The sequence below is a fragment of the Amycolatopsis arida genome, from assembly GCF_900115565.1.
Lineage (GTDB): Bacteria > Actinomycetota > Actinomycetes > Mycobacteriales > Pseudonocardiaceae > Yuhushiella > Yuhushiella arida.
This window is the reverse complement of the sequence record NZ_FOWW01000014.1, coordinates 56,862-107,034: the sequence shown is the minus strand read 5'-3', so window position 1 is coordinate 107,034 and position 50,173 is coordinate 56,862. Positions and strand designations below refer to the sequence as shown.

Below are 50,173 nucleotides of genomic sequence, written 5' to 3'. Positions count from 1 at the left end.
TGTTGGCCGGTGGTGTCGTCGTGTTGGCTGCCGGTGGCGGTGTGTTGGCCGGTGGCGTCGCCGTGTTGGCCGGTGGTGTCGTCGTGTTGGCTGCCCACGTCGGGCGTGTTGCCGGTGGCGTCGTCGTGTTCGCTGCCCACGACGGTGTGTTGGCCGGGTGAGTTGGTGTTGGCCGGTGAGCGTCGGTGGGTTCGCCGGCTCAGGTGGCGTTCTGGTGGTGGCCTTGCGTGTGCGCGCCGCTGTGTTTGATGTGTAAACCAGGCGTATTGTCATGATCGCCGCCAACGTCGGCGTATTCGCCGCGCGCGTCGCCGTTTCGCCGGCTGCTTTGGCTGTCGACCCCCTTTTAGAGCAGCCCCCACCCACTCCGGGGGACCGGCCCCGCTTCCAGCTTACCGCTGGTCAGGGCGTGGGGAAGGCGGGTCGGGAAAGTGTGGACAACTCGGGGCGTTTCGCGGGACCGACGGCTCCGTTCGTGCCAAGGTCCGCCCATTCGGTGGAATCATCGGCAGGGCCAGTCCAGTGGCGTGGGCGTCAGTTTCCAGTGGGCACCGGCCTTCGGCTGCTGCTGAGTAGGGGCGGCACGTAGGAGCGGCTGAGTAGGGCCAGCCGAGTAGGACCGGCTCAGGATCGCCGGGGCCGAGCTCGGCTCCGGCCGGGGCGGCCCGCGCGCTGCATGTCCTGCCCGATCGTCCGAGTAGGAGCGGCCGGGTAGGACGGCCGAGTAGGAGGGCAAGAGTTGGCCACGCTCCTCGCCGGAGGTGGACGACCAAGACAGTGGAAGCGCTTACCGCGCTGCCCGCCCAGGGGGGTGCGGACAGCATGGAGCCGGATCCAGACCCAGGGCGTGCGGGGGCTCGTGGGCCGGAGTCTCCGCGGCGTGGCTCCGGCAAGCCCGGTCTCCGCGCGAGCGGTCGCGGCGCCCGGGGTCCGCCGGACGCCGAGCGCCGGCCTCGCGGGTGGGGCCGCGGATGCGGGATCGCGCTCGGCCGGAGGAGGGGTTTTCCTCGCGGCGGGTTCGGGTACCTCGTCGGCGCCAATCGACGGGGAGGTGCCGGAGTGGGCGAGTACGTGCCCGCACTACTGGTGGCGGCGACCGGGCTGCTCCTGGTCGCCGCCGCGTACGGGCTCGGTCACCTGGTGGCGGCGCGACCCGAGCCGCTGGTCACCCCGGCCTTCCTCTCCGGCCAGTCGCCCCGCGAGCACGCCGTGTCCCGCTTCCACGTCCGCTGGTACCCGGTCACCCTGCTCTTCCTCGCCTTCGACATGGAGATGGTCTTCATGTACCCGTGGGCGGTGGTCGCGGCCGACGTCGGCACCACGGCCGTCGTCGAGATGTTCGCGTTCCTGGCCCTGCTGATGGTCGGCGTGCTCTACGTCTGGCGCGAGGGCGGGCTGAGATGGACCTGATGGACCTGACCGCGCTGACCACCCGGCTGCGCGCGGCCGCGTCCCGCCGGCCGGCGGTGCTGCTGGTGCCCACCCCCGCCGGCACGTCGGTCCGGCTGGCCGTCGAGCGGTTCTGCCGCACCCGTGGCTGGCCGCTCGCCGAGTCCCCCGCGGGCGCGGACGCGATGGTGGTGGCCGGTCCCGTCGGGGCGTCACTGGCCGGCGCGGTCGAGCACACCGCCCGACAGCTGCCCGCCCCCGCCGTTCGACTATCTCTTGTGGACACCGCCGAGGTGTCGGACCGGCTGGCCACCCTGCCGCGGCGGCTGGCCACCGCCCGCCCCGGCCGCGCCGGACACGACTGGCCCGACCTCCCCATGGCCGGCACCGCCCCGGACCGCGACGGGCTCGAGCTGGACGCGCTGACGGTCTTCCTGGGCCCGGTGCTCCCGCACTGGCCGGCCGGACTGCGGCTGGGCCTGCGGGTCCAGGGCGACGTCGTCCAGCACGCGGAGGTCGACGTGCTCGGCACCGAGCCGGTCACCGGCTCGTACTGGCGCGGGTCGGCGCGGCGACACGCGGCCGGACGGCTGGACGCCCTCGCCCGGCTGCTCGCCGTCGCCGGCTGGCCGGCCGCACACCTGGCCGCCCAGGACCTGCGCGACCGGCTGCTCGCCGGCGAGCCCGGCGCCGCGCTGGCGTCCCGGTTCGCCCGGCTCCGCCGGCGCGTCGAGCACAGCCGCCTGCTGGCCGCCGCGCTGCCCGAGCGCGGGGACGTTCCCGACCGGCTGCGCGGTTGGCTGCGCGACGTCGACGCGCTCCTGCCCGACCTGGACGCCGCGCCGCCGAGCGCCGAGTCCGCCACCCCGCCCCGCACGGACGGGCCATCGGGCCAACCAGCCCGGCCAGGCGGGGCGGCCGAGCTGGGGAAGCCCGGCGGGCCGGACCGGCCAGGTGAGCGGGACCATCCGAACGGGTCCGAGGGGGCGGACGAGCCGAGGACATCGGCGGGGCCGGAGGGGGCAGCCGAGCTGGCCGGCCCCACGGACCGGGCCAGTCCGGACCGGCCGCGGCGCGAGCTGGCCGAGCTGCCGGACCTCGTCACCGGCACCGACCTGACCACCACCCGGCTGATCGTGGCCGGCCTCGCCCCCGACCTCGCCGCGCTGCCGACCCGCGAGGGGGCCGGCCGTGGTCCGTGAAGCGCCACTGTGGACGGTTCTGGTGCTGCCCGTGGTGCTCGGCGCGCTGGCGCTGGCCGCGGCGGCGCTGCACGCCGGACTCGCCGCCCGCGCCGCCGGCCGCCCGGTGGCCGCCGAGCTGACAACGCCGCTTTACGCGGCCGCCCGCCTGCTGGTCCGGCAGCGGCGCCGGATCCCGCGCGCCGACCTGGTGCTGTGGCGCGCCGGCCTGGCCGGGATCGTCGTGGCCGCCCTGCTGGCCGCGATGGTGGTGCCGCTCGGCGAGCACGTCGTGGCGGACCTCTCCGCCGGCGTCGTCTGGTTCAACGCCATGGAGGTCCTGCTCTGGATGCTGGTGTGGCTGGTCGGCTGGGGCGCGAACTCGGCGTTCGCGCTGGTCGGCGGCTACCGCTTCCTGGCCCAGGCGCTCGCCTACGAGCTGCCGCTGATGTTCGCGCTCACCGCGCCCCCGCTGGCCGCCGCGTCGCTGCGGGTCGGGGACGTGGTGCGGGCGCAGGACGGCCTCTGGTTCGCCGTGTGGATGCCGGCGGCGTTCGCGGTCTACCTGGTCGGGATCGTCGGCGTGGCGTTCTGGGGCCCGCTGGCCAACCCGGTGGGCGGTGACATCGCCGGCGGCGCCAGCGTAGAAGTGTCCGGTGTGGACGCCCTCGTCCTGCGCGCCGGCCGGTACCTCATGTTGGCCGCGGGCGCGGCGTTCGCGGTGCCGCTGTTCCTCGGCGGTGGCATGGGGCCGTTGCTGCCGCCGTGGCTGTGGTCGCTGGTCAAGACCGCAGCCGTGCTCGCCGTGCTGGTGTGGCTGCGGCACCGGCTGCCGAGGCTGCCGGTGGAGCGCCTGATGACCTGGGGGTGGACGGTGCTGCTGCCGCTGGTGCTGGCGCAGCTGCTGGTGGTCGGGGTCGTCGTGGTGAGGTGACGCGGGATGGAGATCGTGCTGTTCGCGGTCCTCGGCGTGCTCGCGGTGGCCGCCGGGGTCGCGGTGTTCCGGGTGGACTCCATGGCCAGGGCGACGGTGGCGCTGCTGCTGTCGTTCGTGTTCGTCGCCGGGGAGCTGCTCCTGCTGGACCTGGACTACCTCGGGGTGCTGACCGTGCTCATGATGACCATGGAAATGGCGATCATGGCCGTCTTCATGATCATGTTCATGATGAACCCGGCCGGCCTCGAGCCGATGGAGATGGTGCACAACAAGCGGGGCGCGCTGGCGATCGCCGCGGCCGTCTTCGCCGGGCTCACCGCGGCCGCGCTGCTGGTGCCGTGGCCGGCGGCGTACGGGCCGCGCGCCGCCGATCCGACGCGGCAGCTGGGCGAGGCGGTGATGGGCGGCCACATGCTGGTGATGATGGTCGTCGGCGTCGCCCTGTTCGCCACGATGATCGGCGCGACCGTGCTCGCCACGGCCCGCGGCCGCTACGGCGACGCCGCCACCCCCACGCATCCCACCGGACACGGCGGCCACGGGGAAAGCCACGGTGGGCACGGCGGGCACGGCCACGGCGGCGGCCATGGGACGAGCCACGGTGGCCACGGGGGTGATTCCGGATGACGTTGCAGGCGTTCCTGGTGCTGGCCGCCGCGCTGTTCTCGGTCGGGCTCTACGGCGCGCTGTCCCAGCAGTCCATCGTCATGGTGATGATGGGCCTGGAGCTGATGGTCAACGCGGTGCTGGTGGCGGCGGCCGCGTTCTGGTACTTCGTCTGGCCACTGCGCCCGGACGGGCAGGTGCTGGTGCTGGTGGCCATGGTCGTGATGGCCGTCGAGATGGCGATGGGCTTCGCCGTGGTCATCGCGCTCTACCGCGCCCGCGGCGTCGACATGACCGACATGGCGGCGGAGCTGCGCGGATGAGCGCGCTGCCGTGGTGCCTGGTCGGCCTGCCGGCCCTGACCGGCGCGGCGCTGGTCGCGGCGGCACCGGCCCGGTCCCACCGGCTCGACCGGGCGGCCGCACCGGTGGCGGTGGCCGTCGCCGCGGTCGGGCTCGGGCTCGCCGTCGCCGTCGCGCTCACCGGGCCCGCGGCCCGCGCGCCGTGGCTGGCCGGCCTGCCGCTGACGCTCACCGGCGACGGCCTGCCCGGCGTGCTGGTCGTCATGGTCACCGCGGTGACCCTCGCGGTGCTCGGCTTCGCCGCCGCGCTGCCCCCGCCCGGGGGGCAGGCCCGGTTCTTCGGGCTCATGCTGCTGTTCGCCGGCGCCATGCTGCTGGCGGTGACCGCCGACGATCTGCTGGCGCTGCTGCTCGGCTGGGAGGTGATGGGTGCGGCGTCCTACGCGCTGATCGGCTTCTGGTGGCGGGACACCGGGCGGGTGCGCGCGGCGACGACCGCGTTCCTCACCACCCGCGCCGCCGACCTGGGGCTCTACCTGGCCGCCGGCGCCGCGTTCGCCGCCGCCGGCACCCTCGACCTCGACCGGCTCGCCGCGCTGCCCGCGCCGTGGTCGCACCTGGTCGTCGCGGGTGTGCTGCTGGCCGCGGCCGGCAAGTCCGCCCAGCTCCCGCTGTCGTTCTGGCTGTCCGGCGCGATGGCTGGTCCGAGCCCGGTCAGCGCGCTGCTGCACTCCGCCACCATGGTCGCCGCCGGTGGATACCTCGTGCTGCGGCTGGTGCCGGCGCTGCACGCCTCCGGCTGGGGCGGGTCGGTGGCCGCCTGGCTGGGCGCGGCCACCGCGGTGGTGCTCGGCGCGGTGGCCTGCGCCCAGCGCGACCTCAAGCAGCTGCTGGCCGCGTCCACCAGCGCGCAGCTCGGCCTGCTGTTCCTGGCCGCCGGCACCGGGGCGGTCGCCGGCGGCGCCGCGCACCTGGTGGCGCACGCCGCGGTGAAGAGCCTGCTCTTCCTCGTCGCCGGCACCTGGCTGGCGGTGCTCGGCACCAAGGACCTCGCCGCGCTGCGCGGCGCCGCGCGGGCGTCGCCGGTGCTCGGCGGGACCTTCGCCGCCGGTGCCCTCGCGCTGGCCGGCGTCCCGCCGCTGTCGCTGTGGGTGACCAAGGAACTGACCCTCGCCGGCGCGGGGCCCGCGCTGCGCGTCGCGGGGCTGGCCGCCGCCGCGCTGAGCGCGGTCTACGCCGGCCGAGCACTGACCGCGGTGCTCACCGGGCCGGCGCGGGAGCGGGCCGCCGTGCCCGCCGGGGCACGGGTGGCGCTGGTCGCGCTGGCCGTGCCCGCCGCTGGCGCCGGGCTGGTCGCGCTGGCATGGGTGCCGTCGCCGCACCCCGGCGAGGCGGTGCTCGCCGCCGCGGTGGCGCTGGTCGCGCTCGTCGTGGCCTGGTGGTGGACCCGGCGAGGCGCGCCGCTTCCCCGGTGGGCCAGCGTGGCGGGGAAGGACTGGCTCGGGCTGCGGGCGCTGGCCGGCTGGGCGCTGGTGCGGCCGTTGTCGGCGTTGGCCCGCGTGCTGGCCGCCGTGGACGACCGGCTGCTGGCCGCGGCGGTGGCCGGGCTCGGCTCCGGCACGCTCACCGCCGCGCGCCGGCTGGCGTCCCTGGACGACCGTGGACTGGCCCGCGCGGTCACCGGACTGGGCGACGCGGGGATCGCCGCGGCGTCCACCGTGGACAGACGGTGGGAGCGGGGGATCAGCGCCGGCGTGGCCCGGGTCGGCGCGGGCGGCCGGCGGCTCGGCGGGCTGGCCCGCCGGCCGCAGACCGGGCAGCTGCACCACTACTACGCCCAGGCGATGGTGGTGCTGGCCCTGCTGGTGCTGGCCCTGGTGATCGCGGAGGTGGGCTGAGTCGTGCTGACGTTGGTGGTGTTCTTCCCGCTCGCGGCCGGGCTGCTGCTCGCCGCGTTGCCCCGGCTGCCCGACCGGGCGCGGCGGACCGGATTCGTCGGCGCGGCCGCCGTCGAGCTGGCTCTGGTCGTCGCGCTGTGGATCGGCTACCGGGGCCCCGGCTACGGCCACGAGGCCAGGGTGGCGTGGATTCCCAGCGCGGGCGTGTCCTACCACGTCGGTGTCGACGGCATCTCGCTGCCGCTGGTGGCGCTGACCGCCGTGCTGTTCCTCGCGGTGGCCGTCTACTCGCTGCGGGAGACCCGCCGAGTGCGCGGCTACGTGGCGCTGATGCTGTTCCTGGAGACCACCTGCGTCGGGCTGTTCGCCGCGCTCGACCTGATCCTGTTCTTCCTGTTCTTCGACCTGTCCATCGTGGGCATGTACTTCCTCATCGCCGGGTGGGGACACGGTGCGCGCCGCCGGTCGGCGCTGCTGTTCTTCCTCTACACGTTCCTCGGCTCGCTGGCGCTGCTGCTCGGCTTCATCGGGCTGTACCTCGCCGCCGACCCGCACACCTTCGACATCCCGGAGCTCACCGCCACGCGGCCGCTCGGCGCGGCGACCACCGGGGCCGGGCTGGCGTTGCTCGCCGTCGGCATCGGCCTGGCGGTGAAGACACCGCTGGTGCCGTTCCACACCTGGCTGCCGCCGGCGCACACCGACGCGCCCGCGGCCGGGTCGGCCATCCTGGCCGGGGTGCTACTGAAGATGGGCACCTACGGCTTCGTCCGGATCGCGATGCCGCTGCTGCCCGGCGCGTGGCGGCAGTACGCCGGCGTGGTCGTGGTGGTGGGTGTGCTCGGCGCGCTGTACGGGGCGCTGGTGGCGCTCGCGCAGACCGACTTCAAGCGAATGGTCGCCTACACCTCGGTCAACCACATGGGATACATCGCGCTCGCGCTGGGTGCCGCCGGCACGGTCACCGGCGCCGACGTCGCCGCGCGGGCGCTGGCGACCACCGGCGCGGTCACCCAGATGGTCAGTCACGGGTTGATCACCGGCGCGCTGTTCCTGCTCGCCGGGCTCCTCCGGGACCGCGCGGGCGGCTACGAGATGGGGAACTTCGGTGGGCTGGCCGCCCGCGCGCCGCGGTTCGCCGGCCTCACCACGGTGGCCGCGTTCGCCGCGCTGGGCCTGCCGGGCCTGTCCGGGTTCGTCGCCGAGTTCCAGATCTTCACCGGCGGCTTCGCCACTCGACCGGTGGCCGTCGCGCTGGCGCTGCTCGGCATCCTGCTCACCGCGGCGCTGTTCCTGCGGGCACTGCACCGCGTCCTCCTCGGCACCCCGCGGCGGCCGGACGTGGCGGCAGGGTTCCTCGACACCCGGCCGAGCGAGCTGCTCGCCGTCGGGCCGCTGCTGGCGCTCGTGGTGCTGGTCGGCGTGTTCCCGCGCTTCCTGCTGGACCTGATCGAGCCCGCGGCGTGGGTGGTGGCGGAGCTGGTGGCCCGGTGACCGGTCACAGCATGGACGTCCTCGCGCTGCTGCCCGAGCTGTGCCTGCTGCTCGGCGCGGTCGCCAGCCTGCTGGTCGGGTTGTGGCTGCCGCGGCGGCAGCAGTGGCCGGCGCACGCCGTCGCCGCGCTCGCGGCGCTGGCCGCGCTGGTGGCCACCGCGGTCGCCGCGGCCGGCCCGGACCGCGCGGTGTTCTCCGCCGGCTACCAGATCGACGCCACGCTGCACGTCGTGCGGGCGGTGGTGGCCGGTGCGGTCCCGCTGGTGCTCGCGATCTCCCGCGACCAGGTGCGACACCACCCGCGGGAGACCGAGTTCGCGACGCTGGTGCTGCTGGCCGCGCTGGGCGCGGTGCTGCTGGCCGGGGCGAACGACCTGCTGGTGCTGGCCGCGGCCTACCTGCTGGCCACCGTGCCGCTCTACGCGCTGGCCGGGTTCGGCAAGGATGCCGGGGGCACCGAGGCCGCGCTCAAGCTGGCGCTGTTCGGCGCGCTGCTGGGGATCACCATGCTCGCCGGCATCACCGTCCTGTTCGGACTGGGTGGGGCGAGCGGCTACCCGGCGCTGGCGGAGGGGCTGCGCGCCGCCCCGCCGCCAGCGGTGGTGGGCGCGGTGGTGGCCACGGCGGCCGGGCTGCTGTTCAAGGCGGGCGCGGTGCCAGGGCACTTCTGGCTGCCCGACGCGGTGGAGGGCACCGGGATCGGGGTGGCCGCGTTCCTCACCACCGTCCCCAAGGTCGGGGCGATCGCCGCGCTGTACCGGCTGGTGACCGACGCGGTGCCGGCCGCGGGTGGGGTGGCCCTGCTGCTCGCGCTGCTGGCCGTGGCGTCGATGACGCTGGGCAACCTCGCCGCGTTCGGCCAGGACGACGTGCGCCGGCTGCTCGGGTACTCCACGGTGAGCCAGGTCGGGTACCTGCTGATCGCCCCGGCCGCCGCCGGCGCCGAGCTGGCCCGGCCGGCGCTGCTGCTGTACCTGGTGGGGTACACGGTGACCAACCTCGGCGCGTTCGCGGTCGTCGCCGCGCGCCCCGGCGCCCATCAGCTGTCCGACTACAGTGGACTGTTCTATCGGGACCCGTTGCTGGCGCTCACCCTCGTGGTGTGTCTGCTGGGGTTCGTCGGCACCCCACCGACGGCGGTGTTCGCCGGCAAGCTGACCGTGTTCACCGCCGGGCTGGACGCCGGGCTCGGCTGGCTGGTGGTGCTGGCCGCGGTGAACACGGTGGCCAGCGTGTTCTACTACCTGCGCTGGATCGCGCCGCTGTTCCGGGAGGCCGGGACTCGCGAGGGTGGGGCGCGGGCACGCTGGGCCCGCGGCACCGCCTACACCGCCGGCGCGGCGACGTTGCTGGTGGGTGTCGGCGCGGGTGTGGTGCTGGCCGCCGTGGCGGCGTGACCGGTTCCCGGGGCGATCACCCCGCCAGGCGGCCGGCCAGCTCGTGGAGGGCCGCGGCGGCCTCCAGCCGGTCGACCCAGGCGCGGGGGAAGGCACCCGCCCCGCACCGGGCCCCGGCGAGCGCGCCGGCCATCGCGGCGATGGTGTCGGCGTCGCCGGCGACGCGGAGCGCGTAGCGGAGGGTGGCGACCGGGTCGTCGGGGTGCTGGAGGAACGCCAGCACCGCCGCGGGCACCGAGCCCAGCGCGGAGACGTCGTTGCCGAGGGCGCGGGCCGCGTGCTCGGGCTCCGCGGCCGTGCGGACGAGCTCGGCGACGCGGTTGAGCTTCTCGTGCCACGGCCGGGACGGCACCGCCCTGTGGAGCTCGCGCAGGAAGCGGGTGACGTCCACCGGCCGCGCCGGGTCGCCGCGCAGGGCGAGGTAGGCCGCGGCGGCCTGGGTGGCGGCGCCGAACCGGCCGTGCTCGTGGGCGTGGGTGAGCTCGCCGGTGCGCGCGCCCAGCTCGGCCGCCTGCCGCGCGCTCGTGGTCACGAGCGCGACCGGTGCCACCCGCATGGCCGCGCCGTTGCCGAAGGAGCCCGCGCCGCCGAACGCGGCCGATGCCGCCGCACGCCAGGGTGTCCCGTTGTCGATCAGCTCGAACACCCGCGCGGCCCCCGGCCCGTAGCCGCGCCACGGCTCGGCCCGCCAGGCCGCGGCGAGCTCGCGGGCGAGGGCGTCCGGGTCGACGAGCCCACCGTGGTCGTCCCGGCGGGCGGCGAGGTGCGCGGCGAGCGCGAGGGTGAGCGCGGTGTCGTCGGTGTGGGCCAGCGGATTCGCCGCGCGCTCGACCGCCGCGATCTCGGCGGCGTCGACGGCCGCCCTGCCCTCGAACGGCGCGCCCAACGCGTCGCCCAGCGCTCCGCCGAGGAGGAGACCCAGTGCCCGGTCGCGGGAAACGGAGGGGGTCACGGCGGGAAGTCCTCAGCCGCCGGCCGGCTTGGTCACGGCGAGGCGTTCGATGATGCCGGCCTTGCCGCGCCCCCGGTCCCGCACGGTCTCGTCGTGGTCGGGCATGTCCGCCTCCTCGATGGTCACCGTAGCCGAGGGCAGGGGGCAGCGGCCCGCGGCCGCCGGCTACTCGTGGGCGGCGACCCGGTCGAGCGCGGCGCGGGCGGCACGGATCCAGTGCGGCGCGCCGGCGCGGGTGGCCACGTCCACGGCGTGCCGGTAGTGCTCGGCGGCGGCCCGGCGGCGGCCCAGCGTGGCCGCGAGATCGCCGAGGTGGTGCGCGACGGGTCGGAGGGTGAGCAACCCGCTGCCGGCCCCGGCGAGCTCGTCGGCGGCGGGCCGCAGGTCGGCGTAGCGGCGTTCCATGGTCGGACGGTCGCCGAGGTGCAGGGCGACGACGGCGTGCAGGCAGGCGCGGGCCTCGAGGAGCAGGTCCCCGGGGGAGTCGGGGATGCCGCGCGCCACCTGCCCGACCCGCGCGACGTCGCCGGCAGCCAACAGTTGGAGTGGCCGGCACCAGGGGGCGTAGCGGCCGAAGTCGGTACGCGGGTCGGTGCCCGCGGGCCGACCGTGCTGGACGCGGTGGCAGAGCAGGGCGAGGGGGAGAAGGCCGCTGTCCAGCCCGGTCATCCCGGTCCCGGCCAGCCGGATGGCCGCGGCGCGATAGGCGGCCTCGGCCTCGTCGGGTGGTCCGGTGACGGCGCTGCGCAGCGCCCGGTACCACTGGGTGAGCACGCCCACCAGTGGCAGCTGGTGATCCTCGCCGAGCCGGTCGGCCGCGCCCGCGTGCCGGTCGGCGGTGGCGAAGTCGGCCAGCGCGCAGTGGGCCTGGAGCAGGACGAGGTGGCCGAGCACCTCGAAGCTCACCAGGCCGTGCCGGGAGGCCACGTCGACGAGGTCGGTGCCGAGGCGCGCCCGGTGCGGCGCGAGCCCGGCGCGCTCGAACGCCTGCAGGAAGCGGGCGTTGAGGGCGAAGGCGAGCAGGGCGGGGTCGCCGACGCGGCGCGCGAGCGTCTCGGCCTCCCGCGCCGCCGCGCGGGCTCGCTCCCCGCCGGTGTTGCGCAGCTCCATCGCGAGGGTGGACAGCAGCCGGCTCCGGTGCGCGGTCGCGTCGCGGGGGAGGGCGGCCAGGGTGCGCTCGGTGACCGCGGCGAGCCGGCCGGCGAGCTCGGGGTCGTCGTGCTCGGTCCAGCTCGCGGGCACGTCGAAGGCCCCGATCACCCGTGCGGTCAACCCCGGGTCGCCGACGCTCTCCGCGACGTCGAGCGCGTCCGCGCGCAGCCGCCTGGCCCGGTCGAGGGCGCCGGTCAGGGCCAGTGCGCGCGCCCACCCCGTCATCAGGTCGAGCCGCGCCCTGGGGTCCTCGTCGCCCGCGCGGTCGTGGGCGCCGAGCGCGGCCTCCCACAGCCGCGCCGCCTCGTGCGGCGCGAACCGGCGTTCGGCCCGCTCCGCGGCGGCGCGCGCGTGGCGGGCGGCCGGTTCCGCGGTCGTGGGGTCGCCGGCGAGGAGGTAGTGCTGGGCCAGCGACTCGACGTCGCCGGGGCGGAGCCGCTCGATCGCCTCGGCGACCGCGGCGTGCCAGCGCGCCCGGCGCGACCGGGACAGGTCGTGGTACAGCGTGTCGCGGATGAGCTCGTGGGCGAACCGGAACCGCCCCGCGGCGAGCTCCACGAGGAATCCCCGCGCCACGGCCCGCTCGAGGAGGTCGAGCACGGGAGGCCGCTCACCGGTGAGCGCGACCAGGACGTCGACGTCGACCTCGATGCCGATCACGGCGGCCCGCCGCAGCACCCGCCGGACGGGCTCGGGCAGCGTCGTCACGCGGTGGCGGACGAGGTCACGTACACCAGGGGGCACGGAGGACAGCGCGCCGGGGCCTTCGGAGTCGAGCAGCCGGGCGAGCTCCCGGACGAAGAACGGGTTGCCGCCGCTGCGCTGCCCGATCGTGCGTGCGGTGTCGCCGTCCACGTCCCGGCCGAGGGTGGCGCGCACGAGTTCGGGCACCTCCGCCGGCCCGAGCCCACCGAGGTGGATCCTGGTCGGCTCGGCGCGGGCGACCCGGCCGAGGAACGCGGTCAGCGCGCCGGGGACGTCGGTGGTGCGGTAGGTCGCCACCACCAACACCGGCTCGGCGACCGGGTCGGCGACCACGGAGGTCAGCAACGCCAGGGTCTCCTCGCCGGCCCGGTGCAGGTCGTCGAGGACCAGCAGCAGCGGAGCGTGCCGCGCGACCCTGGCGAGGTAGCCGGCCACGGCGCGGTGCCAGTGGAACCGCGCCAGGACGGGATCGGCCGCGCCCGGGCGCGCCGGCGGGGGCGCGGGCCCGTGTCCGGCGCCGGCCAGCGTGGTGAGCAGCCGGGTCCACGGCCAGGCGGCGGGCGCGCCGTCCGGGTTGCCGCCCCACGCGGTGGTCCATCCCCGGGCGGCCAGCCGCGTGGTGACGGCCTCGGCCAGCGCGGTCTTGCCCGCGCCGGCCTCGCCGGACACCAGCGCGAGCCGAAGCCGGCCACGGGTGGCGGCGTTCGTGGCCGCCTCCGCCAGGCGGGCCAGCTCGCCGGCCCGGCCCACCAGGGGCGGGCCGTCCTCGGCGGCTCGATCGGCCGCCCGGACGACGGCGGGAGTGGACGTTCCGCGCGGTCGCAGGTGTGGTGCGTGCGCGAGGATGTCCGACTCCAGTTGCCGCAGCCCGGGTCCGGGGTCGACGCCGAGGTCGTCGGCCAGCGCCCGGCGCGCGCGGCGCAGCGCGCCCAGCGCGTCACCCTGCCGGCCGCTCCGGTACAGGGCCAGTCCCAGTAGCCGCCAGGCGTCCTCGCGCCAGGGGTGGTCGTCGAGATGGGTCTCCAGCTCCGGCACGGCCTCGGCCGCGCGCCCCAGCTCGACCAGCGCCTCCGTGCGTCGCTCCACGGCCAGCAGCCGCAGCTCGTCCAGCCGGGCGACCTCGCCGCCGGCCCATGCGTACTCGCCGAACTCCGCGTACGCGGGCCCCCGCCACAGCCCGATCGCCTCGTCCGCTCGCGCCAGCGCGGCGTCGACCGAACCGTGGGCGAGCAACCGTCCGCACTCAGACACCGCGGTCTCGAACCGCCACGCGTCGACCGAGTCCGGCGTCGCGAGCAGGGCGTATCCCGGCGCCTGGGTCACCAGCAACCGGGCGGGGGCCCGTGCCGGCCGCTCGGGCTCCAGTGCCCGTCGCAACGCGGCCACGAACGTCTGCACCGCGCCGACGGCGCCCTCCGGCGGCGCGTCCCACAGGTCGTCGACCAGCCGGCGCACCGGCACGACCCGCCGCCGCGCGACCAGCAACCGCGCCAACACCGCGCGGTGCCGCGGCCCGCGGAGAGCGAGCGGTCCCGCCGCACCCTCGGCCGTCAGCGGACCGAGCACTCCGAATCGCACCGCCGTCACGATCACCCCTCCCCGCGGACTCTAGCCGCGCCCCCCGGCGGTCCGGGCGACGCTCGGCCCGTGCTGATCGGCTGCTGACTCCCACCCCCGAGGCTGGTGACGCGGCACCTGAGCGCGGTGCCGACCCGACCCCGAAAGGACCGAGCCGTGCGTCTCCCCGGATTCCACTACCAGCGGATCACCGTCGCCGACGGCGTCGCGCTCACCGTCGCCGTCGCCGGCTCCGGCGACCCCGTGGTGCTCCTGCACGGCTTCCCGCAGACCCACCTGATGTGGCGGCACGTCGCGGCCGACCTCGCCGGCGACCACACGGTCATCTGCCCCGACCTGCGCGGTTACGGCGACAGCGACAAGCCCGCCGACCGCGAAGGGCGGGCCTACGCCAAGCGCACCATGGCCGACGACGTCGTCGCGCTCGCCGCCGCCCTCGGTCACCGGCGCTTCGCGGTGGCCGGGCACGACCGCGGTGCCCTCGTCGCGTTCCGCGCCGGGCTCGACCACCCGGACACGATCACCCGGCTCGCCGCGCTCGACGTGCTGCCCACCGTGGACATGTGGGAGGTGATGCGTGGCACGCTCGCGGCCGTCGGCTTCCACCTCTACCTCATGGCCCAGCCCACTGACCTGCCCGAACGGATGATCGGGGCGTGCCCGGACGTGTTCTTCGGCCACTTCCTCGACGCGTGGGTCGAGGACCCCGCGGCCGTTCCCGCGGAGATCAGGGCCGAGTACCTGCGTGCCTCCCGCGACGCCGTCCCGTCGATCGTCGCCGACTATCGGGCCTCGGCCACGGTCGACGTGGACGACGACATCGCCGATCGGGAGGCCGGAACCCAGCTCCGCATGCCGGTGACCGTGCTCCAGCGGGACTGGGGCGCCGCCCTCGGGTTCGACGCCGCCGCCCGCTGGCGGGCGTGGGCACCCGCGTTGACCCACATCACGGTCTCCTCCGGCCACTTCATGGCCGAGGAGGCCCCGGCCACGGTCATCGAGGCGCTGCGTGACCTCCTCGCGACGTGACTAGGCGCGGCTGCCGGCGGTGTCGTGCCACACCGGCTCGGCGGACTCGCGGACCGTGCCGTCGGTGCCGAGCACGAGGTACCGGTCGAGGTCGGCGGCGAACCAGCGGTCGTGGGTGACGGCGAGCACCGTGCCGGAGAGCTCGTCCAGCCCGCGTTGCAACGCCTCGGCACTGGCGAGGTCGAGGTTGTCGGTCGGCTCGTCGAGCAGCAGCAGCGTCGCGCCGGACAGCTCGAGCAGCAGGATCTGCAGCCGCGCCTGCTGTCCACCGGAGAGCGTCTCGAACCGCTGCGCGCCGGCCGCCGCCAGCTCGTAGCGGGCGAGCGCGGACATCGCCTCGTTCAGCGTCATCGCGTACTCCCCGGTGACGATCTCCGCCGGGGTACGGCCGTGCAGGTCGGGCCGGGTGTGGGTCTGCACGAAGCGGCCGGGCACCACGCGCGCTCCCAGCCGCACCGACCCGGTGTGCGGCACCGTGGGCGGGTCAGTGGAGGGGGCGCCGCCGGCCGCCTCGGCGAGCAGCCGGAGCAGGTGCGACTTCCCGGTCCCGTTGGCGCCCACCACCCCGAGCCGCTCGCCGTACCAGACCTCCAGGTCGAACGGGCGGGTCAACCCGGTCAGCGCGAGGCCCTCGCAGATCACCGCGCGCTTGCCGGTGCGCCCGCCGCGCAGCCGCATCCGCACGTTCTGCTCCTTCGGCGGGCGCTCGGGAGGGCCGACCTCCTCGAACCGGGCCAGCCGGGTCCGCGCCGCGCGGTACGCGGAGGCCACCGAGTCGTTGTTCGCCGCGGTCTGCCGCAGCGTGTGCACCAGCCGCCGGAGCTTGGCGTGCTCCTCGTTCCATCGCCGGCGCCGCTCCGCCAGCCGCGCGATCCGGTCCCGCCGCCCCCGTGCGTAGGTGTCGAACCCACCGCCGTGCACCCACACCCCGCGCGACTCGACCGTCACGATGCGGTCGGCGGCGTTGGCCAGCAGTTGCCGGTCGTGTGAGACCACCAGCACCGTCTTGCGGGTCTCCCGCAGCCGCTGCTCCAGCCACTCCTTGGCCGGCACGTCCAGGTAGTTGTCCGGCTCGTCGAGCAGCAGCACCTCGTCCGGCCCCCGCAGCAACGCCTCGAGCACCAGCCGCTTCTGCTCCCCGCCGGACAGCGACCGCACCGGGCGGTCGCGCGCCTCCGGGTACGGCAGCCCCAGCGCGGCCGTGGCGCAGGTGTCCCACACGACCTCGAGGTCGTAGCCGCCGGCGTCACCGTAGTCGGCCAGCGCCTGGGCGTAGGCCAGTTGGGCCGGCTCGTCGTCGCGCTCGGCCAGCGCGCGCTCCGCCCGCGCCAGCTCGGCCACGGCCGCGCGGACCCGGTCCGGGGCCACCGACACCAGCAGGTCGTGCACCGTGCGCCGGTCGCGGACGGTGCCGACGAACTGGCGCAGCACGCCCAGCCCGCCGGAGCGGGCCACCCGCCCCTCGGCCGGCCGCAGGTCGCCCGCGACGAGCCGCAGCAGGGTGGTCTTGCCCGCGCCGTTCGGCCCGACCAGCTGACCATGCGCCGCCTCGCCGAGCGGCTGGGCACACCGGCTCCACGACGCTGTACTGGCACGTCCGCACCAAGGACGACGTGCTCGACCTCGCGCTGGACCACGTGTTCGGTGAGGTCGAGATCCCGGCGGCCAGCGGCGACTGGCGTGCCGACGCGACCGAGCTGGTCGGCAGGTGGCGCGGCACCCTCCTGCGCCACCCGTGGTCGGGGGCGTTGCTCGGCCGGCCGCTGCTGGGCCCGAACGTGCTGGCCCGCAGCGAGTTCCTGCACGCCACGCTGGCCGCGGCGGGGCTCGCCGAGCCGCGCCTGGCCGCGGCGGCGTACGCGGTGTCCAACTACGTCATCGGCTCGGTGCTGATGCAGCTCAGCGCGCGGGCGGGCGACGAGCGGCGGGAGGCCACCGCCATCCGGCGGCACCTGGCCGACCACCGCGACCGGTACCCGACCCTGGCGGCGCACGGCCCGCTGGTCGGCACCGACTGGGACGCCAGCTTCACCCTCGGCCTGGACTGCCTCCTCGACGGCATCCAGGCCAGGGGAGGCCGGGGCGGTGGCGGCGCTCCGGCCGGCTGAGCAGCCGCCCTCGGATTCAGCGGTCGCGGACCGGAGTGCCGGCCGGCGCGGTGCGCGGATCGGCCGGCCCCGCCCGCGTCCCGAGCTTGCCCGCACACGGTGGAGAAATTGCCGGGAAATTTGCCAGACTGGGCCGCGTGCGATTCCTTGGTTCGGTTCCCTACTGTTATTCCAACTCACTCGCGATGATTGGCGGGCCGGCGATCGGCGATGCTTCGGCGATCGAGGTGCTCACCGGATCCCCCTTCGGCGCGCAGCTCGCCGGCGACCTGCCGTTCTTCGACCCCCACGGCTGGGACCCGCGGCTGGGCATCGACACCGCGGTCGACCGGCTCGGCTGGACTTGCCACCGTGCGGCGGGAGGCAGCGAGGAGGAGGCGGTCGCGCGGCTGCGCGCGGAGTGCGCTGCCGGGCCGGTGCTGGTCGGTCCGGTTGAGCTCGGGCTGCTGCGCTACTGGCCGGACGCCGGCGGCGCGATCGGCGCCGACCATTATCTGGTGGTTCTCGGAATGGACGACGACATCGTTCGCGTGCACGACCCGCACGGATTTCCGTTCGGCACCCTGCCGGTCGCGGAGTTCGTCGCGGCGTGGCGCGCCGAGTCCATCGCCTACGCCCCCGAGCCCTTCGAGCTGCGCAGCCGGTTCCGCCGCGTGCGGGAGGTCGACGTGCGCGCGGCGGTGCGCGCGGCACTGCCGGCCGCCGCGCGGTGGCTGGACGGCGCCGGCGAGGGCGCCCGACCGGAGCCTGGCTCCGTCGGCGGGCCGGCCGCGCTGGCCCTGCTGGCCGACCGGGTGGCCGCGGGACCGCCCGCGGACGTGCACGCCCACCTGGTGCGTTTCGCGGTGCCGCTCGCCGCCCGCCGGCTGGCCGACGCCGCATGGTGGCTGGCCGAGGTCGACCGGCCCGCCGCCGCCGCGGTCGCCGAGCGGCAGGCCCGGTCGTTCGGCGGGCTGCAGTACCACCTGGTCACCGGGGACACCGCGGCGGCGGTGGAGATCCTGCGCCGGCTCGGCCCCGGCTACGCCGACCTGCGCGCCGCGCTCGGCTGAGCTCCCCGGCGCTCCAGCGCCGCTCCACCGGCGCCCGAGCCGGCGGTGGCACCGTGGCGCGGCTACGGAAGGGGGCGATCCGATGGCCGCGCCGAGCGCCGTCGTGGTCGGTGGCGGCATCGGCGGGCTCGCCGCCGCCATCGGACTGCGCAAGGCCGGTTGGCGGGTCCAGGTCCTGGAGCGGTCGGCGGCGCCGGGGGAGCTCGGCGCGGGCCTGGCGCTCATGCCCAACGCGCTCGCCGCGCTCGCGGAGCTGGACGTCGCGCACGAGCTGCGGGCCATCGGCCGGCCGATGGGGTTCGTCGGTCTGCGCACCGATCGCGGCCGGTGGCTGCTCCGCGCCCCCGCCACCACGGTGACCAGGACGCCCGGGCTGCTCGTCCACCGGGCCGACCTGCACCGCCGGCTGGTCGCCGCGCTGCCGGCCGGCACCCTGCGCACCGCGACCACGGTCACCGCCGTCGCACCCGGCTCGGCCGACGCGCCCGCCGTGGTGTCCTGTTCGGACTTCCGGGGCAGGCGCGAGGTGTCCGTGGAGCTGGTGGTGGCGGCTGACGGGCTGCGCGGCACGCTCCGCCGCGGCCTGTGGCCCGCCGCCCCGCCGCCGGCCTACGCGGGGTTCACCGCCTGGCGGGGCGTCACCGCCGGCCCTGTGGAGCTGGACGACGTGGTGCAGACCTGGGGCGGCGACGGGGAACTGGTCACCCTCACCCGCCTCGTCGACGGGCGCGGCTACTGGTGGGCGAGCGCGAACGTCGCCGAGGGCACCCGGTTCGCCGACGACCGTGCCGAGGCGCTGCGCCGGTGGGCCGGCTGGCCGGCACCCGTCGGCGCGTACCTCGCCACCACGCCCGCGGAGGCCGTGCTCCGGCACGACGCCTACCAGCTGCCCCGGCCGTACCCGCCGTTCCACCGCGGGCGGGTGGTGCTGCTGGGCGACGCCGCGCACGCCATGACCCCGGATCTCGGCCAGGGCGCGTGCCTGGCGATCGAGGACGCGGTGGTGCTCGCGGCCGTGCTGGCCGACCCCGCCGGCGGCCCGCTCGCGGGGAGGCTCGCCCGCTACGACGCCGCCCGGCGCCCCCGCACCCAGCGGCTGGCGGCGCTGTCGGTCCGCGTCGGGGCGCCGACTCGGCTGACCTCCCCGCTCGCGAGGGGCGTGCGGAACGCCGTGGTCCGGGCGGTGCCCGCGCGGCTGGCCCTGCGCGCCGCCGAGCGCCCGCACCGCTGGACGCCCCCCACCATCCACGCCGGCACGAGCGGGGTGGAAGGGGTACCGGGCCGAGGAAGGGGACAGGGATGACCGATCCGATGGTGGCGCCGTTGCTGCGGAGGTGGGCGACGCTGCTGCGCACCCGGCGTGGCGACGGCTCCTGGGTGGACACCCCGGTGAACGCCGCCGTGGCCGGTGACCGGGTGGTGTTCGGCACCGCGGCCACCACCGCGAAGGTGCGGCGGCTGCGCCGGCACCCGGAGGTCGAGATCGCGCCGTGCACGGTGCGCGGCCGGCCGGTGGGCGAGTTCCTGCGGGCGACCGCGCGGCCGCTCGACGGCGCGGAGGCGGCCGCGGCCGCCCGCTGCCTGCGCCGCCGGTTCCCGGTCAGCTACCGGATCCTGGCGCCGATCGAGATCCGCCGGCGCGGCACCCGGTACGTGTTCTACGAGCTGGCCGACCTGCGCCCCGCCGAGTGAGGAGCACCGCTGTCGAGTGGGGCTCCAGCCGTGCCGCCTACGGTCGGGCCGCGGCGGGTCGGCGGTGGGGAGGGTGATCGATGGAGCTCGACGGTGCCAGGGTGCTGGTGTTCGGGACGGCGGGAGCGCAGGGGTCCGGGCTGGTGCCCGCACTCACCGCGGCGGGTGGGCACGACGTGCGGGCGACCCGCCGGCCGGAGCGGGCCCGGGAGTGGGTGGGCGGGGGAGCCCGGGCGGTGGTGGCCGACCTGGCCGACCCGGCGTCGGTGCGGGCCGCCGCCGAGGGCGTGGACGCCGCCCTCCTGCACTTCCCGCTGTCCCTGGCCACGCCGGAGGGCGCGCTGGCCGTGGTCGGGTCGATCCGAGAGCTGCGCGCGGCCGGCCTCCCCGTGGTCGCGAACATGGGGTGCCCGGTGCCGGAGGAGGGCGCCACGCACCTGCGCGGGGTGCGGATGGTGGCCGAGGCGGTCGCCGACCTCGGAGCCACCGTGCTGGCGCCGACGGCGTACCTGGACAACCACGCCGAGCCGTGGGCGCTGCGGGCCCTCGCCGGTGGGGAGCTGATCTACCCGCGTCCCGCCGACGACGTGGTCGCCTGGGTGAGCGCGGTGGACGTCGGCGCCGCGGCGGTGGCGGCGCTGGCCGCCGAGCTGCCCGGGGAGCTGCTCGGCCTCGCCGGCGCGGCGCCGCTCAGCTTCGGTGAGCTGGCCGCGGAGCTCGGAGCGGGGCTCGGCCGGCGGGTCGGCTACCGGCGGGTGTCGCCGCGGGAGTACGGGGAGCCGGCCCGCCCGGTGCTCGGGTCGGGGTTCGCCGACTGGGTGATCGCGGAGTACGAGGCGAGGTCCGACGCGCCGAGCGACTTCCTGGCCGCCGACACCACCGACACCTGGGCGCGGCTCGGCGTGGCGCCGATGCCGGCGCGGCGGTGGGCCGCGACCGTGCTCGCCCCGGCGTTGGCGGGTGCGCGGTGAGCGGGCTGTTCGACCTGACCGGCAAGGTCGCCCTGGTCACCGGGGGTACCAGCGGGATCGGCCGGATGATGGCGTGCGGCCTGCTCGAGGCGGGGGCCTCGGTGTATGTCAGCGCGCGCACCGCCGCCGACGGCGCCGCCGTGGTGGACGAGCTGTCCCGGCACGGCCGGGTGGCCTTCCTCCGTGCCGACCTGTCGACCGCCGGCGGGTGCCGGGGCCTGGCGGAGGCGGTCGCCGGGCGGGAGGAGCGGCTGCACGTGCTGGTGAACAACGCCGGGGTGCACACCCAGGCGCCGCTGGCCGAGTTCCCCGTCGAGGACTGGGACAGGGTGCTGGACCTCAATCTGAGGGCGCCGTTCCTGCTCACCCAAGCGCTGCTGCCGCTGCTGGCGGCCGCCGCCACCGGGGACGACCCGGCGCGGGTGATCAACGTGGGCAGCATCGCCGGGCTGTCGCTGGTCGACCCCTCGGCGTACGCGTACTCGGCCAGTAAGGCCGGGCTGCACCACCTGACCCGGGTGCTGGCGAAGGAGCTCGTGCCGCGGCGGGTGACGGTGAACGCGGTGGCGCCGGGACCGTTCGAGTCCCGGCAGACCGCGGCGCTGCTCGCCGAGCACCGCGACGTCATCGCCGAGGCCGCGCCGTTCGGCCGGATCGGGCGGCCGGACGACATGGCCGGGGTGGCGGTGTTCCTGGCCGGCCGGGCCGGCGCGTACGTCACCGGCGCGGTGATCCCGGTGGACGGCGGCATCAGCACCACCGGCTGACGACGTGCTCGCGGGTCGGCGGTGGAGCTGCTTGGATGACCGCATGGTCGTGCGCACCCACGGTGGTCTCGTCGTGGAGCCGTTGACGCCTCGGTGGTGGCCGGCGTTCGAGAACCTGCTCGATCAGGGTGGACCGGCGGCCCGGTGCTGGTGCATGGCCTGGCGGGTGGGTGCGGGCTATCGACGACGCGGGGCCGGGCGGAACCGGGCGGAGTTTCGTGACGTGGTCGCGTCCGGGCCACCACCGGGACTGCTGGCGCTGCGGGGTGACCGGGCGGTCGGCTGGGTCCAGGTGACTCCCCGTGCGGCCGTGCCCGCGATCGAGGTCCCGTGGCGACTGCGGCCGGTCGACGGCCTGCCGGTGTGGTCGATCACCTGCTTCTGCGTCCGCAAGGGACACCGTCGCGAGGGAGTCATGTCGACCCTGATCGAGGCGGCCGTGGAGTTCGCGCGATCGGCCGGCGCCCCTGCCCTGGAGGCGTATCCGCTGGACGGCGACGTGTCCCCGAGCACCACGAGCACGGGCTACGCGTCGGCGTTCGCCGGGGCCGGGTTCGTGGAGGTCGCCCGTCGCTCGCCGGAGCGGCCGATCATGCGGCTCGTGTTCCCCGCCGGGGCGGTGCCGTCAGCCGGCTGACCGGAGCAGCTCGGTCTCCTCCGCCGGGGTGAGCCCGGCCTGCCGCGGCCGGTCGAGGCCGCGGGCGCGCTCCTCGGCCAGTGTCGCGTGCACCGTCTCGGCCAGCGGGCGGATCCGCGGCCCCGCGTCCCACGACCGCGTGGCGTCGTGGGAGACCAGTCCGTGGCGCGACGCCGGCAGCCACAGCGGCAGCGACCTGGGCCCCGACCACGGGCGCACCCCGGCCGCGACGAGTGTGTCCAGTGGGACCGGCACCAGCTCGGTCCCACCCGCCACCAGGTCGGTCATGTCCCGCAGCACCGCGCCCAACCGCGGGGTGGGACCGACGGCGTCGAAGGCCCCACCGATCCGCTCCTTTCCGGCGGTCACGATCCACGCGGCGAGGTCCCGTACGTCCACGTGCTGGATCGGCTGGTCGGGCGCGTCCGGGCCGATCGCCCGGCCGCCCCGGGACAGCCGCGCCGGCCAGTAGCCGAAGCGGTCCATGTAGTCGCCCGGCCCGGTGATCTGCCCCGGCCGCACGACGAACGCGCGCTCCCCGAGCGCCGCCCGCACGATGTTCTCGGTGGCCACCCTGACGCCGCCGTAGACCTCGGAGGTGACCTCGGACAGGTCGAGCTCGGGGAGGTCGGTGATCGGCTCGTGCCGGGGAGCGTCGGCCGTCTGCCCCCCGCTCGCCCAGCACCTCCACCGCCTCCCGGACCCAGGACACCGCCAGGTACGCGACGTCCACCACGGCGTCGAACCGCTCCCCGGCGAGCACCTCCAGCGCGCCCGGCCGGGCCCGGTCGACCGGGACCAGCCGGGCGCCGTGGGGGACGGTGCCCGACCGGCCCCTGGCGGCGCAGGTGACGTCGTGGCCGCGCCGCACGGCCTCCGCGGCGACGGCTCTGGACAGGGAGGACGTTCCGCCGAGCACAAGGGTTCGCATGCCTCGGCCCTGTCCCGCCGGTGCCGCGCGGATCCAGCGGAATCGCGGCCGGCGACACCGTGTCGGCGATGATCGCGGCCGGCGAAACATCACGGCCGGACGGGGTTTGCTGATCGGCAACGCGAGGTAGCCACAGGGCATGTGGCTCGGACTCGCGCTCCCGGTGATGTTGATGGTCGTCGTGCTGGCGCTGCAGCGGTTCGAGCATCACGTCATGGACGACTCGACGCTGCAGCGCCGGCGCTGACCGTCCACAAGGGACGATTTGTCAGGCGCCGAACCAGCCCGGCACGTCCAGCCGGACGCCGCCGGCTGGTGCCATGGCGCGCAGCGCGTCCTCGAGGACGCGCAGCCGCGCCGGGCCCAACTCGGTGGCCCACTCGGCGCGCAGCCGGTCGAAGATCGCCGCGGACCGGGCCAGCGCGTCGGTGCCGTGCGGGGTGAGCCGCACCAGCTTGCGCCGCGCGTCCGCGCGGTCGTCGACGCGCTCGACATAGCCCAGCCGGTGCAGCCGGTCCACCGTCTTGCCCGCAGCCTGCTTGGAGATCCCGAGGCGGCGACCCAGCTCGCTGGCGGTCGTGCCGTCCGGGCCGATCGCCTGTAGCGCGAAGCCGAACGCCGGTCGCACGTCCGGGTGGCCCTGTCGAGCCAGCTCCTCGTGCAGCCGGTCGATCAGCGCGCGGAACCCGGCGAACAGCAGCAGCGGCAGCGCGAAGCCGGGCCGACCGGCGTCAGGCCCACCCTTGCCCTGATCGTCAACCTGGTTTACCTTGTCGTCAACCATGTTGACGAGTTTAGCCCCGCGGCGGTGCCCCTCCGCGGGGAGGAGAGGGGAACGCCATGGACCTGTTCGTCGAGCACACGCCCGAGACGGCACCCGCCGGGTCTCGCCGCGCCATGACCGCGGCCGCGGACCGGCTCGGGTACCTGCCAGCCGCGGTCGCCAGGATGGCCGCGTCGCCGCACACCCTCGACGGCTTCCTCAGGCTCAGTGGCCTGTTCGAGGCCACCACCCTGGACCCGCTCGCCCGCGAGGTCGTGGTGATGACGGTGGCGACCCGTAACGGGTGCGAGGTCTGCGTCGCCCTGCACACGGCGAAGCTCGGCTCGCTCGGCGCCGATCCCGCGCTCGTCGCGGCGCTGCGCGGTCGACGCACCCTGCCGGCCCCGCGCCTCGAGGCACTCCGGCTGTTCACCCTGGACGTGCTGGACCACGCCGGCGCCGTCGGCGACGAGCGGGTCCGGGCGTTCCTGGCCCACGGCTACACCATGACCAACGCGCTGGAGGTGGTGCTCGGGATCGGCGCCCACACCCTGTCGACCCTGGCCAACCGGCTCACCGGCGCACCGCTGGACCCGCCGCTCACCCCCCACGCCTGGTCGGCCTGAACGGCATCGGGAGCGCCGAGATCGGGTTCCGCCGGGGCGAAACGGTGACCTGGGCAGCGGCGGGAGGTCCGCCGAGGGCCAGTGCGTCGAACACCCGGCGAGCACGCCGCCCAAGGCCGTGACCCGCGAAGCACTTGCCGACATGTCCTGGAAAGGCTTGGGTACAGGGTCATGATCGCGCGAATATGGCAGGGATGGGCATCGGCGGCGACAGCGGCTGACTACCAGCGCCACTACGAGTCCGAGGTGGCCGGGCACCTGCGGCAAGTGGCCGGCTTCCGTGGGGCGCGGCTGTTGCGGCGCCAGGACGGCGATGAGGTCGTGTTCACCTCCATCACCTTCTTCGCCAGTATCGACGATGTGCGCGCGTTCGCCGGCGACAACTACGAGAAGGCCGTCGTTGAGGAGCCTGCTCGGCGCGCACTCGACCGGTGGGACGACAGCGTCACCCACCACGAGGTCGCCGTCGATCTCCGGCCTTGATCAACCACCCACGAGTCTTGCCGGTCGCACCGTGGCTGGTTCGTCTGTCCGACCGCTCGCGGCAGCCCGGGATCCGGAGTCGCCGAAGGGTGAGGCGGACACGGCTTCCCCGCCCGGTTCGGGGTTCGATCGATCGGTTCCGGCGGCGCTGGTCGAGTTCGTCACACCGGGGTCGAGGCCGAGGACCTCGGCCGTGCGGTCGTCGGGTTCCTCGAACCGGACCTTCACCGAGACGCCTGGTCGGCCTGAGCGGTCACCCTGTGTCGCGCCGTCCTCCCCTCAGTCGGCGGCCCATTCGTAGGACAGTTCGTACCGGTCGGCCGGCAGCGTCATGTCGTTCATCTCCAGCGGCCGGCCGTCGTCGCCGTAGGCCACCCGGGTCACGGTGATCACCGGTACGCCCGGGCGTAGCTGGAGCGTGGTGACGTCGTCCGGTGTCGGCATGCGCGCGCCGACGTTCTCGGCGAACCTGGCGATGGTGTGCCCGGCTTCCTCCAGTCGGGCGTACGCGCCGCCGGTCGGGTAGCCCCCCGGAGCTCCGGCCTGTGCCCACCCTTCCGGCGGTACAGCCGAACCGCTCCCGGGATCACGATCCTCAGCGGGGGAAGGGGGCGCTGGTGTCGGTCGAGGAGTTGGCCGCGGCGGTGGACGTCGCACTCGCCCTGACCGAGCGGTGCCGCCACGCGCTGCGGGAAGCTTCCGGCTTGCTCGACGAGGTCGCGGACGACGTCGGCTCCCTGGTGCGGGGAACCACCGACCCGGACGTTGGTCGAGTGCCGGGAATGGCGGGCCGAGCAGCCGCTGACCTCGTCCGGCTCGCCGAACTGCTCGACACCGTGGAGCGCAACCTGCGCGGCTACCTCCACCAAGTCGGTGCAACTCGCCCTGACTCGACCGGCACGCACACGGCCTTCGTCGCGGCGAACGATCCAGTGTTGGCCGGGCTGCCGCTCCCGCAGCGGATCGCCCAGTCCCGTCGGCGCGTCGGGCGCGGAATCGCCGGCGCGCGAACCAGCGCGGAGTGGGTGCGATCCGACGGCTGGTCCGTGCGGGTGCTCAGCGGGGACGACGAACACAAGAGCGAGATCGTTCAGTTCGTCCGGGACCGCTTCCCACCGAGGCTTCGCCGTGCGGATCGACTTGCCCGGCACGTGGAAGTCAAGATCGCGATGGCGATGCGTCGCGAGGGCCTCAAGGACGAGACGGTTGTCATTGATCGAGAGGTGTGCGGCACCAGGGACTTCGACCGGAATGATCAGCTCACCTGCGACAAGCTACTCTCGCGGTTTCTCCCGCCGGTGCCCGCTTGCGCGTGGTCGAGGCGAACGGAAACATCAGGGTGTACAGAGGGGATACGACGACATGACCTGGGCTGTTTCTGTGCCGGTCGACGGCGCCGATGGTGGCGGCGAGCACTTCACCGTGGCTACCGAGGAGGACGTGGACCGTCTGGTCGCACTGCTGCGCCGTCCCGAAGCGGGCGAGGGATCGATCCAGTCCGAGAACGGCGCGTCCGTTCTGGACGTGCTCGTCCAGAACGACTACGGCTACCTGCTCTTTTCCGGCGAGGAAGCATATGTCTACTCGGTGGGTCATCCGGACTCTCCGGCGGGTGAGTCCGAAGGTGGCTTCCCCGCCGGCTCGGGGGTTTCGATCGATCGGTTCCGGGCGGCCCTGGTCGAGTTCGTCACCTCCGGCGGCCGGCTACCGAGTGCGGTGGAGTGGCGCGACTCCTGACCCTCTAGCCGCGAGCGGGCGCGAGTCGGCGAAAACCGCTCGTGGCGAGCGGAGGCTGGGGCTACCGTCCGGCGCATGGAGCGGGACGAGGTCGGGGTCCGGCCGTTGGAGGGTCGGGTCGCGGTGGTGACCGGCGCCAGTCGCCGGGCCGGGATCGGCTTCGCGGTGGCCGCGGAGCTGCTGGCGGCCGGTGCTTCGGTGCTGGTGCACTCGTGGTCGCCGGCCGACGCGGAACAGCCGTGGGGTGCCGATCCCGGTGGTGACGCGGGCATCGTGGAGTCGCTGGGTGGCGAGGGACCTCGCCTCCGGCACGTGGCCGCCGACCTCGCCGACCCGCGGGCGCCCGAGTTGGTGGTCGGCACGGCCGTGCGGGCGTTCGGCGCGGTGGACGTGGTGGTGGCCAACCACGCGCGCGGCTCGAACCAGAGCCTCGCCGAGGTCACCGCGGCCGAGTTGGACCGCACCTGGGCGGTGAACGCCCGCGCGAGCGTGCTGCTGGCCCAGGCCTTCGCCGCGGCGCACGACGACCGGCGGGCCGGCGGGCGGGTCATCCTGTTCACCTCCGGCCAGAACCTGGCCCCGATGAGCCAGGAGCTGCCCTACGCGATCAGCAAGGGCGCCATCCACCAGATGACCCTCACGCTGTCCGACGCGTTGGTCGACCGCGGGATCACCGTCAACACGGTCAACCCCGGGCCGGTCGACACCGGATGGGCGGACCCCGACCTCGCCGAGCGCGTCGGCCGCGCCCTTCCCGCCGGGCGGTGGGCACGACCGGACGAGGTCGCCCGCCTGGTCCGGTGGCTCGCGTCCGACGAGAGCCAGTGGATCACCGGGCAGGTGATCAACGCCGAGGGCAGCTTCCGCCGCTGGGTCATGTGACCGCCTCGTCCCGGGCCGCCCGCCCAGCCGGGCCCACCTGGCGGCGGGCCGGGCTCGGCGAGACCGCCTACGCGTGGCCGGTGGTGGCGGCCACGTAGTCGCGCAGGTGCCGGGCGGTGAGCGTGTCGCCGCGGGCGACGAGGTCGGCGGGCGTGCCGGTGAACACCACCCGCCCGCCGTCCTGGCCGGCGCCGGGGCCGAGGTCGACGATCCAGTCTGCGTGCGCCATCACCGCCTGGTGGTGCTCGATGACGATCACCGTGTTCCCGTCGTCGACCAACCGGTCGAGCAGCGCCAGCAGCTGGTCGACGTCGGCGAGGTGCAGGCCGGAGGTCGGCTCGTCCAGCACGTAGGTCCGCGCCTTCCCGGCCATCCGGATCGCCAGCTTCAGCCGCTGCCGCTCGCCGCCGGAGAGAGTGGTGAGCGGCTGGCCGAGTGTGAGGTAGCCGAGGCCCACGTCGACGAGCCGGTCGAGGATCGGCCGCGCCGGCCCGTCCGGAAGGAAGTCCCGGGCCGCCGCCACCGACATCTCCAGCACCTCACTGATGTTCCTGCCGCGCAGCGTGTACGCGAGCACCTCTGGGGTGAACCGCCGGCCCTCGCACTCCTCGCACACCGACGCCACCCCGGCCATCATCGCGAGGTCGGTGTACACGAGTCCGATGCCCTTGCAGTTCGGGCACGCGCCGGCGGAGTTCGGGCTGAACAGGGCCGGCTTCACGCCGTTGGCCCTGGCGAACGCGGTACGGATCCCGTCGAGCAGCCCGGTGTAGGTGGCCGGGTTGCTGCGCCGGGAGCCACGGATGGGGGACTGGTCGACCACGATCACGTCGTCCCGGCCGGCCAGGTAGCCGTGGATCAGCGAGCTCTTGCCCGAGCCGGCCACGCCGGTGACCACGGTCAGCACGCCGAGCGGGAGGTCGACGCTGACGTCCTTCAGGTTGTGCAGGGTGGCGCCGGTGATCGGCAGGTGACCGCGGGCGGGGCGGGGTCGCTCGCGTAGCCGGGCCCGGTGGTCGAGGTAGCGGCCGGTCAGCGTGCCGGAGCGGCGCAGCCCGGCCACGTCGCCGGTGTAGCAGATCCGCCCACCGGCCGACCCCGCGCCGGGCCCGAGGTCGACCACCACATCGGCGATCTCGACGACCTCGGGCTTGTGCTCCACGACGAGAACCGTGTTGCCCTTGTCCCGCAGGCTCCGCAGCACGCCGTTCATCCGCTGGATGTCGTGCGGGTGCAGGCCGACCGTCGGCTCGTCGAACACGTAGGTGAGGTCGGTCAGGCTGGACCCGAGGTGGCGCACCATCTTCACCCGCTGCGCCTCGCCGCCGGAGAGCGTGCCGGACTCGCGGTCCAGGCTGAGGTAACCGAGTCCGATGTCGACCAGTGAGTCCAGGGTGTGCCGCAGGCCGGCCAGCAGCGGCGCCACGGAGTCTTCCCCGATCTCGCGGACGAACTTCGCGAGGTCGTTGACCTGCATCGCCGAGCAGTCCGCGATGGTCTTCCCGGCGATCCGCGCGGACCGGGCCGCCGGGTTGAGCCGGGTGCCCGCGCAGGCAGGGCATCGGGTGAAGGCCACCGCGCGGTCCACGAACGCCCGGATGGTCGGTTGCAGCGACTCCCGGTCCTTGCCGAGGAAGAGCCGCCGCAGCTTCACCAACAGGCCCTCGTAGGTGATCGTGCCGGTGGCCACCGTGATCCTGGTGGCCGGCTTGTGCAGGAAGTCCGCCCACTGCCGCTCGGTGTAGTCCTTCAGTGGCACGTCCGGGTCCACCAGTCCGGAGTGGGCGATGGTCTGCCAGTACCACGAGCCGACGGTGAACTGGGGCGCGGTGATGGCGCCGTCGGCGAGCGAGCGGTCGACGTCGACCACCTGGTCCAGGTCGATGTCGGTGACCCGACCGAGGCCCTCGCACTCCGGGCACATGCCCTCCGGGCTGTTGAAGCTGAACGCGGTCGCGGTGCCGACGTGCGGGGTGCCGATCCGGCTGAACAGGATGCGCAGCATGGTGTGCGCGTCGGTCGCGGTGCCGACCGTGGAGCGCGCGTTGCTGCCCATCCGCTCCTGGTCGACGACGATCGCGGCGCTGAGGTTGTGCAGCGCGTCGACCTCGGGCCGGCCGATGCTGGGCATGAACGACTGGACGAAGGCGGTGTAGGTCTCGTTGATCAGCCGTCGGGACTCCGCGGCGATGGTGCCGAACACCAGCGAGGACTTGCCGGAGCCGGACACCCCGGTGAAGACGGTGAGCCGCCGCTTGGGGATGTCCAGCGAGACGTCGGCCAGGTTGTTCTCCCGCGCGCCGCGGACCTCGATCCGGTCGTGGCGGTCCGCGGGGTGCGGGTCCGCCGGCGGCTGGGGCTCCGTCTCGTCCGCTGTCGTCGGGGAGGTGGGCATGCGGCATCCTTCCTGGGTGAGCCGGGGGAACGCTGATACCTTACACGGTAAAGAGATAGCACCCACGGCTTTTTCGCCAGTCTCGGACGAGAAGGAGGCGCACGTGGTGGTCTACGCGGGCCGGGGCGACAGCCGCCGCGCGATGGCGTTGCTGTGGCGCACGGAGCCCGTCGCGACACGCCCGGGACCGAAGCCGGGGCTGACCATCGACATGATCGTGGCGGCGGCGATCGAGGTGGCCGACGCCGACGGCATGGCCGGGCTGTCGATGCGCGCGGTGGGGGAGCGGCTCGGCCGCACCGCGATGGCGCTCTACACCTACGTGCCGAACAAGGGCGAGCTGGTCGACCTGATGTACGACCACGCGCTCGGCGAGGTGCCCGACGTCGAGCCGGGGCTGGACTGGCGGGCCGCGGTGACGGCGTGGGCCGAGCAGCTGTGGCGGTGCTACCTGCGGCACCCGTGGATGCTGGAGGTGTCGCCGGCCCGGCCGGTGCTGGGGCCCCACGAGTACGCCCTGGTCGAGGCGCTGGTGCGGATCCTGCGGGAGACCGGGCTGCCCGCCGGGGTGCTGCGCCGCGTGGTGGGGACGCTGTTCCACGTGGTCCGCGGGGCGGCGCAGGTGGTCGCGGAGGCGCGCGGGGCCGAGCGCGAGACCGGGGCCGCCGAGGAGGACTGGTGGCGCACCAGGGCCGGACTGCTGCTGGAGGTCGTGCCCGACATCGCCACCCGGTACCCGGCGCTGACGTGGCTGCAGCGGGCCGACCCGCCGGCCGACCTCGGCCCCGACGAGGGGTACCTGGAGCGGGAGACCGGCGCGACGTTCCTCGCCGGGCTGGGCCTCCTGCTGGACGGCATCGACGCGGCGATCGCCCGCGCCGGTCAGGCCACGTCGCGGGCCGACAGCTCGTAGGAGTCGCCGTCGATGCCCCAGGACACGACCCGGCGCGGGTGGATCTCGATCCACCCGGCGTCGAACGGGAACGACGCACCGAGCCGGCGGCCGATCTCCGCGCCACCCTCGGCGTGGGTCTCGGCCCTGCCGCGGATCTCGATGCCCCGCGGCCGCCACGGGTTCGTCGACGCCAGGTCGTCGACGAGGAAGGCGACGTCCGGTCGGCGCGCGGCGTCCCGGAACTTCTTGCTCGCGGCCATGTCGGCGACGCTGCCGATCACGAGGGTCCCGCGCTCCGGGTCGTAGTCGAAGCCCACCGGGACCACGTGCGGCCGGGCGTGCGGACCGACGGTCGCGAGCCGGCCGAGCGGCTGGCCGGCCAGGTAGGCGATCTCGGCGTCGGTCAAGGTGGTCATGTCCGGTTCCTCCTCAGCGGGTGGCGGGTCGGTCGAGGTCGCCGGCGCTCGCCCGGTCCCCCAGGTACCGGGCGAGCGCGGCGGCCAGCTCCGCGGGGTCGAGTACGACATCGAGCCCGCGCAGCGTGGCGTCCAGCGCGCCGGGTGGCACGGTGCGCCGCTCGACCCGGCCGTCGGCGCGCTCCACGGTGAGCTCGTCACCCACCAGCCGGCGGCTGATCCCGGGCGCCAACCGCATCACCACCAGGCGGCCGCTGAACGGGGACCGCGGGTGGTTGGCGACGTAGTGGTTGGCCACCTCGTAGTCGATCGGTCGCCGCGCCGTCTCGTCGAAGGCGTGCAGCGCCTCCCAGCCATCCGCGGTCCGCCTCTCCAGCGTCCACAGCGCACCGTCCTGAGTGAGCCGGTGCTTCCACCCTGCCTGGTCCATTACGGCGCCGTCCACCAGCGGCATCGGGTGCAGCATCCCGGCGCCGAACCCGGGATCGACCAGGTGGTCCACCCCGTCGGCCCGCACCACCAGCGTCATGTGCGTGTGCGGACCCGGCCGGTTCGGCTGCACCCTGGCCATCAGTCGCCGCACCGGGTAGCCCAGTCGCTCGGCCGCGGCCGCGAAGAGCAGGGCGTGCTCGTAGCAGTAGCCGCCCCGGCTCCGGCGGACCAGCTTCGCGGTGATCGCCTCCAACGTCAGCTCAGGGCTCCGGCCCGTGAAGGGCTCGACGTTCTCGAAGGGGATCGCCCGGACGTGCGCCTCCTGCAGTGCGCGCAGCGCGTCGGCCGAAGGGGCGCGGCGCGGTTGCCCGATCCGGTTCAGGTAGGCGTCGAGGTCGAGTGCGCCGGACTCCCACTCCGGGTGTGGAGCCGGGTGTGGTGACTGGGTCATGACACCACGGTCGCACCTCCAGTTGACTCCAGGTCAAGCGATGGTGGGCGCGATCCTGTCAGTCGATCGGCGACGCGACCACGGTCGTCCACCTGCCGCCGGTGACATCCGGACGGAGGCGTCCCCGGCCGAGGGGTGCCGGGGACGCCGCGGTGCTCGGAGTCAGCGGATGCCGTCGAGGAACGCCTTCCAGGCGACCGCGGGCACGGCCAGGGCGCCGCCGTCGCGGTCCTTGGTGTCCCGCACCAACCAGGCGTCGGCGCGGTGTGCTACCTCCACGCACTGCGATCCACTGTCCGAGTAGCTGGACGTCCTCCAACCGGTCAGCTGGTCCACCTGCTGTCCACCTCGCCCTTGGTTGCGGTGATAGTGCGCAGCGATTCTGTCTCACCCATCGCAACACGAGACAGGTGGGTCAGCGCCTCCATGTACGGGTCGGTGAGCGTGGTGTCGTCCAGGAACACGCCTGACCTGACAAGTTCGACGTGCACGACCGGGCTGAACTCGTCGAACTCCAGGGCCAGGAAGCCGCCGAGTTGGCCACGGTGAGCGCCAACCCGGGATGGCACGACGCGGATGGTGACGTTCGGCCGTTGGGCCATGTCGAGCAGTGCGCCAAGCTGCGTGGACAGCACCTGCAGTCCGCCGACCTCGGCGTGCAATGCCGGCTCGCCGATGAACGCGGCGTACTGCACGTCGCCGGTCAGGATGTGTTGGCGCCGGAGCCTGGCCGTCAGCCGAACCTCGACATCCTCGGGGTCCAGGCCGTCGGCGAGCATCCACGTTCGCCCGTACTCCATCGTTTGGAGCAGGCCAGGGATCATCAGCGGCGCCCAGTTCGTGATCCGCTTCGCCTCCGACTCGTAGTCGGCCAGCGAGCTGGTGTCTGCTGGTAGCCCGCGGAGACCCTGTTCCCACCAGCCGGCTTCGTGCATCGTCCGAGCCATGTTGAGAAGCCGGTCGCGCCTGTCGCCGCTGACCTTATACAGACCTATGAGCTGCACGGCCTCCTCGTAGGACATGTTCCGTTTGCCGGTCTCGATCCGGCTCAACGTGGACTTGTCCCAGCCCATCGCCTCGGCGGCCTCGCGAAGGTTCAGGCCAACGCGATCACGATCGGCGGCGAGTTCGCGGGCTAGCCGCTTGGCCTTCGCTCCTGGAGATCGCCGTGGCACGTCAATACCTCCGTTAGGGTGAGTGCAGTTGCACCGTTGCTGCAACGGTGCGACCGTTGCGGCAACGAAGCCACGAGGTAGAGACAAGTAAACCATAGCGACAGGAGGTGGCTACGGTGGTCGAGACTCTGTTCCCGCTGCTCGTGCTGTTCGTCCTGCTCCTCCTTGTGCACGCGCTGGTCAGGCCGAGAGCTCGCACGGACGAGGAGGAGCACATGGAGCGGGTCACGGCCGTCGTGCGGGCTGTCACCGCCGTCCTCCGGGCGCCGAACCAGCCGGTCGACCGGCGTGATTCCCGGTGACCGGCCGCATCGCTCGGGTGTGCCGGGACGACGGCGCGGTCCACTACTACCGCGAGGCGGACGCGGTGAACCCGCGGGCGGACTGGATCAGGGCCGCGTGCGGAACCGAGCACCGGCGGTCACACATCCTCGCCTCGGCCGACGGTCTCGCCAGGCTGTCGATGTGCCCCGGCTGCCTCGGTGTCGTCGCGGTCAGTACCACGCCGTGGGCGGTGGCGTGATGCCCTGGATGTCGGAGTTCCCGAGCGGCGACCCGTCGAGCCGGTTGCACTGGGTGTACGACGACGAGGAGTGGCGCCAGCACGTGGGCGGAACCGACGGTGGCACCGGCCCCGGCTGGCGGGCGTACTGCGGCGCCAGGGTCACCCCGATCGGCGACGACACGACCGGCCATCCGGTGTGCCCGGTGTGTCGGCACCACGCCCAGGACGGATGACCGCGTGAAGGACGTCGTCGAGCTCAAGTGGGCCCTGATCGAGGCGTGCCACGACGTCGACGTGCTGCGCGACACCCTGTACCAGGTGATGAGCCGGTGCGTCCTCGTCAGCGTTCGGCTCCATGCCATCACCGACCAGGAACACATCCACCTCGCGAGCCTCGGGCTGGTCCGGGCGGAGGCGGCCCACGGCGCGCGGTGCGAGTTGACGGCGGCGCTCGACGAGATCGGCCGGTATCTGGCCCGCGTGTAGACCCCGGCCGGCGCGCTCACCCCCCGACGTGCGCCGGCCGGGCCCGCCGGGCTCACCACCCGGCTGCCGCCGCTGCCGGGTGGTGAGCCCGGCTCAGCGCAGGCCGGTGTGCACCGCGCCCATCAGGGCGCCGGTGTCGCCGGACATCTCCCAGATCATCACGCCGAGCAGCCCCTTCTCCCGCAGCCACGCGGTCTTGCGGGCGATGGACCAGGTGTCGTCGAACGTCCACCACTGCCCGCCGTCGCCGGTGTAGCAGTAGGTGGCCACGGCGACCTCGTCGTGGTGCACCGCGCAGTTCGGCACGCTCGCCACCAGGTTGGCGTAGCCGCGGGTGCCGGCCTCCTCGGCGAACTGGCCCGGCGCCGCGCCGTTGGCGGCCTGCCACTCGCCGCGCCGGCCGCCGTCGGCGACGCCCTGCCAGCCGCGGCCGTAGAACGCCAGCCCGATGGTGAGCTTGCGCGCCGGGACCCCGGCGGCGAGGTAGGCGTCGACCGCGCCGTCCACACTGAACTCGACGTCGTAGGGGTCGTCCGGGTCGACGTGCAGGTTGCCCTGATGCCCGGTCCGGCCCGGCTCCCACGAGTTGTCGCTGCCCGACCCGTGGAAGTCGTAGCCCTGGACGTTGACGATGTCCAGGTGGCGGGCCACCTTCGCCAGCTCCCAGCCGGCGTCGATCTTGGCGGGGTCGGCCGGGGTGAACGCGGTGAGCTGGTACCGCTGGCCGGTCCGCGCGCCCAGCTCGTCGAGTTGCCGGCGGAACTCGGCGATCAGCAGCGTGTTGTTCACCTTGTCGGCGGGGCGCACGTGGTTGCCGGGATGCCCCTCGGCGCCCGGCCACTCCCAGTCGAGGTCGATCCCGTCGAAGATGCCCTCGGCGACTCCCGGGCCACCGGCGCCGTTGTACACGGGCAGGTTGCCCTTGATGTAGATGTCGATGCAGGAGCTGACGAACTTCTTGCGCGCGGCGTCGGTGGCGGCCACGTCGGAGAAGTACTTCGAGTAGGTCCACCCGCCGAGCGAGATCAACACCTTCAGGTGCGGGTGCTTGGCCTTGAGCTTGCGCAGCTGGTTGAAGTTGCCGCGCAGCTTCTCCCACCCGGTGTCGGCCACGCCGTCCACCGACTGGGCGGCCGACATCGGCCGGGCGTAGTCGGCCTCGGCGTCGCCGGCGCCGTCACCCTGGTTCGGGTCCTGCGGATCGGGCGAGACGCCCTTGGTGACGCCCTGCAGGCAGGTCAGCTCGACCGGGTCGATGTTGCCGAACGCGTAGTTGAGGTGGGTCAACCGGGCCGCCGCGCCGGTCGTGTCCAGGTTGCGGACGAAGTACTGGCGGCCGTAGATGCCCCACTGCACGAAGTAGCCGACCTTGGCGTGCCCGGTGACGACGTCCTTCGTGGTCACCGTCACCGGAGCGCTGGCGGGGGAGACGTTGTCGTAGCCGTCCCTGGCCCGCACGGTGAACGTGTAGCGGGTGGCCGGTGCCAGCTCGGTGACCACGGCCGAGGTGCCGGTGACCGTGGCGGCGAGCTGCCCGTCCCGGTGGACGTCGTAGGCGACCACGCCGGTGTCGTCGGTCGCCGCGGTCCAGCCGAGCGTGGCGCTGGTCGACTCCGCCGCGATCGCGCGCAGTCCGCTCGGCGCGGTGGGTGGCCGGGTGTCGTCGGCGGGGTCGTTGGTGCGCACCGTGCGGGGCGTGCTCGCCGGCGACGCGGTGCCCTTCCGGTCCCTGGCGAGGACGGTGAACGTGTACTCGGTGTTCGGGGTCAACCCGGTCACCGTGCCGCCGGTTCCCGGTGTGGACAGGGCGAGCGTGCCGTCCCGGTACACCTCGTACCGCTCGACCGGCAGCGAGCCGGGTCGGGCGGCGTCCCAGGCGAGGCCGACCGCGGTGGTGGTGACCGTGGTGACGCGCAGGTTCGCCGGCGCCGCCGGCGGCGTGTCCGGGGAGCCGTCGCAGTGGGCGTCGTCCACCCGGCAGTTGCTCGGCTCCGCGGGCGCGCTGAGCCGGAACGTCGGGTTGTAGGGGTGGGTCGACCGGCCCGGCCGCAGCGTGTCGATGTAGTACGCGGGGGTCAGGGTGACCCGGGTGCCGGACTGGCTCACCGTCGCGTGCTCGCCGCTGGTCGCGGTGACGCCGGTGGGCAGCTCGAAGGTGATCCTCCACCCGGTGACCGCGGCGCCGCCGGTGTTGGTCACGGTGTACTGGCCGGCGGTGCCGGCGAGGGTGAACTCGGCTCGCAGGTTCCCGGCGGCGCGGGCCGGCGTGGCCACGGCCACCGCCGTGCCGATCGCCAGCAGGGCCACGACGGCGGTGCGGGCGAGCCGGTGCGGTACGCGTCTCATGGGCTGCTCCCCTGCGGTGTGGGAAGGCGGACACTTGTGGTCTAGACCACAAGTCCCGACGGTGCTCCGGGTGCCGATCAGAGGTCTAGACCACCAAAGTCGGGCCTTCCCGCGGGCGATTCGCCGGGACTACCGCGGTGCCATTCGGGACAGCGTGTCGCCGCGCAGCTCGCCCCGGGAGCCGAGCCCCAGCTTGCGCAGCACCCGTGCCACGTGCTGCTCCACCGTGCGCCGGGACAGGAACAGCACCTCGGCGATCTCCCGGTTGGTCCGGCCGGCGGCCACCAGCCGGGCGACGTCGAACTCGCGCGGGGACAGCTCGTTGCCGTACCCGCGCCGGCCGCGCCGGGACCGCGGCCCGGCACCGTGCAACCGCAGCAGGTGGCGGCAGCGGGCGGCGTCCCGGGTCGCGCCGAGCGTGTCGAACGTCGCGGCCACGGTGGTGAGCAGTGTCGCGGCGGACGCGTCGTCGGCGTTCACCCGGCACCGCGCCAGCCGCTCGGCGGCCAGCGCCGCGAAGTACCGGGCCGGCAGCTCGGCGTAGGCCGCGCGGGCCCGGTCGAGCAGCGGCTCGGCGACGGCGTGCTCGCGTCGGTGCGCGGCGACCATGCCCCGGCACAGCAGCAGCGCGGCGTCCGCGGCGGGCGCGTCCCGGTCGGCGACGCCGGCGGCGAGCTCCTCCACCAGCGCCACGGCGTCGGCTTCCCGGCCGGCGCGGCAGTACGCGTCCACCGCGGCCGGCGCCAGCTCGCCGGCCCACGCCCAGATCTCCTTGTGCCGCAACCGATCCAGCCCCGCGTCGCACTCGGCCGCGGCCGCGGGGTAGTCCTCCTGGTCGACCAGCATGCGGGCGGTTGCGGCGTGCGTGGCCAGCACGACCGGGGTGACGGCGTTGTCCGGGTCGGCGACGCCGGTGTGCGCGAAGTGCTCGGCGGCCCGGTGCCATTCCCCGCGCGCGACGGCGAGCGCGCCGAGCACGAACGACAGCTCGCTGGCCACCGGGTGCAGGTCGCGGTACTCGTCGAGCAGCCGGGCCGCCCGTTCGCCGAGCCCGTCCCAGGTGCCGGTCAACCAGTCCAGGTGCGCCTGGGTGGACCGCGCGGTGCTGGCCACGAACGGCGCACCGCTGTCGACGGCCAACCGCATGCCGCTGCGCAGGAAGCCGTACGCCCGGTCGTAGTGGCCGATCCACGCGCACGCGTCCGCCAGGTTGCAGTGCGCCCTGGCGAGGTAGCGCTGCTCCTCGCGGTCGCGCACCCGCACCGGCAGCCGCGGCACCATCCGCCACCCCCGCGGGTCGCCGATGTGCACCCAGGCCGCCAGGTTGTTGGCCAGTAGGTTGGTGGCCACCAGGTCCTCGCCGGCGGTGGCGATCGCGGCGTCCACCTCGGCCATCCAGGGCAGCAGCTGGGACAGCGGCGTGCTGCCGACGAACGGCTGCGCGAGCACGGACATGCCCTTGGCCCGCAGGTCCGGGCGGTCGGCGAGGTCGCGCACGGCCCGCTCGATCTCTGCCCGGCCCGCCTCGAGCCCGCCGGCCTGCCGGATCAGCAGCAGGCCCAGGGTCAACCGGACCTCGCCGCGCACGGTGTCGCCGAGCCGCCGGTCGGCCAGCAGCCGTTCCAGGGTGTCCGCCACCTCGTGCTGGCCGAGGCCGTTGGCCGCGATCCGGGTGAGCTTCCCGGCCAGTCTGTCCACATCGGAGGGAGCAAGGGTTGGCTCGGCGAGCGGCTCGCGCAGCGAGGCGATCGCGATGGCGGCGTCACCGACGCCGATCGCCCGGTCGGCCGCGGCCTCGGCGTAGCGCAGCCAGTCGCCCGACAGTCCTGCCCTGCGGCTGTGCTCGGCCAGTTGCACCAGCGGCGCCGGCTCGACGGCGCGCAACGCGGCGAGCGCCCTCCGGTGCAGCCGCTCCCGCTCCGGGCCGGGCAGGGTGCGGTAGACCGCCTGCTGGGCCAGCGTGTGCCGGAAGCCGTACCGGGCGTCGGCCACCTCCACCAGCACGTTGGCGTGCACCGCTCGGGTCAGCGCCGTCCGCGCGCGCTCGGCGGGCAGCGCCGCGACCGTGCCGAGCAGCGCCGACCCGGCCGGCACGCCGAGCACGGCGGCCGCCTCGGTGATCCGCCGGGCCGGCAGCGGGAGCCGGGCGAGCCGCTCCAACATCGCCTCGCGCAGCAGCACCGGCACCTCGGCCGGCTCCAGCAACCGGCGCACGGCGGTGACGTCGCGGTGCACGCCCCCGCCGGGGTCGCGCAGCGCGCGCAACGCCTCCTCCACCACGAACGGGATTCCCGCGGTGCGCTCGTGCAGCAGCCCGGCGAGCTCGGCGGTGACCGCCGCGTCGCCGAGGATGGCCGCCGCCATGCCGCGCACGCCGGCCACGTCGAGCGGTCGCAGCCGGATGGTGGCGCTGACCGGGTCCGCCCCCTGGCCGAACGCGCCGGGCCGGGCGGGACTGGGCCGGAAGGCACCACCCAGCGGGATTCCACCCGGGCTGTCCTCGGGGCGGTAGGTCAGCACCGTGCCGAGCGTCCCGGGCGGGTCGGCGGTGAGGAACCGCAGCAGCTGCCGGGAGCCGTCGTCGGCCCAGTGCACGTCCTCGACGACGAGCACGGCCGGACCCAGCGCGCCGAGCAGCTCGCGCACCGCGCGGAAGAGCCGGTGCCGCTCGGCTCCGGCGTCGCCGAGCGGCACCGGCTGCTCGGGCAGCAGGTAGGCCAGCTCGGGAAGGTAGGGGCGCAGCGAGCCGGCGACCGCGGTGAGCCCGGCGGCGTTGATCCGGTGCTCGTCGACGCCGCGCAGTGCCTCCAGGACGGCACCGTAGGGGAACGGCTCGCGCAGCGGCTGGCAGTACCCCACGAGCCGGCACCACCCGGCCAGCTCCGGTCCGGCCAGTGCCTCACCGACCAGCCGGGTCTTGCCGACCCCGGCCTCGCCCTCCACGAACGTCACCGAGCCGGGGCGGGGCACCAGCTCGCGCAACGCGCGCAGCTCCTCGGCCCGGCCCACCAGCACCGGTGAGCTGGTCCGCACGGTCACCGTCGGGGCGGTGATCATCACCGCAGCATAAGCCGCCCGGAACCGCTCGCCTACCTTCTTTCGCAGGTCACCGCGGTCGTGAATAGATACGTAGCCCTACGGGTCGTTGCCTCGATTGTTCGCCCTCCGCGTGCCGGCGACAGTGAGGGGCAGGTGGCCGCCAGTGATCGACTCCCTGCCCCGCGGCCACTCCCTGCGAGCGAATGGAGTGCTGATGCGTGCACAACAGCGGTCGCGTCGAGGGCTCGTCCGCGCGGGGGTGCTGGCCGTGGCCGGTGCCCTCGCCGGGATGGCGACCGGCGTTCCCTCCGCGGCGGCCGACACCGGGCGGATCCTCGGCGCCGGCGTCGCGGGTGCCATTCCCGACCGGTACATCGTGGTGCTGCGCGACGGTGATGTGCGCACCCAGGCGGTGGCCAGCACCGCCGGTGCGCTGGCGGCCGACTACGGCGGCCGGGTCGAGCGGACCTACGACACGGTGCTGCGGGGCTTCGCCGTCGCCATGCCCGAGCGCGACGCCCGCCGACTCGCCGCCGATCCCCGGGTGTCCGCCGTGGAGGTCGACGGCCGCGCCGAGGCGGTCGGCACCCAGCGGAACCCGACGTGGGGGCTGGACCGAATCGACCAACCGAGGCTGCCGCTGAGCGGCGACTACACCTACCCGGACAGCGCGGGGCGCGGCGTGACCGCCTACATCCTGGACACCGGGATCCGCACCACCCACCGGGAGTTCGGCGGCCGGGCCCGGTCCGGCTACGACTTCATCGACAACGACACCGACGCCACCGACTGCAACGGCCACGGCACGCACGTGGCCGGCACGGTCGGCGGCACGACCTACGGCGCGGCCAAGAGCGTGCGCCTGGTCGGCGTCCGGGTGCTCAACTGCGCGGGTACCGGCTCGTGGTCGCAGATCATCGGTGGCATGGACTGGGTGGCCCGCCACGCCAGGGGACCGGCCGTGGCGAACATGAGCCTCGGCGGGCCGGCCAGCGGCTCCGTCGACACCGCCGCGCGCAACCTCGTCGCGGCCGGGGTCACGCTGGCCGTGGCCGCGGGCAACTCCGGCCAGGACGCGTGCCGGACCAGCCCGGCGCGGGTGCCGCAGGCCATCACCGTGGGCGCCTCGGACCAGCGGGACCGGCGGTCGGTGTGGCGTGGCGAGAGCGTGTCGTCGAACTGGGGCCGCTGCCTGGACCTGTTCGCGCCGGGCACCGCGATCACCTCGGCGTGGCACACCGGCGACACGGCGACCCTGGCCAACAACGGGACGTCGATGGCCACCCCGCACGTGGCCGGTGCGGCCGCGCTGCACCTGGCCGCGCGCGGTGGCGGCGACCCGCGGCAGGTCCGGGACGCGCTGGTCGGCAACGCCACCAAGGGGGTGTTGACCGACATCAGGACCGGCTCGCCGAACGCCCTGCTGTCGGTGTCCTACCTCAACCGCTGACCCGTTCCGTGGGGCCGGGTGCCGTCCGGGGCGGCACCCGGCCCCACGGCCGGCCGTGACCATCGACCTGCGGCGCGCGGCCGGCTACTCTACGTTGCCTTCGTGCACGACCTCCACCTCCTGCTGCTGGTGCCGGCGTTGGCCGCCGCCGGCATGTTCGCGCGCGGCGTCCGGCGGGACCGGCGCCGGTTCGGCAACGGTGTCTACCTGCTGGTGGCGTTGCTGTTCGGCACGTTGTGGGTGTGGCAGGAGTCGGCCGACGCCGGGCTGCGCGTCATTCCCTTCGTGCTGATGGTGGTGGTGCTGTCCGCGCCGCTCGGGTTCCTGGTGCTGACCGGGTTCCTGGTGGCCAACGGTGTGGTCCTGATCCGCCGCGAGGGCAGAGGGGTGGTCGACAACCTGCCGTTGCTGGCGGGGCTGGGCATGCTCGCGCTCGCCGCGCTCCTCGTGGTGGCGGTCGCCGCCGGCGGGCCGTGGTTCCTCGTCGCGGTGCTGTCGGTGTGCCTGGTCGCCAGCTACCTGGGGTTCCTCTTCACCGGGTTCCTGCTGTACTCGGTGGTGTACGGCCGGATCCGGCACCGCGGGGCGCCGGACGCCATCGTCGTGCTGGGGTCCGGCCTGCTCGGCGCGCGGGTGCCGCCGCTGCTGGCCGCCCGGCTCGACCGGGCGGCCACCGCGTACCGCGAGGAGGTCGCCGCCGGGCGGGACCCGTTCGTGGTCCCGTCCGGCGGGCGCGGCCCGGACGAGGAGGTCGCCGAGGGCGAGGCCATGGCCGCCTATCTCGTCGAGCGCGGCGTCCCCGCGGGGCGGATCCTGGTGGAGGACCGGGCGACGACCACCAGGGAGAACCTGCGCTACGGCGCGGAGCTGGTGGCGCGGGCGACCGGCCGGCCCGACCCCCGGTTGCTGGTGGTGACCAGCAACTTCCACGTGCTCAGGGCGGCGATCCTCACCCGCCACCTCGGCCTGCGCGCGGCGGCCGTCGGGTCGCGCACCGCCCGCTACTACCTGCCCACCGCGGTGCTCCGCGAGTTCGCCGCGATGGTCGCGGAGTACCGGGTGGCCAACGCCGTCATGAGCGTCGCGCTGGCCGCCGCGTTGCCGCTGCTCCTGCTCGTCACGTCGTGATCGGCGCTCACCGGATGTCGGCGGCGAGGGGCACCGGGACCGCCCTGGCCGCGGGCGGGGTCTCACCGCGCGGAGCTGGGATGCGGCGGCTGGTGGTAGCCGGTGTTCTACCAGGCGAGCGCCACCCGGTACTCCCGGCGTCCAGGGCGCTGGCGGCGCGCTCGGTGTCAACGGGGAGCGGGGCCGCCACCTTCCGGTAGGCGGTGAGCGATTCCCCGTGCCGGGTGTGCTGGCTCCGATCAGTGGGTGCGAACCGGCCGGGCCGGCCGTGGTGTGCGGCGCGCGTTCGTGCGCAGGGCGAGGTGCCGCAGCGCTCGCACCATCGGGCTCCACCGCGCCGGATCGGGTACCCGCCCGGTGACGGCCAGCTCGGCGCGGTCGAGGCAGTCCTCCAGCAGGGCGTCGTGCAGCCACCGGAAGAGCAGCGGCCAGAGCAGCCGGCCGCTGCCGCACAGCCGCACGGCCATCGTGTGTCGCAGCGTCGCGCCGTGGCCGTTCTCGTGGACGGTGAACTCGTGGAAGCCGCGGAACCCGGTGGGTCGGGTGAAGGTGAACCGGATCCACCGGCCGGGAACGTAGCTGTCGATCGTGTACCGCACCATGCCGTGCCCGCCGGCCGCTCCGGCCCCGAGCGGGCGGCCGAAGCGCATCGCCGGCCAGCGGTCCCGGGGCCACAGCCGGTCGTCCCCGCTGGCCAGCGAGTCGAGGAGTGCTCCGACCTCCGCCGCGCTGCCGGGAAGCCGGCGCTCGTGGGTGTTCAGCACAGCCATTCCGTCTCCTATTCTAGAAGTAAGATTCTAGTATCGATGTCGCCAAGGATCTCGGGAAGGCGGTGCGGGCGAGCTCACCCGAGTGGGGTCAGCGGCGGGCCCTGCCGGCGGCCAGGACGCTGCGGCAGGCGGTGACCACCATCGCGTCGAGCATCGCGGGTGGGGCCTCACCGGCGAGCAGGTGCGGCCGGACGGCGGCGTACGGCACGTCGACGATCGCGAAGGAGACCCGGCGCACGGAGGCGGCGTCGGCGCGCCCGTACCGCCGGCGGGCGTGCCGGCGCACCGCGGCGGTGGCGGCGTCGTTGAGTGTGGACAGTTCCGGGTCGAGCTCGTCCGGCCAGCGGGCCACGAGGTCCTGCTGCCGGTACAGCGTCAGGACGCGCGCCTCGGCGGGATGCTCCCGCGCCCAGCGCACGACGTGCAGCGCGGCGCCGGTGGCCGCCACGTCCAGGTCGTCGTCGGTCAGCCGCTCCAGGTAGCCGTGCTGGAACCGGCGGACCGTCCGTACCCACAGCCGGGCGAGGAGCAGGTCGCGCGAGGCGAACCGGTGGTACACCGACCCGACCGGTGCCGCCATCCGCTCGGCGACCTTCGTGATCGTGGCCGCGCCGGTGCCGCCCTCGGCCAGGAGCGACAAGGCGGCGTCGAGGAAGTCGTCCTCGGTGAACTTCGCGCTCCGGCCCACCCGCGCAGTATAGGAGCGAGGGCGCTCGACCACCGCCGAGCGACTCAGGCGGGGGTGGCGACCCGGGTGAGGGGCTGGGTCGGGTCGAGGGTGACGCCGAGGGTTCTGGCGAAGCCGTCGAGCTGGAACCAGATCGACCGGCTGAGCAACGCGGCCAGCTCGGCCGCGGTGGCCCCGCTGCCGCGCTCGCGGACCCAGTGGCCCACGGTGCCGCGGACCTGCCCGATGATGCCGACCACGAGAAGGTCCACGGTGGCCGACTGCGCGTCGTCGAGGGGGACGCCCAACCGGCCGGCGCCGGCCCGGACGAGGTCGCCGAACGCGGTGGCCGCGGCCCGGAGCGTGCTGACCAGCTCGCCGGGCAGCCCGTCACCGAGCTCGCGCTCGATCACCAGGTAGAGGTGGGGATGCGCGGCGGCCCAGTCGACGTAGGCGGTCACGATCCGCCCGATGATCTCCTGGACGCTGCCGGCGAAGCTGATGCTGGGCTCGACGGCGCCACGCATCATGCCCACGATGTGTGCCTGCAGCGCGCGGTGCAGGTCGGCCTTGCCGGTGAAGTGCCGGTAGACCACCGTCCGCCCGATGCCGGCCCGCTCCGCGATCCGCTGCACCCTGGGCTCCGTCCCGGGTGGCTGCGCCTCGATGACCGCGACCGCGGCGTCGAGCACCTGGCGGCGGCGCTCGGCGTTGTGGTCGTGCCAGCGGACCCGGCGCCGATCCTGTCGCCCGGAGTCGTGGTCGGAGTCGCGGTCGGGGTCCACCCGGCGGCACACCTCAGCCACCGGGTTGGCTCGAGGCGTCCACAGTGGACCTGTCGGTCCCGGCTCCGATCCCGACCGGCCGGGCCGGCTCCGCGGGTCGCGCTCCGGGGGCGGCGGTGCGACCGAACCGCAGGACACCGTCCTCGATCCGGCCGCGCCGCAGCAGCACGGCGTCGCGGTAGTAGTCGTTGAGGACCTTCCACGGCTTGCGCGTTCCCTGCCGCGGGATCACCGCGTCGCCGCGGCGGATGTAGCCGGACCGCAGGGCGCTGCCCATGGCCGACTCCTCCGCCCGGTCGTCGGGCCGGGCACGGGCCACCACCTGCGTGTAGCCGTGCCGGTCCATGTGCCGCAGCAGCCGGCAGAAGTACTCGGCGGCGAGGTCCGCCTTGAGCGTCCAGGACGCGTTGGTGTAGCCGATGACGAACATGGCGTTCGGCACGCCGTCGATGAGGACGCCCTTGTAGATCACCCGCTCGCGGGTGGCGACCGGCTCGCCGTCGACCTCGATGGTGGCGCCGCCGCCGATCTGGATGACCAGCCCGGTCGCCGTCACGATGATGTCGGCGGGGAGCTCCTCGCCGGACTTCAGCCGGACGCCCTTCTCGGTGAAGGTGTCGATGTGGTCGGTGACGACGGAGGCCTCGCCCCTGCGCAGCGACCGGAAGAGGTCGCCGTCGGGGACCACGCACAGCCGCTCGTCCCACGGGTTGTAGGACGGGCTGAAGTGCCGCGGGTCGACGCGCGAGCCGAGCTGGCCGCGGACCACCGCGAGCAGGACCCGGCGGACCAGCGTCGGCAGCGACCGGGACAGTACGAACACCGCGCGTTGCAGGGCGATGTTGCGGGCGCGGCCGAGCCGGTAGACCAGCCCGGCCGGCACGCCGAGCCGCCGCAGGGCCGTCGCCATCGGGTCGTGCTCGGGGATCGGCATGATGTAGGACGGCGACCGCTGCAGCATGGTGACGTGCTCGGCGTCGCGGGCCATGGCCGGCACCAGCGTGACCGCGGTGGCGCCGCTGCCGATCACCACCACCCGCTTGCCGCGGTAGTCGAGGTCCTCGGGCCAGTGCTGCGGGTGGACGATCCGCCCGGTGAAGCGGTCCTCGCCGGGGAAGGTGGGCCGGTAGCCGGCGTCGTAGTCGTAGTAGCCGGTGCAGCCGGCCAGGAACCGGCTGGTGTAGACCTCGACCTCGCCGGTGGTCTCGTCGGTGGCCTCCACCGTCCACAGTCCCTCGCGGGTCGACCAGCTGGTCCTGGTCACCTTGCGGCGGAAGCGGATGTGCTCGGTGACGCCGTACCGGGCCGCGGTGTCCTCGAGGTAGGCGCGGATGTTGGGGCCGTCGGCGAGGACCTTGGTGCCCCGCCAGGGGCGGAACCGGTAGCCGAAGGTGTACATGTCGGAGTCGGACCGGATGCCCGGGTACCGGAAGAGGTCCCAGGTGCCACCGATCGCCGAGCGCCGCTCGAGGATGGCGAAGGTCTTGCCGGGGCACTGCTGGACCAGGTGGCAGGCGGTGCCGATGCCGGAGACGCCGGCGCCGATGACGAGCACGTCGAAGTGGTTGCCGCTCATGGCACGAGGCTCCTTCCGGTGGCGGATCCGCCGTGGCGTGGGGGAGTGGGCGCGTCGCCGCGATCGAGGGTCGGCGGCTCGCCGGGGCCGATCCGTTCGTAGGCCAGCACCACGAACCTCCGTCGCGTCGGTGGCGGGGCGCCGCGGGCCACCGTGGTGGTACCGCGGGTATGTGCGACAGTATGTCTCAGTATTCTCCACCGCGGAGGCCGAGTGAGACTCAGGCCACATCCGGCGTCGACGAGGGTCAACCGTTCGCCGCACAGCGGGGATCGCCCGCCCAGCAGGCATCGTCCCGGCCGGTGAGCTCCGCGTGGTGGGCGGCCTCGAACTCGTCGATCCGCCGCAGGGTCCGGCGCAACTCGGCGATCCGCTGGTCCAGCCGTGCCCGGGACACCCGCAGCAGCTCGGCCAGGCGGGGAGCGACGGGTGCCCCGGCGCCGGCCAGTTCGCGGATCTCGGCCACCGTCAGCCCGAGGCCGCGCAGCTGGCCGATCAGATGGACGCACCAGAGCGCGTCGGTGTCGAAGAGGCGATAGTTCGTGGCGCTGCGGCCGACGGTGTAGACCATGCCCCAGTCCGTGTACTGGCGCAGGGTCTTGATCGGCACGCCGGTGCGCCGGGAGAGCTCCCCCACCGTCATCAACTCCGTACTGGTCATGGCATCGCCTCCATCGTCGTACCGAGCGGCCCGGGTGCTCAGGAGGGCTCAGGAGGCACAACACGACAGCGTGGCCGGGTCGCGGGTGAAGGTCTGGGCGGCGAGCTTGATCCCCTCGGCCATCGTCAGGTAGGGGCACCACAGCTCGGCCATCTGGTGGACGGTCATGCGGTGGGCGAGCGCGTACACCGCGGTGGCGATCATCTCGCCGGCGCCGTCGGCGACGGTGTGCGCGCCGAGCAGGCGGCCGGTGTCGCGGTCGGCGACGAGCTTGACCAGGCCGAGGGTGTCGCGGTTGACCAGCGCCCTCGGCACGTGCTCCAGCGGCAGGACACGACACTCGCACCGGTGCCCCCGCTCGACGGCCTGGGCCTCGGTCAGCCCGGCTGCGGCGATCGCCGGGCTGGTGAAGGTCACCCTGGGCAGGTGGTGGTAGTCCAGGACGCGTCGGGCGTCGGCGAAGGCGTTGTCCACCACCAGGGTGCCGTGGGCGCCGGCGACGTAGACGAGCTGCGGATGGCCGGTGACGTCCCCGGCGGCCCAGATCCGCGGGTTGCCGGTGCGGAGGTGGCCGTCGACCACGACCGCATCGCGGGGCCCGGTCTTCACCCCGACGGCGGCCAGGTTCAACCCAGCGGTGACCGGCCGGCGGCCGGTGGCCATCAGCAGTCGCTCGGCCCGCGGCTGGCTGGAGGTGCCGGCGAGCGTCGCGCGGTAGCCGGTCGGGTCGGCCTCGACCCGGGTGAGGTCGGCGTCGGTGACCACCCGGATGCCCTCGCGGGTGAACGCCTCGCGCACGGCCGCGGAGACCTCGGGCTCCTCGGTCGGCGCGAGCCGGTCGGCCACCTCCACGACGGTGACGTCGACGCCGAGGCGGTGCCAGAGCTGGGCCTGCTCCAGCCCGACCGCGTTGCCCCCGACGACGAGCATCGACGCCGGCAGCGTGTCCAGCTCCATCGCGGTGGTCGAGGTCAGATACCCGGACTCGGCCAGGCCCTCGATCGGGGGCACCTCCGGGGTGGAGCCGGTGGCGATCAGGTAGTGCTCGGCCGTCACCGTGCGGGAGCCGCCGGCGGTGAGGTCGACCCGCAGCACCGGGTCCAGTCCCTCGGTGTCGAACCGGGCGCTGCCGGCGACGATGTCCCAGCCGTACTCGGCGGCGAGGTCGGTGTACTTCTCCGCGCGCAGCGCGCCCACCAGGTCGCGCTTCGCCCCGAGCAGGCGGGGCAGGTCCACCCCGAACGGGGCGACGTCGAGGCCGGGGAACCGGTCGACCAGGCTGACCTGGCGGGCCTCCGCCGCGGCCAGCAGCGCCTTCGACGGCACGCACCCGGTGTTCACGCAGGTGCCGCCGACCGTCCCGCGCTCGATCATCACCACCGTCCGGCCCCGGGTGCGGGCCGCGATCGCCGCCGCGAACCCGCCCGCACCCGAGCCGATCACCGCCAGGTCGTATCGCATTCCGCGCCCTTCCGTCGTCCGCCAGCCCACTCAGACATATCCGCTTCAGCGAATGTGAACACGTTAACCTAGGATCCGACTGTCCGCATGTACCGGAACGCAGGATGGTGAGCAGATGGCCGCGAAGTCGGAGCCGACGTTGCTGCCCGCCGAGCCGGACGGCGTGGCGACGGTGGCCAAGTTCTTCCGCGCGCTGGGCGACCCGGCGCGGCTGCGGCTGCTGGAGTTCCTGCTCGACGCCGAGCACACCGTCACCGAGTGCGTCGCGCACATCGGGCTGTCCCAGGGCCGGGTCTCCACCCACCTGGGCTGTCTGGCCGACTGCGGCTACGTCCAGGTACGCCGGCAGGGCCGGTTCGCCCACTACCGGGTCGCCGACCCGCGGGTGGCCGAGCTGGTGCACCTGGCCCGGTCGCTGGCCGCCGACAACGCCACCGCACTCGCCAACTGCGCGCGCATCACCTCCGCGTCGGCCGCCGACCACGAGCAGTGACCCGGTTCCGGAACCCGTCCGCGCGCTGACACTCGCACTGCGGCCCGCGACGATCGCTGCTGGAGTGGAGCCACGGTGATTCGGACGTTCGGCGGGAGTGGCGCATGGTGGAGCGCAAGCGGGACCGGAACGAGGTGTTCGTCGAGTACACGAAGAGCATCTGTCCGGTGTGCAAGGTCGTGGTGGACGCGCAGGTCAACATCCGGGACGACAAGGTGTACCTGCGCAAGCGCTGCCGCGAGCACGGGTGGTTCGAGGCGCTGGTCTACGGCGACGCGCGGGCGTACCTGGCGTCGCAGCGGTTCAACAAGCCGGGCACCATCCCGCTGACCTTCCAGACCGAGGTGCGGGACGGCTGCCCTTCCGACTGCGGCCTGTGCCCCGAGCACAAGCAGCACGCCTGCCTCGGGATCATCGAGGTGAACACCAACTGCAACCTGGACTGCCCGATCTGCTTCGCCGACTCCGGGCACCACGCAGGCGGCTACTCGATCACCCGTGAGCAGTGCGCGCGGATGCTCGACGTGTTCGTCGAGTCCGAGGGCGAGGCCGAGGTGGTGATGTTCTCCGGCGGCGAGCCCACCATCCACAAGGACATCCTGGCGTTCGTCGACCTGGCGCAGGAGCGGCCGATCCGCAACGTCAACCTCAACACCAACGGCATCCGGCTGGCGACCGACCGCCGGTTCGTCGCCGCGCTGGGGGAGCGCAACGGCCGCGCCGGCAAGTCGATCAACATCTACCTGCAGTTCGACGGGTTCGACGAGCGCACCCACCGGGAGATCCGCGGCCGCGACCTGCGCGAGCACAAGCGGCGGGCGCTGGACCACTGCGCCGAGGCGGGCCTGACGGTGACCCTGGTGGCGGCGGTCGAGCGCGGGCTGAACGAGCACGAGCTGGGTGACATCGTCGAGTTCGGCCTGGCCCACCCCGCGGTGCGGTCGGTGTCGTTCCAACCGGTGACCCACTCCGGCCGGCACGGGGAGTTCGACCCGCTGACCCGGCTGACCAACTCCGACGTCCTCGAGCTGGTCGCCGCCCAGCGCCCGGACTGGTTCCGCGTCGACGACTTCTTCCCGGTGCCGTGCTGCTTCCCGACCTGCCGGTCGATCACCTACCTGCTCACCGAGGGCACGCCGGGCACACCGGACTTCGGCATCGTGCCGATCCCCCGGCTGCTGCGGGTGGAGGACTATCTCGACTACGTGTCCAACCGCGTGGTGCCCGACTACGCCGTGCGGGAGGCGCTGGAGAAGTTGTGGAGCGCCTCGGCGTTCATGGGCACCGCGACCACCGAGGACCGGCTGCGCGCGGCGGCCGAGGCGCTCGACTGCGCCGACGCGTGCGGGGTGAACCTGCCGGACGCGCTGGCCGACCTCACCGACCGGGCGTTCATGATCGTGGTGCAGGACTTCCAGGACCCGTACACGCTCAACGTCAAGCAGCTGATGAAGTGCTGCGTGGAGGAGATCACCCCGGACGGGCGGATGATCCCGTTCTGCGCCTACAACTCCGTGGGCTACCGGGAGCAGGTGCGCGAGCGGATGTCCGGGGTGCCGGTCGCCGACGTGGTGCCCAACGCGGTCGAGCTGCGGCCGTTGCTGGTGGACTCGCCGTACGGGTCGAAGGTGGCCGCGACCGGCAACGGGCACGGCCGGGCGGTCGCCCCGGACGGCACCAACGTCGGCCGCCCGGCGGTGGAGCGGTGAGACCGGTGAGCGGGCCCGCGGAGATCAAGGCGTGCTGCGCGGCGTCCTACGGCTCGGACGCCGT

Annotated in this window: 48 protein-coding genes and 3 pseudogenes (1 of these 51 running past the window's edge); 32 read left to right on the top strand and 19 right to left on the bottom strand. The window is 74.4% G+C overall.

The window, feature by feature from the left end; genetic code table 11:
- Positions 1 to 623: 623 nt before the first annotated feature.
- The 9 genes and pseudogenes from BM051_RS30770 to BM051_RS27355 all read left to right on the top strand — a co-directional run.
- Positions 624 to 715, top strand: a pseudogene (locus BM051_RS30770) (arginine deiminase family protein); the annotation flags it as partial.
- A 344-nt stretch (positions 716 to 1,059) separates the two neighbouring features.
- A complete protein-coding gene (locus BM051_RS30165; protein WP_092536696.1) occupies positions 1,060 to 1,410 on the top strand; it encodes an NADH-quinone oxidoreductase subunit A in 351 nt (116 codons plus the stop codon).
- Entirely contained in the window at positions 1,401 to 2,591 is a 1,191-nt protein-coding gene (locus BM051_RS27385) for a hypothetical protein (RefSeq protein ID WP_092536693.1), read from the top strand. The genes BM051_RS30165 and BM051_RS27385 overlap by 10 nt, the downstream gene beginning before the upstream one ends.
- Positions 2,581 to 3,504 carry a complex I subunit 1 family protein gene (locus BM051_RS27380; RefSeq protein WP_092536690.1) on the top strand — a complete coding sequence of 308 codons (924 nt, stop codon included), beginning with the start codon at positions 2,581 to 2,583 and terminating at the stop codon, positions 3,502 to 3,504. Before BM051_RS27385 ends, BM051_RS27380 begins: the two co-directional genes overlap by 11 nt.
- 6 nt (positions 3,505 to 3,510) lie before the next feature.
- Positions 3,511 to 4,134, top strand: a complete 624-nt coding sequence (locus BM051_RS27375) for an NADH-quinone oxidoreductase subunit J (protein WP_092536687.1) — start codon at positions 3,511 to 3,513, stop codon at positions 4,132 to 4,134.
- The gene (gene nuoK, locus BM051_RS27370) at positions 4,131 to 4,436 is read left to right on the top strand and encodes an NADH-quinone oxidoreductase subunit NuoK (RefSeq protein WP_092536684.1); all 306 of its coding nucleotides are present in this window, start codon (positions 4,131 to 4,133) and stop codon (positions 4,434 to 4,436) included. The genes BM051_RS27375 and nuoK overlap by 4 nt, the downstream gene beginning before the upstream one ends.
- A complete protein-coding gene (locus BM051_RS27365; protein ID WP_092536681.1) occupies positions 4,433 to 6,313 on the top strand; it encodes a proton-conducting transporter transmembrane domain-containing protein in 1,881 nt (626 codons plus the stop codon). The genes nuoK and BM051_RS27365 overlap by 4 nt, the downstream gene beginning before the upstream one ends.
- Before the next feature lie 3 nt (positions 6,314 to 6,316).
- Positions 6,317 to 7,807 (top strand): complex I subunit 4 family protein, encoded by a 1,491-nt coding sequence (locus BM051_RS27360; RefSeq protein WP_092536678.1) that lies wholly within the window; start codon positions 6,317 to 6,319, stop codon positions 7,805 to 7,807.
- Positions 7,804 to 9,204: an NADH-quinone oxidoreductase subunit N gene (locus BM051_RS27355; protein ID WP_243859314.1), complete on the top strand. Its 1,401-nt coding sequence runs from the start codon at positions 7,804 to 7,806 to the stop codon at positions 9,202 to 9,204. The genes BM051_RS27360 and BM051_RS27355 overlap by 4 nt, the downstream gene beginning before the upstream one ends.
- 16 nt (positions 9,205 to 9,220) lie before the next feature.
- Here the strand turns inward: BM051_RS27355 and BM051_RS27350 are convergent, their stop codons facing one another.
- Both BM051_RS27350 and BM051_RS27345 read right to left on the bottom strand, forming a co-directional pair.
- Positions 9,221 to 10,156 carry an ADP-ribosylglycohydrolase family protein gene (locus tag BM051_RS27350; protein ID WP_092536672.1) on the bottom strand — a complete coding sequence of 312 codons (936 nt, stop codon included), beginning with the start codon at positions 10,154 to 10,156 and terminating at the stop codon, positions 9,221 to 9,223.
- A gap of 165 nt (positions 10,157 to 10,321) precedes the next feature.
- Positions 10,322 to 13,591 (bottom strand): ATP-binding protein, encoded by a 3,270-nt coding sequence (locus BM051_RS27345; RefSeq protein ID WP_092536756.1) that lies wholly within the window; start codon positions 13,589 to 13,591, stop codon positions 10,322 to 10,324.
- A 156-nt stretch (positions 13,592 to 13,747) separates the two neighbouring features.
- Here BM051_RS27345 and BM051_RS27340 point away from each other — a divergent pair, with 156 nt between their 5' ends.
- Entirely contained in the window at positions 13,748 to 14,620 is an 873-nt protein-coding gene (locus tag BM051_RS27340) for an alpha/beta fold hydrolase (protein WP_166677631.1), read from the top strand.
- Here the strand turns inward: BM051_RS27340 and BM051_RS27335 are convergent, their stop codons facing one another.
- Positions 14,621 to 16,096, bottom strand: a complete 1,476-nt coding sequence (locus tag BM051_RS27335) for an ATP-binding cassette domain-containing protein (protein WP_342351679.1) — start codon at positions 16,094 to 16,096, stop codon at positions 14,621 to 14,623.
- 137 nt (positions 16,097 to 16,233) lie between these two features.
- Here BM051_RS27335 and BM051_RS27330 point away from each other — a divergent pair, with 137 nt between their 5' ends.
- The 7 genes from BM051_RS27330 to BM051_RS27300 all read left to right on the top strand — a co-directional run bounded on the left by BM051_RS27330 (position 16,234) and on the right by BM051_RS27300 (position 21,847).
- On the top strand, positions 16,234 to 16,728 hold the full coding sequence (locus BM051_RS27330; RefSeq protein ID WP_208325867.1) for a TetR/AcrR family transcriptional regulator C-terminal domain-containing protein: 495 nt from the start codon (positions 16,234 to 16,236) through the stop codon (positions 16,726 to 16,728).
- 185 nt (positions 16,729 to 16,913) lie between these two features.
- Positions 16,914 to 17,780 (top strand): cysteine peptidase family C39 domain-containing protein, encoded by an 867-nt coding sequence (locus tag BM051_RS27325; RefSeq protein WP_092536669.1) that lies wholly within the window; start codon positions 16,914 to 16,916, stop codon positions 17,778 to 17,780.
- Positions 17,781 to 17,862: 82 nt separating this feature from the next.
- Complete coding sequence (locus tag BM051_RS27320) at positions 17,863 to 19,083, top strand: FAD-dependent monooxygenase (RefSeq protein ID WP_092536666.1); 1,221 nt, start codon at positions 17,863 to 17,865, stop codon at positions 19,081 to 19,083.
- Positions 19,080 to 19,472 (top strand): PPOX class F420-dependent oxidoreductase, encoded by a 393-nt coding sequence (locus tag BM051_RS27315; RefSeq protein ID WP_092536663.1) that lies wholly within the window; start codon positions 19,080 to 19,082, stop codon positions 19,470 to 19,472. Before BM051_RS27320 ends, BM051_RS27315 begins: the two co-directional genes overlap by 4 nt.
- 80 nt (positions 19,473 to 19,552) lie before the next feature.
- Entirely contained in the window at positions 19,553 to 20,443 is an 891-nt protein-coding gene (locus tag BM051_RS27310) for an SDR family oxidoreductase (protein ID WP_092536660.1), read from the top strand.
- On the top strand, positions 20,440 to 21,210 hold the full coding sequence (locus BM051_RS27305; RefSeq protein ID WP_092536657.1) for an SDR family oxidoreductase: 771 nt from the start codon (positions 20,440 to 20,442) through the stop codon (positions 21,208 to 21,210). Before BM051_RS27310 ends, BM051_RS27305 begins: the two co-directional genes overlap by 4 nt.
- 43 nt (positions 21,211 to 21,253) lie before the next feature.
- On the top strand, positions 21,254 to 21,847 hold the full coding sequence (locus tag BM051_RS27300) for a GNAT family N-acetyltransferase (RefSeq protein WP_208325868.1): 594 nt from the start codon (positions 21,254 to 21,256) through the stop codon (positions 21,845 to 21,847).
- Here BM051_RS27300 and BM051_RS30160 read toward each other — a convergent pair.
- Both BM051_RS30160 and BM051_RS27290 read right to left on the bottom strand, forming a co-directional pair.
- On the bottom strand, positions 21,836 to 22,420 hold the full coding sequence (locus tag BM051_RS30160; RefSeq protein WP_243859315.1) for a Rossmann-fold NAD(P)-binding domain-containing protein: 585 nt from the start codon (positions 22,418 to 22,420) through the stop codon (positions 21,836 to 21,838). The genes BM051_RS27300 and BM051_RS30160 overlap by 12 nt on opposite strands.
- 626 nt (positions 22,421 to 23,046) lie before the next feature.
- Positions 23,047 to 23,562, bottom strand: coding sequence for a MarR family winged helix-turn-helix transcriptional regulator (locus BM051_RS27290; RefSeq protein ID WP_092536654.1), 516 nt, complete (start codon positions 23,560 to 23,562; stop codon positions 23,047 to 23,049).
- A 62-nt stretch (positions 23,563 to 23,624) separates the two neighbouring features.
- Here BM051_RS27290 and BM051_RS27285 point away from each other — a divergent pair, with 62 nt between their 5' ends.
- A complete protein-coding gene (locus BM051_RS27285; RefSeq protein WP_208325892.1) occupies positions 23,625 to 24,167 on the top strand; it encodes a carboxymuconolactone decarboxylase family protein in 543 nt (180 codons plus the stop codon).
- Positions 24,168 to 24,338: 171 nt separating this feature from the next.
- The gene (locus BM051_RS27280; protein ID WP_092536648.1) at positions 24,339 to 24,650 is read left to right on the top strand and encodes an antibiotic biosynthesis monooxygenase family protein; all 312 of its coding nucleotides are present in this window, start codon (positions 24,339 to 24,341) and stop codon (positions 24,648 to 24,650) included.
- Positions 24,651 to 24,929: 279 nt separating this feature from the next.
- Here BM051_RS27280 and BM051_RS30155 read toward each other — a convergent pair.
- A pseudogene (locus BM051_RS30155) lies at positions 24,930 to 25,166 on the bottom strand (UTRA domain-containing protein); the annotation flags it as partial.
- A 266-nt stretch (positions 25,167 to 25,432) separates the two neighbouring features.
- On the opposite strand from BM051_RS30155, the pseudogene BM051_RS30765 reads away from it, so the two are divergent.
- The 3 genes and pseudogenes from BM051_RS30765 to BM051_RS27260 all read left to right on the top strand — a co-directional run.
- A pseudogene (locus BM051_RS30765) lies at positions 25,433 to 25,933 on the top strand (DddA-like double-stranded DNA deaminase toxin); the annotation flags it as partial.
- A gap of 79 nt (positions 25,934 to 26,012) precedes the next feature.
- Positions 26,013 to 26,387: an Imm1 family immunity protein gene (locus tag BM051_RS29490; protein ID WP_243859316.1), complete on the top strand. Its 375-nt coding sequence runs from the start codon at positions 26,013 to 26,015 to the stop codon at positions 26,385 to 26,387.
- Between the two features lie 75 nt (positions 26,388 to 26,462).
- Positions 26,463 to 27,269, top strand: coding sequence for an SDR family oxidoreductase (locus tag BM051_RS27260; RefSeq protein ID WP_092536639.1), 807 nt, complete (start codon positions 26,463 to 26,465; stop codon positions 27,267 to 27,269).
- 67 nt (positions 27,270 to 27,336) lie between these two features.
- Here the strand turns inward: BM051_RS27260 and BM051_RS27255 are convergent, their stop codons facing one another.
- Positions 27,337 to 29,664, bottom strand: a complete 2,328-nt coding sequence (locus BM051_RS27255; RefSeq protein WP_092536636.1) for an ATP-binding cassette domain-containing protein — start codon at positions 29,662 to 29,664, stop codon at positions 27,337 to 27,339.
- A gap of 103 nt (positions 29,665 to 29,767) precedes the next feature.
- On the opposite strand from BM051_RS27255, the gene BM051_RS27250 reads away from it, so the two are divergent.
- The gene (locus tag BM051_RS27250; protein ID WP_092536633.1) at positions 29,768 to 30,577 is read left to right on the top strand and encodes a TetR/AcrR family transcriptional regulator; all 810 of its coding nucleotides are present in this window, start codon (positions 29,768 to 29,770) and stop codon (positions 30,575 to 30,577) included.
- Here BM051_RS27250 and BM051_RS27245 read toward each other — a convergent pair.
- From BM051_RS27245 to BM051_RS27230, 4 genes are all read right to left on the bottom strand, one after another.
- Positions 30,547 to 30,975 (bottom strand): PPOX class F420-dependent oxidoreductase, encoded by a 429-nt coding sequence (locus BM051_RS27245; protein ID WP_092536630.1) that lies wholly within the window; start codon positions 30,973 to 30,975, stop codon positions 30,547 to 30,549. The genes BM051_RS27250 and BM051_RS27245 overlap by 31 nt on opposite strands.
- A 13-nt stretch (positions 30,976 to 30,988) precedes the next feature.
- Entirely contained in the window at positions 30,989 to 31,858 is an 870-nt protein-coding gene (locus tag BM051_RS27240; protein WP_092536627.1) for an arylamine N-acetyltransferase family protein, read from the bottom strand.
- Positions 31,859 to 32,020: 162 nt separating this feature from the next.
- On the bottom strand, positions 32,021 to 32,194 hold the full coding sequence (locus BM051_RS27235) for a DUF397 domain-containing protein (RefSeq protein ID WP_243859317.1): 174 nt from the start codon (positions 32,192 to 32,194) through the stop codon (positions 32,021 to 32,023).
- The gene (locus BM051_RS27230) at positions 32,182 to 33,033 is read right to left on the bottom strand and encodes a helix-turn-helix domain-containing protein (RefSeq protein WP_166677632.1); all 852 of its coding nucleotides are present in this window, start codon (positions 33,031 to 33,033) and stop codon (positions 32,182 to 32,184) included. The genes BM051_RS27235 and BM051_RS27230 overlap by 13 nt, the downstream gene beginning before the upstream one ends.
- 116 nt (positions 33,034 to 33,149) lie before the next feature.
- Between BM051_RS27230 and BM051_RS27225 the strand changes: the two genes are divergently transcribed.
- Genes BM051_RS27225 through BM051_RS27210 form a run of 4 tightly spaced genes read left to right on the top strand, consistent with a single transcriptional unit; the run spans position 33,150 to position 34,024 of the window.
- Positions 33,150 to 33,335 carry a hypothetical protein gene (locus BM051_RS27225; protein WP_092536621.1) on the top strand — a complete coding sequence of 62 codons (186 nt, stop codon included), beginning with the start codon at positions 33,150 to 33,152 and terminating at the stop codon, positions 33,333 to 33,335.
- Positions 33,332 to 33,556: a hypothetical protein gene (locus tag BM051_RS27220; protein WP_092536618.1), complete on the top strand. Its 225-nt coding sequence runs from the start codon at positions 33,332 to 33,334 to the stop codon at positions 33,554 to 33,556. Before BM051_RS27225 ends, BM051_RS27220 begins: the two co-directional genes overlap by 4 nt.
- A complete protein-coding gene (locus tag BM051_RS27215) occupies positions 33,556 to 33,771 on the top strand; it encodes a hypothetical protein (RefSeq protein WP_134045998.1) in 216 nt (71 codons plus the stop codon). Before BM051_RS27220 ends, BM051_RS27215 begins: the two co-directional genes overlap by 1 nt.
- Before the next feature lie 4 nt (positions 33,772 to 33,775).
- Positions 33,776 to 34,024, top strand: coding sequence for a hypothetical protein (locus BM051_RS27210; protein WP_092536612.1), 249 nt, complete (start codon positions 33,776 to 33,778; stop codon positions 34,022 to 34,024).
- A 93-nt stretch (positions 34,025 to 34,117) separates the two neighbouring features.
- On the opposite strand, the gene BM051_RS27205 is transcribed toward BM051_RS27210, so the two are convergent.
- Entirely contained in the window at positions 34,118 to 36,370 is a 2,253-nt protein-coding gene (locus tag BM051_RS27205; protein WP_092536609.1) for a glycosyl hydrolase family 18 protein, read from the bottom strand.
- A 129-nt stretch (positions 36,371 to 36,499) separates the two neighbouring features.
- Entirely contained in the window at positions 36,500 to 39,427 is a 2,928-nt protein-coding gene (locus tag BM051_RS27200; protein ID WP_243859318.1) for an ATP-binding protein, read from the bottom strand.
- A gap of 196 nt (positions 39,428 to 39,623) precedes the next feature.
- On the opposite strand from BM051_RS27200, the gene BM051_RS27195 reads away from it, so the two are divergent.
- Entirely contained in the window at positions 39,624 to 40,859 is a 1,236-nt protein-coding gene (locus BM051_RS27195) for a S8 family peptidase (RefSeq protein WP_092536606.1), read from the top strand.
- A gap of 102 nt (positions 40,860 to 40,961) precedes the next feature.
- On the top strand, positions 40,962 to 41,987 hold the full coding sequence (locus BM051_RS27190) for a YdcF family protein (protein ID WP_243859319.1): 1,026 nt from the start codon (positions 40,962 to 40,964) through the stop codon (positions 41,985 to 41,987).
- Positions 41,988 to 42,226: 239 nt separating this feature from the next.
- On the opposite strand, the gene BM051_RS27185 is transcribed toward BM051_RS27190, so the two are convergent.
- From BM051_RS27185 to merA, 6 genes are all read right to left on the bottom strand, one after another.
- Entirely contained in the window at positions 42,227 to 42,757 is a 531-nt protein-coding gene (locus BM051_RS27185) for a hypothetical protein (protein ID WP_092536603.1), read from the bottom strand.
- An 88-nt stretch (positions 42,758 to 42,845) separates the two neighbouring features.
- Positions 42,846 to 43,445 carry a TetR/AcrR family transcriptional regulator gene (locus BM051_RS27180; protein ID WP_134046000.1) on the bottom strand — a complete coding sequence of 200 codons (600 nt, stop codon included), beginning with the start codon at positions 43,443 to 43,445 and terminating at the stop codon, positions 42,846 to 42,848.
- Between the two features lie 44 nt (positions 43,446 to 43,489).
- Entirely contained in the window at positions 43,490 to 44,209 is a 720-nt protein-coding gene (locus BM051_RS27175; RefSeq protein WP_166677633.1) for a TetR/AcrR family transcriptional regulator, read from the bottom strand.
- Between the two features lie 13 nt (positions 44,210 to 44,222).
- The gene (locus BM051_RS27170; protein WP_092536594.1) at positions 44,223 to 45,785 is read right to left on the bottom strand and encodes a flavin-containing monooxygenase; all 1,563 of its coding nucleotides are present in this window, start codon (positions 45,783 to 45,785) and stop codon (positions 44,223 to 44,225) included.
- Positions 45,786 to 46,032: 247 nt separating this feature from the next.
- Entirely contained in the window at positions 46,033 to 46,446 is a 414-nt protein-coding gene (locus BM051_RS27165; RefSeq protein WP_243859321.1) for a MerR family transcriptional regulator, read from the bottom strand.
- Between the two features lie 48 nt (positions 46,447 to 46,494).
- The gene (merA, locus tag BM051_RS27160; RefSeq protein WP_092536591.1) at positions 46,495 to 47,907 is read right to left on the bottom strand and encodes a mercury(II) reductase; all 1,413 of its coding nucleotides are present in this window, start codon (positions 47,905 to 47,907) and stop codon (positions 46,495 to 46,497) included.
- Between the two features lie 115 nt (positions 47,908 to 48,022).
- On the opposite strand from merA, the gene BM051_RS27155 reads away from it, so the two are divergent.
- The 3 genes from BM051_RS27155 to BM051_RS27145 all read left to right on the top strand — a co-directional run.
- Complete coding sequence (locus tag BM051_RS27155) at positions 48,023 to 48,400, top strand: ArsR/SmtB family transcription factor (RefSeq protein ID WP_092536588.1); 378 nt, start codon at positions 48,023 to 48,025, stop codon at positions 48,398 to 48,400.
- 104 nt (positions 48,401 to 48,504) lie between these two features.
- The gene (locus BM051_RS27150) at positions 48,505 to 50,109 is read left to right on the top strand and encodes a radical SAM protein (RefSeq protein ID WP_092536585.1); all 1,605 of its coding nucleotides are present in this window, start codon (positions 48,505 to 48,507) and stop codon (positions 50,107 to 50,109) included.
- 5 nt (positions 50,110 to 50,114) lie between these two features.
- A protein-coding gene (locus tag BM051_RS27145; RefSeq protein ID WP_092536582.1) for a class I SAM-dependent methyltransferase crosses the window boundary here: on the top strand, positions 50,115 to 50,173 show its beginning. 727 nt of this gene lie beyond the right edge of the window; only the first 59 of its 786 coding nucleotides appear in the window; its start codon is at positions 50,115 to 50,117; its stop codon lies beyond the right edge, outside the window.

What these genes read in the sequence shown, in the direction of transcription:
- BM051_RS27385 (WP_092536693.1), top strand. Translation starts at nt 1,401, where the DNA reads ATGGACCTGATGGACCTGACCGCGCTGACCACCCGGCTGCGCGCGGCC.
- BM051_RS27375 (WP_092536687.1), top strand. Translation starts at nt 3,511, where the DNA reads ATGGAGATCGTGCTGTTCGCGGTCCTCGGCGTGCTCGCGGTGGCCGCC.
- nuoK (WP_092536684.1), top strand. Translation starts at nt 4,131, where the DNA reads ATGACGTTGCAGGCGTTCCTGGTGCTGGCCGCCGCGCTGTTCTCGGTC.
- BM051_RS27365 (WP_092536681.1), top strand. Translation starts at nt 4,433, where the DNA reads ATGAGCGCGCTGCCGTGGTGCCTGGTCGGCCTGCCGGCCCTGACCGGC.
- BM051_RS27325 (WP_092536669.1), top strand. Translation starts at nt 16,914, where the DNA reads ATGATTGGCGGGCCGGCGATCGGCGATGCTTCGGCGATCGAGGTGCTC.
- BM051_RS27320 (WP_092536666.1), top strand. Translation starts at nt 17,863, where the DNA reads ATGGCCGCGCCGAGCGCCGTCGTGGTCGGTGGCGGCATCGGCGGGCTC.
- BM051_RS27315 (WP_092536663.1), top strand. Translation starts at nt 19,080, where the DNA reads ATGACCGATCCGATGGTGGCGCCGTTGCTGCGGAGGTGGGCGACGCTG.
- BM051_RS27310 (WP_092536660.1), top strand. Translation starts at nt 19,553, where the DNA reads ATGGAGCTCGACGGTGCCAGGGTGCTGGTGTTCGGGACGGCGGGAGCG.
- BM051_RS27300 (WP_208325868.1), top strand. Translation starts at nt 21,254, where the DNA reads ATGGTCGTGCGCACCCACGGTGGTCTCGTCGTGGAGCCGTTGACGCCT.
- BM051_RS27290 (WP_092536654.1), bottom strand. Translation starts at nt 23,562, where the DNA reads ATGGTTGACGACAAGGTAAACCAGGTTGACGATCAGGGCAAGGGTGGG.
- BM051_RS27280 (WP_092536648.1), top strand. Translation starts at nt 24,339, where the DNA reads ATGATCGCGCGAATATGGCAGGGATGGGCATCGGCGGCGACAGCGGCT.
- BM051_RS29490 (WP_243859316.1), top strand. Translation starts at nt 26,013, where the DNA reads ATGACCTGGGCTGTTTCTGTGCCGGTCGACGGCGCCGATGGTGGCGGC.
- BM051_RS27260 (WP_092536639.1), top strand. Translation starts at nt 26,463, where the DNA reads ATGGAGCGGGACGAGGTCGGGGTCCGGCCGTTGGAGGGTCGGGTCGCG.
- BM051_RS27255 (WP_092536636.1), bottom strand. Translation starts at nt 29,664, where the DNA reads ATGCCCACCTCCCCGACGACAGCGGACGAGACGGAGCCCCAGCCGCCG.
- BM051_RS27245 (WP_092536630.1), bottom strand. Translation starts at nt 30,975, where the DNA reads ATGACCACCTTGACCGACGCCGAGATCGCCTACCTGGCCGGCCAGCCG.
- BM051_RS27240 (WP_092536627.1), bottom strand. Translation starts at nt 31,858, where the DNA reads ATGACCCAGTCACCACACCCGGCTCCACACCCGGAGTGGGAGTCCGGC.
- BM051_RS27215 (WP_134045998.1), top strand. Translation starts at nt 33,556, where the DNA reads ATGCCCTGGATGTCGGAGTTCCCGAGCGGCGACCCGTCGAGCCGGTTG.
- BM051_RS27205 (WP_092536609.1), bottom strand. Translation starts at nt 36,370, where the DNA reads ATGAGACGCGTACCGCACCGGCTCGCCCGCACCGCCGTCGTGGCCCTG.
- BM051_RS27200 (WP_243859318.1), bottom strand. Translation starts at nt 39,427, where the DNA reads ATGATCACCGCCCCGACGGTGACCGTGCGGACCAGCTCACCGGTGCTG.
- BM051_RS27195 (WP_092536606.1), top strand. Translation starts at nt 39,624, where the DNA reads ATGCGTGCACAACAGCGGTCGCGTCGAGGGCTCGTCCGCGCGGGGGTG.
- BM051_RS27185 (WP_092536603.1), bottom strand. Translation starts at nt 42,757, where the DNA reads ATGGCTGTGCTGAACACCCACGAGCGCCGGCTTCCCGGCAGCGCGGCG.
- BM051_RS27170 (WP_092536594.1), bottom strand. Translation starts at nt 45,785, where the DNA reads ATGAGCGGCAACCACTTCGACGTGCTCGTCATCGGCGCCGGCGTCTCC.
- BM051_RS27165 (WP_243859321.1), bottom strand. Translation starts at nt 46,446, where the DNA reads ATGACCAGTACGGAGTTGATGACGGTGGGGGAGCTCTCCCGGCGCACC.
- merA (WP_092536591.1), bottom strand. Translation starts at nt 47,907, where the DNA reads ATGCGATACGACCTGGCGGTGATCGGCTCGGGTGCGGGCGGGTTCGCG.
- BM051_RS27155 (WP_092536588.1), top strand. Translation starts at nt 48,023, where the DNA reads ATGGCCGCGAAGTCGGAGCCGACGTTGCTGCCCGCCGAGCCGGACGGC.
- BM051_RS27150 (WP_092536585.1), top strand. Translation starts at nt 48,505, where the DNA reads ATGGTGGAGCGCAAGCGGGACCGGAACGAGGTGTTCGTCGAGTACACG.